Source organism: Streptosporangium sp. NPDC023615, assembly GCF_040640155.1.
In the GTDB taxonomy this organism is placed as follows: Bacteria; Actinomycetota; Actinomycetes; order Streptosporangiales; family Streptosporangiaceae; genus Streptosporangium.
This window is the reverse complement of sequence record NZ_JBFABE010000001.1, coordinates 158,068-215,171: the sequence shown is the minus strand read 5'-3', so window position 1 is coordinate 215,171 and position 57,104 is coordinate 158,068. Positions and strand designations below refer to the sequence as shown.

Annotated in this window: 52 protein-coding genes, 1 tRNA gene and 2 riboswitches (2 of these 55 only partly in view); of the genes, 19 read left to right on the top strand and 34 right to left on the bottom strand. The window is 72.6% G+C overall.

What is annotated here, in order from left to right; translation table 11 throughout:
- On the bottom strand, window positions 1–13 hold the beginning of the coding sequence (locus AB0G16_RS00950) for an ATP/GTP-binding protein (RefSeq protein ID WP_362797030.1). It extends 575 nt beyond the left edge of the window; only the first 13 of its 588 coding nucleotides appear in the window; the start codon lies at window positions 11–13; the stop codon falls past the left edge of the window.
- Window positions 1–356, bottom strand: partial view of a DUF742 domain-containing protein gene (locus tag AB0G16_RS00945; RefSeq protein WP_362797029.1) — the 5' portion only. It extends 7 nt beyond the left edge of the window; 356 of the gene's 363 nt are visible here — the first part of the coding sequence; its start codon is at window positions 354–356; its stop codon lies off the left edge, out of view. Before AB0G16_RS00945 ends, AB0G16_RS00950 begins: the two co-directional genes overlap by 20 nt.
- A 33-nt stretch (window positions 357–389) precedes the next feature.
- Window positions 390–803, bottom strand: a complete 414-nt coding sequence (locus AB0G16_RS00940) for a roadblock/LC7 domain-containing protein (RefSeq protein ID WP_362797141.1) — start codon at window positions 801–803, stop codon at window positions 390–392.
- 5 nt (window positions 804–808) lie between these two features.
- Window positions 809–3,757 (bottom strand): nitrate- and nitrite sensing domain-containing protein, encoded by a 2,949-nt coding sequence (locus tag AB0G16_RS00935; protein WP_362797028.1) that lies wholly within the window; start codon window positions 3,755–3,757, stop codon window positions 809–811.
- 127 nt (window positions 3,758–3,884) lie between these two features.
- The gene (locus tag AB0G16_RS00930; RefSeq protein WP_362797027.1) at window positions 3,885–6,170 is read right to left on the bottom strand and encodes a [protein-PII] uridylyltransferase; all 2,286 of its coding nucleotides are present in this window, start codon (window positions 6,168–6,170) and stop codon (window positions 3,885–3,887) included.
- A gap of 3 nt (window positions 6,171–6,173) precedes the next feature.
- A complete protein-coding gene (locus AB0G16_RS00925) occupies window positions 6,174–6,512 on the bottom strand; it encodes a P-II family nitrogen regulator (RefSeq protein WP_344888200.1) in 339 nt (112 codons plus the stop codon).
- Entirely contained in the window at window positions 6,509–7,822 is a 1,314-nt protein-coding gene (locus AB0G16_RS00920) for an ammonium transporter (protein WP_362797026.1), read from the bottom strand. The genes AB0G16_RS00925 and AB0G16_RS00920 overlap by 4 nt, the downstream gene beginning before the upstream one ends.
- Before the next feature lie 802 nt (window positions 7,823–8,624).
- Window positions 8,625–10,847 (bottom strand): glycoside hydrolase family 9 protein, encoded by a 2,223-nt coding sequence (locus AB0G16_RS00915; protein WP_362797139.1) that lies wholly within the window; start codon window positions 10,845–10,847, stop codon window positions 8,625–8,627.
- A gap of 168 nt (window positions 10,848–11,015) precedes the next feature.
- A complete protein-coding gene (locus tag AB0G16_RS00910) occupies window positions 11,016–11,456 on the bottom strand; it encodes a MarR family transcriptional regulator (protein WP_362797025.1) in 441 nt (146 codons plus the stop codon).
- An 89-nt stretch (window positions 11,457–11,545) separates the two neighbouring features.
- Here AB0G16_RS00910 and AB0G16_RS00905 point away from each other — a divergent pair, with 89 nt between their 5' ends.
- A complete protein-coding gene (locus tag AB0G16_RS00905; RefSeq protein WP_362797024.1) occupies window positions 11,546–12,187 on the top strand; it encodes a GNAT family N-acetyltransferase in 642 nt (213 codons plus the stop codon).
- 535 nt (window positions 12,188–12,722) lie between these two features.
- Here the strand turns inward: AB0G16_RS00905 and AB0G16_RS00900 are convergent.
- The 6 genes from AB0G16_RS00900 to AB0G16_RS00875 all read right to left on the bottom strand — a co-directional run bounded on the left by AB0G16_RS00900 (window position 12,723) and on the right by AB0G16_RS00875 (window position 18,746).
- Window positions 12,723–13,661 carry a sigma-70 family RNA polymerase sigma factor gene (locus AB0G16_RS00900; protein WP_362797023.1) on the bottom strand — a complete coding sequence of 313 codons (939 nt, stop codon included), beginning with the start codon at window positions 13,659–13,661 and terminating at the stop codon, window positions 12,723–12,725.
- A 196-nt stretch (window positions 13,662–13,857) separates the two neighbouring features.
- Window positions 13,858–15,030: an imidazolonepropionase gene (hutI, locus tag AB0G16_RS00895; RefSeq protein ID WP_362797022.1), complete on the bottom strand. Its 1,173-nt coding sequence runs from the start codon at window positions 15,028–15,030 to the stop codon at window positions 13,858–13,860.
- The gene (locus tag AB0G16_RS00890) at window positions 15,027–16,388 is read right to left on the bottom strand and encodes a formimidoylglutamate deiminase (RefSeq protein WP_362797021.1); all 1,362 of its coding nucleotides are present in this window, start codon (window positions 16,386–16,388) and stop codon (window positions 15,027–15,029) included. Before AB0G16_RS00890 ends, hutI begins: the two co-directional genes overlap by 4 nt.
- A complete protein-coding gene (locus tag AB0G16_RS00885; RefSeq protein ID WP_362797137.1) occupies window positions 16,376–17,539 on the bottom strand; it encodes an allantoate amidohydrolase in 1,164 nt (387 codons plus the stop codon). The genes AB0G16_RS00890 and AB0G16_RS00885 overlap by 13 nt, the downstream gene beginning before the upstream one ends.
- Before the next feature lie 106 nt (window positions 17,540–17,645).
- Entirely contained in the window at window positions 17,646–18,332 is a 687-nt protein-coding gene (locus tag AB0G16_RS00880; protein WP_362797020.1) for an SDR family oxidoreductase, read from the bottom strand.
- Window positions 18,333–18,416: 84 nt separating this feature from the next.
- On the bottom strand, window positions 18,417–18,746 hold the full coding sequence (locus tag AB0G16_RS00875) for a hypothetical protein (protein WP_362797019.1): 330 nt from the start codon (window positions 18,744–18,746) through the stop codon (window positions 18,417–18,419).
- A gap of 37 nt (window positions 18,747–18,783) precedes the next feature.
- Here AB0G16_RS00875 and AB0G16_RS00870 point away from each other — a divergent pair, with 37 nt between their 5' ends.
- The 3 genes from AB0G16_RS00870 (at window position 18,784) to AB0G16_RS00860 (ending at window position 21,160) form a co-directional block, all read left to right on the top strand.
- On the top strand, window positions 18,784–19,314 hold the full coding sequence (locus AB0G16_RS00870; protein WP_362797018.1) for a PadR family transcriptional regulator: 531 nt from the start codon (window positions 18,784–18,786) through the stop codon (window positions 19,312–19,314).
- A gap of 121 nt (window positions 19,315–19,435) precedes the next feature.
- A complete protein-coding gene (locus AB0G16_RS00865; protein WP_362797017.1) occupies window positions 19,436–20,395 on the top strand; it encodes an ATP-binding cassette domain-containing protein in 960 nt (319 codons plus the stop codon).
- A gap of 15 nt (window positions 20,396–20,410) precedes the next feature.
- Window positions 20,411–21,160, top strand: a complete 750-nt coding sequence (locus AB0G16_RS00860) for an ABC transporter permease (RefSeq protein WP_362797016.1) — start codon at window positions 20,411–20,413, stop codon at window positions 21,158–21,160.
- 131 nt (window positions 21,161–21,291) lie between these two features.
- On the opposite strand, the gene AB0G16_RS00855 is transcribed toward AB0G16_RS00860, so the two are convergent.
- The 10 genes from AB0G16_RS00855 to AB0G16_RS00810 all read right to left on the bottom strand — a co-directional run bounded on the left by AB0G16_RS00855 (window position 21,292) and on the right by AB0G16_RS00810 (window position 31,308).
- Window positions 21,292–22,116, bottom strand: coding sequence for a MurR/RpiR family transcriptional regulator (locus AB0G16_RS00855; RefSeq protein WP_362797015.1), 825 nt, complete (start codon window positions 22,114–22,116; stop codon window positions 21,292–21,294).
- A 152-nt stretch (window positions 22,117–22,268) separates the two neighbouring features.
- The gene (gene hutU / locus AB0G16_RS00850) at window positions 22,269–23,924 is read right to left on the bottom strand and encodes a urocanate hydratase (protein ID WP_362797014.1); all 1,656 of its coding nucleotides are present in this window, start codon (window positions 23,922–23,924) and stop codon (window positions 22,269–22,271) included.
- 410 nt (window positions 23,925–24,334) lie between these two features.
- Window positions 24,335–26,062, bottom strand: a complete 1,728-nt coding sequence (locus tag AB0G16_RS00845; RefSeq protein WP_362797013.1) for an ABC transporter ATP-binding protein — start codon at window positions 26,060–26,062, stop codon at window positions 24,335–24,337.
- A gap of 248 nt (window positions 26,063–26,310) precedes the next feature.
- Window positions 26,311–27,597 carry a beta-ketoacyl-[acyl-carrier-protein] synthase family protein gene (locus AB0G16_RS00840; protein ID WP_362797012.1) on the bottom strand — a complete coding sequence of 429 codons (1,287 nt, stop codon included), beginning with the start codon at window positions 27,595–27,597 and terminating at the stop codon, window positions 26,311–26,313.
- Window positions 27,598–27,651: 54 nt separating this feature from the next.
- Entirely contained in the window at window positions 27,652–27,900 is a 249-nt protein-coding gene (locus AB0G16_RS00835) for an acyl carrier protein (RefSeq protein WP_362797011.1), read from the bottom strand.
- A gap of 233 nt (window positions 27,901–28,133) precedes the next feature.
- Window positions 28,134–28,331 (bottom strand): hypothetical protein, encoded by a 198-nt coding sequence (locus tag AB0G16_RS00830; RefSeq protein WP_362797010.1) that lies wholly within the window; start codon window positions 28,329–28,331, stop codon window positions 28,134–28,136.
- Between the two features lie 226 nt (window positions 28,332–28,557).
- Window positions 28,558–29,244: a nucleotidyl transferase AbiEii/AbiGii toxin family protein gene (locus AB0G16_RS00825; RefSeq protein WP_362797009.1), complete on the bottom strand. Its 687-nt coding sequence runs from the start codon at window positions 29,242–29,244 to the stop codon at window positions 28,558–28,560.
- On the bottom strand, window positions 29,241–29,585 hold the full coding sequence (locus tag AB0G16_RS00820; protein ID WP_362797008.1) for a hypothetical protein: 345 nt from the start codon (window positions 29,583–29,585) through the stop codon (window positions 29,241–29,243). The genes AB0G16_RS00825 and AB0G16_RS00820 overlap by 4 nt, the downstream gene beginning before the upstream one ends.
- A gap of 187 nt (window positions 29,586–29,772) precedes the next feature.
- On the bottom strand, window positions 29,773–30,525 hold the full coding sequence (locus tag AB0G16_RS00815; RefSeq protein ID WP_362797007.1) for a hypothetical protein: 753 nt from the start codon (window positions 30,523–30,525) through the stop codon (window positions 29,773–29,775).
- Window positions 30,526–30,585: 60 nt separating this feature from the next.
- The gene (locus AB0G16_RS00810; RefSeq protein WP_362797006.1) at window positions 30,586–31,308 is read right to left on the bottom strand and encodes an FCD domain-containing protein; all 723 of its coding nucleotides are present in this window, start codon (window positions 31,306–31,308) and stop codon (window positions 30,586–30,588) included.
- Window positions 31,309–31,395: 87 nt separating this feature from the next.
- Between AB0G16_RS00810 and AB0G16_RS00805 the strand changes: the two genes are divergently transcribed.
- The 8 genes from AB0G16_RS00805 to AB0G16_RS00770 all read left to right on the top strand — a co-directional run bounded on the left by AB0G16_RS00805 (window position 31,396) and on the right by AB0G16_RS00770 (window position 41,117).
- Window positions 31,396–32,751 carry a glutamine synthetase family protein gene (locus tag AB0G16_RS00805; RefSeq protein ID WP_362797005.1) on the top strand — a complete coding sequence of 452 codons (1,356 nt, stop codon included), beginning with the start codon at window positions 31,396–31,398 and terminating at the stop codon, window positions 32,749–32,751.
- 2 nt (window positions 32,752–32,753) lie between these two features.
- Window positions 32,754–34,103 carry an aldehyde dehydrogenase family protein gene (locus AB0G16_RS00800; protein ID WP_362797004.1) on the top strand — a complete coding sequence of 450 codons (1,350 nt, stop codon included), beginning with the start codon at window positions 32,754–32,756 and terminating at the stop codon, window positions 34,101–34,103.
- 4 nt (window positions 34,104–34,107) lie between these two features.
- Window positions 34,108–34,872: a 3-oxoacyl-ACP reductase gene (locus AB0G16_RS00795; RefSeq protein ID WP_362797003.1), complete on the top strand. Its 765-nt coding sequence runs from the start codon at window positions 34,108–34,110 to the stop codon at window positions 34,870–34,872.
- Between the two features lie 65 nt (window positions 34,873–34,937).
- Window positions 34,938–35,633: a gamma-glutamyl-gamma-aminobutyrate hydrolase family protein gene (locus AB0G16_RS00790; protein WP_362797002.1), complete on the top strand. Its 696-nt coding sequence runs from the start codon at window positions 34,938–34,940 to the stop codon at window positions 35,631–35,633.
- A gap of 138 nt (window positions 35,634–35,771) precedes the next feature.
- Window positions 35,772–35,870, top strand: a riboswitch (glycine riboswitch).
- Window positions 35,871–35,965: riboswitch (glycine riboswitch) on the top strand.
- A gap of 33 nt (window positions 35,966–35,998) precedes the next feature.
- Complete coding sequence (gcvT, locus tag AB0G16_RS00785) at window positions 35,999–37,090, top strand: glycine cleavage system aminomethyltransferase GcvT (protein ID WP_362797001.1); 1,092 nt, start codon at window positions 35,999–36,001, stop codon at window positions 37,088–37,090.
- The gene (gene gcvH, locus AB0G16_RS00780; RefSeq protein ID WP_362797000.1) at window positions 37,087–37,479 is read left to right on the top strand and encodes a glycine cleavage system protein GcvH; all 393 of its coding nucleotides are present in this window, start codon (window positions 37,087–37,089) and stop codon (window positions 37,477–37,479) included. Before gcvT ends, gcvH begins: the two co-directional genes overlap by 4 nt.
- Before the next feature lie 73 nt (window positions 37,480–37,552).
- Complete coding sequence (locus tag AB0G16_RS00775) at window positions 37,553–38,929, top strand: L-serine ammonia-lyase (RefSeq protein ID WP_362796999.1); 1,377 nt, start codon at window positions 37,553–37,555, stop codon at window positions 38,927–38,929.
- A gap of 103 nt (window positions 38,930–39,032) precedes the next feature.
- Complete coding sequence (locus tag AB0G16_RS00770; RefSeq protein WP_362796998.1) at window positions 39,033–41,117, top strand: hypothetical protein; 2,085 nt, start codon at window positions 39,033–39,035, stop codon at window positions 41,115–41,117.
- Between the two features lie 224 nt (window positions 41,118–41,341).
- Here AB0G16_RS00770 and AB0G16_RS00765 read toward each other — a convergent pair whose 3' ends face one another.
- On the bottom strand, window positions 41,342–42,010 hold the full coding sequence (locus AB0G16_RS00765; protein ID WP_362796997.1) for a DUF6286 domain-containing protein: 669 nt from the start codon (window positions 42,008–42,010) through the stop codon (window positions 41,342–41,344).
- A gap of 149 nt (window positions 42,011–42,159) precedes the next feature.
- Between AB0G16_RS00765 and AB0G16_RS00760 the strand changes: the two genes are divergently transcribed.
- Complete coding sequence (locus AB0G16_RS00760) at window positions 42,160–43,353, top strand: amino acid deaminase/aldolase (protein ID WP_362796996.1); 1,194 nt, start codon at window positions 42,160–42,162, stop codon at window positions 43,351–43,353.
- A gap of 149 nt (window positions 43,354–43,502) precedes the next feature.
- On the opposite strand, the gene AB0G16_RS00755 is transcribed toward AB0G16_RS00760, so the two are convergent.
- Window positions 43,503–43,835 (bottom strand): DUF3618 domain-containing protein, encoded by a 333-nt coding sequence (locus AB0G16_RS00755; RefSeq protein ID WP_362796995.1) that lies wholly within the window; start codon window positions 43,833–43,835, stop codon window positions 43,503–43,505.
- Between the two features lie 111 nt (window positions 43,836–43,946).
- Between AB0G16_RS00755 and bcp the strand changes: the two genes are divergently transcribed.
- From bcp to AB0G16_RS00725, 6 genes are all read left to right on the top strand, one after another.
- On the top strand, window positions 43,947–44,411 hold the full coding sequence (gene bcp, locus AB0G16_RS00750; RefSeq protein WP_362796994.1) for a thioredoxin-dependent thiol peroxidase: 465 nt from the start codon (window positions 43,947–43,949) through the stop codon (window positions 44,409–44,411).
- Between the two features lie 473 nt (window positions 44,412–44,884).
- Window positions 44,885–44,957, top strand: a tRNA-Leu gene (locus AB0G16_RS00745).
- 419 nt (window positions 44,958–45,376) lie between these two features.
- Entirely contained in the window at window positions 45,377–46,573 is a 1,197-nt protein-coding gene (locus AB0G16_RS00740; protein ID WP_362796993.1) for a sensor histidine kinase, read from the top strand.
- A 61-nt stretch (window positions 46,574–46,634) separates the two neighbouring features.
- Window positions 46,635–47,309 (top strand): response regulator transcription factor, encoded by a 675-nt coding sequence (locus tag AB0G16_RS00735; protein WP_362797135.1) that lies wholly within the window; start codon window positions 46,635–46,637, stop codon window positions 47,307–47,309.
- A gap of 198 nt (window positions 47,310–47,507) precedes the next feature.
- Complete coding sequence (locus tag AB0G16_RS00730) at window positions 47,508–48,278, top strand: ABC transporter ATP-binding protein (RefSeq protein ID WP_362796992.1); 771 nt, start codon at window positions 47,508–47,510, stop codon at window positions 48,276–48,278.
- Between the two features lies 1 nt (window position 48,279).
- Complete coding sequence (locus AB0G16_RS00725) at window positions 48,280–50,790, top strand: FtsX-like permease family protein (RefSeq protein ID WP_362796991.1); 2,511 nt, start codon at window positions 48,280–48,282, stop codon at window positions 50,788–50,790.
- Window positions 50,791–50,892: 102 nt separating this feature from the next.
- Here the strand turns inward: AB0G16_RS00725 and AB0G16_RS00720 are convergent, their stop codons facing one another.
- The 7 genes from AB0G16_RS00720 to murI all read right to left on the bottom strand — a co-directional run bounded on the left by AB0G16_RS00720 (window position 50,893) and on the right by murI (window position 56,953).
- Window positions 50,893–51,162: a hypothetical protein gene (locus AB0G16_RS00720; protein WP_362796990.1), complete on the bottom strand. Its 270-nt coding sequence runs from the start codon at window positions 51,160–51,162 to the stop codon at window positions 50,893–50,895.
- Complete coding sequence (locus AB0G16_RS00715) at window positions 51,159–51,908, bottom strand: toxin glutamine deamidase domain-containing protein (RefSeq protein WP_362796989.1); 750 nt, start codon at window positions 51,906–51,908, stop codon at window positions 51,159–51,161. The genes AB0G16_RS00720 and AB0G16_RS00715 overlap by 4 nt, the downstream gene beginning before the upstream one ends.
- A gap of 199 nt (window positions 51,909–52,107) precedes the next feature.
- Window positions 52,108–53,838, bottom strand: a complete 1,731-nt coding sequence (locus AB0G16_RS00710) for a molybdopterin-dependent oxidoreductase (protein WP_362796988.1) — start codon at window positions 53,836–53,838, stop codon at window positions 52,108–52,110.
- 47 nt (window positions 53,839–53,885) lie between these two features.
- Complete coding sequence (rdgB, locus tag AB0G16_RS00705) at window positions 53,886–54,575, bottom strand: RdgB/HAM1 family non-canonical purine NTP pyrophosphatase (protein WP_362796987.1); 690 nt, start codon at window positions 54,573–54,575, stop codon at window positions 53,886–53,888.
- Window positions 54,533–55,249, bottom strand: coding sequence for a ribonuclease PH (gene rph / locus AB0G16_RS00700; protein ID WP_362796986.1), 717 nt, complete (start codon window positions 55,247–55,249; stop codon window positions 54,533–54,535). The genes rdgB and rph overlap by 43 nt, the downstream gene beginning before the upstream one ends.
- A 5-nt stretch (window positions 55,250–55,254) precedes the next feature.
- Window positions 55,255–56,007: an MBL fold metallo-hydrolase gene (locus AB0G16_RS00695; RefSeq protein ID WP_362796985.1), complete on the bottom strand. Its 753-nt coding sequence runs from the start codon at window positions 56,005–56,007 to the stop codon at window positions 55,255–55,257.
- Window positions 56,008–56,131: 124 nt separating this feature from the next.
- Window positions 56,132–56,953: a glutamate racemase gene (gene murI / locus AB0G16_RS00690; RefSeq protein ID WP_362796984.1), complete on the bottom strand. Its 822-nt coding sequence runs from the start codon at window positions 56,951–56,953 to the stop codon at window positions 56,132–56,134.
- Between the last annotated feature and the right edge of the window lie 151 nt (window positions 56,954–57,104).

Here is a 57,104-nt window from a genome sequence, read left to right as displayed (position 1 = left end):
CTGCGAAGTCCACTGAGCACCCTTTCGAGCATGTTGAGATCCGGTCGTCCCTCGTCGAGATGCGGCTGGTGGATCCGGACGAGACCCTCGTCGACCATATCCGCCACCAACACCCTGGCCACGCCGAGCGGAACCCTCAGCAACGCCGATATCTCGGCGACCGAACGGTACGAGCGGCAGAGTCCGATGATGGCATCCTGCTCCGGTGTGAGCAGAGCCAGATCCTCCTCCATGATGAAGGAGGAGGAGACCAGTGTCTCGATCGCCAGGTGGAAACGGGGCTCGGACCTGCCGCCGGTGACGGCGTACGGGCGGAACAGGGGCTCGTCGTCCCCGGCCGCGTCACTCCCGAGCACGGGCCTGCCCCGCCGGCGGGCCGGAGGCGGCCACTAACGGCCCCGGGCCGACTGCAGCTCGGCGCGGAGCGCCGGGGTGAGCACCTGCCCCACCCGCTCGACGAGCAGCGTCATCTGGTACGCCACCAGGCCCATGTCGCAGTCGGGCGAGGCCAGCACGGCGAGACAGGAACCGTCGCTGATGGCCATCACCAGCAACAGGCCCCGCTCCATCTCCACCACGGTCTGGGTGACCGCACCCCCCTCGAACACCCTGGAGGCCCCCACGGTCAGGCTGAGCAGACCGGCCGCGACGGCGGCGAGCTGGTCGGCCCTGTCCCCCGGGAACCCCTCCGAGCTCGCGATCCTCAGCCCGTCGGCGGAGACGCACACCGCGTGCGCGACACCGGGCGTGCCCCGGACGAACTCGGTGATCAACCAGTCGAACCTGCGCGCCTCATGACTCAGGGGCGTCACGAGCCCTCCTCCCTGTCCCCCGGTCGCCCGGTGGTGGTCTCGACTACTTCGGCGCGGCCCCGCCGCACACCTTGCTGGAAACTCGACAGCCGGCTGCGCGCCCTCTCGGGCGAGAGCGACGGCACGGGGGAGGAGGGCGCCGCGGCGGTTCCCGGCACCAGGTTCGCGCGGGGCGTGCGCTTGGGCAGGCCCGCCGCGGTGATCCCGCCGAGTGAGGGGTCGCTCGCCGCCCGTGCGGCCTGCCAGCCCGCGTCGGCGGGGGTGCTCCAGCCGTCCCGGCCGTCGTCCTCCCGTGCCGCCGTTTCCCCGTCCGGCTCGTGGGCCGCCGGGGACGACGGATCGCGGACCGGCACACCGGACGCGGGGGTCCGCTCCTCCCCCTCGTCCGGCCCCGTCCCGTAGGCGGCGTCCGTCCCGGGACCGGAGGACGGGACCTCCACCGGCCGGCCCCCCTCCTCCTCGCCGCCCTGCTCGCCCTGCTCGCCCTGCTCGCCCTGCTCGCCCTGCTCGCCCGCCCGGCGGAACCAGGCCGACTCGATCGAGGCGAAGATGGGCAGGTACTCCTCCTGCTCGGCCTCGAACGGGGAGACGCTCGCCGCCGGCAGCGCCTCCGCGCTCTCGCCGTACGCGTACGAGGACCGGCCCGGATCGACCGGCGCCGGGACGTGCCCGTTACCGTTGCCGCCGGCGCCGCCGGCCCCCCGCCTGGGCAGGGGCGGTCCGTCGCCCGTCACCCCCGCGGGCGCCGCCCACTCCTGCGGCGTGTGCTCGACCGGCAGCGGATCCCGCCCGAACGAGGAGCCGCCGGGCAGCGAGGCCTCCCCGGACGAGCCCTGCCCGAACGGCTGCTCGTACGAGGACCGCCCGAACGAGTCCCGCGCGGCCGCGGGGAGCGCGCCCGCCTGCGGCTGGGACCCGAGATCGTGCGACGTGCCCTGATCCGCGCCCCAGGAGGGGGTCCGCACCGGCCGGACCTCCTGGATCACGATCTCCGCCGGGAACAGCACCATGGCGACGGTGCCGCCGCCCTCCTGCGGGCGGAGCTGGACCCGGACGCCGTGGCGCAGCGCCAGGCGGCCGACCACGAACAGCCCCATCCGCCGCGACACCGAGACGTCGACGACGGGTGGGTCGGCCAGGCGGCGGTTGACCTCGAAGAGCTCCTCCTGCGTCATGCCGATGCCCGGGTCGCTGACCGCGAGCAGCGCCCCGCCCCCCTCGATCATGCTGCTGGAGACCGTGATCGGGCTCTCCCTGGGCGAGAACTGGATGGCGTTCTCCACCAGCTCGGCCACCAGGTGGACGATGTCGTTGGCGGCGGCGCCCGTGATCGAGATCGTCCGGTGCACCTTGACCTGGACCCGCTCGTAGCCCTCGACCTCCGACAGGGAGGCGCGCACGACGTCGATGAGCTTGGCCGGCCGGCTGCGCCTGCGGGCCGGCTCGTGACCGGCGAGGACCAGGAGGTTCTCGGAGTTGCGCCGCATCCGGGTGGCCAGGTGGTCGAGGCGGAACAGGTCGGCCAGCCGGCCGCCGTTCTCCTCGCCCTTCTCCAGGCCGTCGATCAGGGAGATCTGCCGCTCGACCAGGGTCTGCGTACGGCGCGACAGGTTGACGAACATGGCGCTGATGTTGGAGCGGAGCTCGGACTCCTCGGCGGCCAGCCGGACCGCCTGCCGGTGGACCTCGTCGAAGGCGCGGGCGACCTCGCCGATCTCGTCGCCGGTCTCGACGGAGATGGGGGCGACGTCGGGCGTCCGCGTCTCGCCGGAGAGCCGCAGCCGGCGCACGGCGTCGGGAAGCCTGAAGCCCGCCACCTCCAGCGCCTCGGCCCGGAGCCGGCGCAGCGGCGCCACCATCGAGCGGGCGATGACGATCGTCAGGCCGAGGACCAGCAGGAGCATCAGGAGGATCAGCGCGGACGTGATGATCGCGTCGCGTTGCTCGGTCTCCTCCAGCATGCGGGCCCGGATGACCACGGCGGCGGCGACCTCGGTCTCGACCTTGCGCATGCGCTCCAGGATCGTGGCGTTGTCCGAGAACCACTGCCTGACCTCGTTGAAGTCCGAGAGCAGCCGCCCGGTGTGGGCGGGATTCCCGGCGAGCGCGATCACCCTGGCCTTGGTCAGCTCGGCCCGGTGCGCCCGCTCGTCGATCAGCGCGGCGGCCAGGAGCCTGCTGTTGGCCGGGCTCGCCTCGACGCCGAAGTCCGCCGTGAACTCCCCCATGCGGGAGCGTGAGGCGATGAACTCCTCGATCTCCTGCGCGTCGATCAGCGAGGGCGCGTAGTAACCCGCCAGCAGGCGGACGCGCTGCCGGGAGACCTCCTCCTTGGCGTACGCCAGCGCGCTGAGCGCGCGGGTGTTGCCGATGATCTCCGAGTCGTCGCTGACCAGCGTGAGCTCCTCGTGCAGCCGGAGCAGCGGGGAGATCATGAACCTGTATCGTTCCAAGCGGGCGGTGCCCGGCAGCCCGCGCAGCTCCTCCAGGCCCTTGAGCTGGTACGTCGCGTCCTTGGCGGCCTCCACGACCCGGCTCCCGTAGGAGGCGTCGATGGTCGCCAGGGCCGGCAGCGCCTTCGCGACCAGGGCGTCCACCGCCCTGCGCTGGGCCTCCGCGTTCGCCTTCAGGCTCGCGTTGGAGGGCTGGAAGGACGCCCAGGCCCCCCTGTCACGTTCCGATCCGAGCCCCTGGGCGAGAGCGCGGAGGGTGTCGGAGTGCTCCGCCGCGGCGGCGGTCCGCCGGTGTCCGGACACGTCCTCGACCGAGGCCACCACGCGCGCCCCGGCGAGCACGACGCCCACCGCGGTCGGGACCAGGATCAGGGCCGTGAGGCGCGAGCGCACCCGCCAGTTCCTCAGGCCGAAGCGGGCGGCGAGCCGCCGGGGGCGGCCGGACGCGCCGGACGCAGCAGGCCGAGCACTCTCGGATGTGGCCGTCGTCACCGCTCTCGCTACTCCTCAATCACGACACAAGTGGACAATATGAGACCACAAGGTCACGCAAAAGAATCAGCAAAACCGACATATCGACTTTAATCGTTACGAAGGCGACGAGAAAGGACCGCCCCGCTCAGCGCAGGGCGGCCAGCACCTGATCCCGTACCTGTGCCCTCTGGACCTCGTCGGTCAGGGGGCGACCGGCTCTGTCGACCACGTAGAAGACGTCAACCGCCTCTGCGCCGAGAGTCTCCACACGGGCGGCCCGTACGTCAAGGCCACATTCACCAAATGCTCTACCTATCCGCCACAAAAGCCCCGGACGGTCATGGGCCCGTACCTCGACGACGGTCGCGGTGTTCGAGGCGTCGTCCACCAGGTTCACCCGGGGCGGCGCCACCGGCACCCGGGCCGGGCGCATCGACCTGGTCCTCCTGGCCAGGCGCTGCTCGATGTCGAGCCTGCCGGCCAGGACCAGCCGCAGATCGGCCTCCAGCGTGGCCGGATCGGGCGGGGAGCCGTACTCGGGGATCACCGAGAACTCGATCACGGCCGTCGCCCCGGCCGAGGCCGCCGAGGCGGCGCGGACCACCATCCGGTGCGCGGCCAGCACCCCGGCGGCACGCCAGAGCAGCCCGGAACGGTCCGGCGCGACCACGGTTACCGCTCCCCCGTTGACCCGCACGGCCCCGCCGCCGTGGCGGGCCAGGGACGCCTGCTCCACCGAGAGCGAGGGCGCCGGCCGCAGCGGGGTGCCCGAGAGCGCCGAACGGACCCGGCGCACCAGGTCGGCGACCAGCGAGGCCTTCCAGGAGTTCCAGGCGGCCGGTCCCGTGGCGTGGCCGTCGGCCACGGCCAGGGCCGCCAGCAGTTCGAGGACCTCGCGCGAGCCGACCGCCCCGGCCACCCGGGAGATGGTCACCGGATCGTCCAGGTCACGGCGGGTCGCGGTCTCCGGCAGCAGCAGGTGATGGCGGACCACGGTCTCCAGGACGTCCACGTCCGCCGCGGACAGGCCCATCCGGGTGCCGATGTCGCGGGCGACCACGGCACCGGTGGTGGAGTGGTCACCGGGATAGCCCTTGCCGATGTCGTGCAGCAGCGCCGAGATGAGCAGCAGGTCCGGCCGCGAGACCTCGCGGGTGAACGACGCCGCCCCGGCCGCGGTCTCGATCAGATGCCGGTCGACGGTGTAGCGGTGCACCGGGTTGCGCTGCGGGCGGTACCGGACCCGCTCCCAGTCGGGCAGCAGACGGACCAGCATCCCCGCCTGGTCCAGCTCCTCCCAGACCGGCACGGCGGCGCGCCCCGCCCCCAGCAGCGCCACCAGCGCGTCACGCGCCTCGTCGGGCCAGGGGACGGGCAGCGGCGGCGACTGCGCGGCCAGCGTGGTGACCGTGGCGGGCGCCAGCGGCAGCCCGGCCTCGGCCGCCGCCGCGGCGGCGCGCAGAACCAGGACCGGGTCCGTACGCGGGTCGACCCCGCGGGCGAGCACGACCTCCCCGCCGTGCTCGACGACCCCGTCGGCCAGCGGGCGCCGTCCGCGCGGCGCGGGCCCGGCCAGCAGCCGGTCGACGGTACGCCAGGTGGCGTCGAAGGAGTGCCCGATCGTCCTGGCCGCCTCGGCGAGCCTGCGCATCAGGGCCTCGGCGTCGAGCAGCCCGAGCATCCCGGCCACCGCGTCCTGCTCCTGCAGCACCAGCCGGTCGGCGCCGCGCGCGGTCACCAGGTGCAGGCCGTGCCGGACGTCGAGCAGGATCTCGTACGCCTCGCGGACCCTGGGCCCAGGAGCCGAGGCGACCCAGGCGGCCGCGACCGCCTGCATCGCCTGCACGTCGCGCAGGCCGCCGCGGGCGTCCTTGAGGTCGGGCTCCAGCAGGAACGCCAGCTCCCCGCTCGCCTCGGCCCGCTTGTCCGAGGCGTCGCGCAGCTCGCCCAGGCGACGCCGGGAGTCGGCCCGCCACTCGGCGAGCACGATCTCGCGGGCCGACCGCGTCAGCTCCGGATCCCCCGCGACGTGCCGCGCCTGGATCAGCCCGAGGACCGCCTTGAGGTCCTCCCTGGCGACCTTGGCCGCCTCGTCCACCGTCCGCACCGAGTGATCCAGCCCCACCCCGGAGTCCCAGATCGGGTACCAGATCCGGTCGGCGATGCGCGCCACGTCGTCCCGGCCGTCGTGCAGCAGGACCAGGTCCAGGTCGCTGCCGGGGGCGAGCTCGGAGCGCCCCAGGCTCCCGACCGCGACGAGCGCGACCCCGCTCAGGGTGCCGAGGACACCGCGCTCGTCGCTCCTCGTCGTTCCCCCGCCCGGCCCGTACGGCGTGCCGCAGGCGGTCCGGACCAGGTCCGTCAGCCAGCGGTCGACGTCCGCGGCCCGCTCCCTGCGGGCCGCGGCGTACGAGCGAGTGTCGCCTCTCACCGGCTAGAGCGCCTCGGGTCCGCGTTCCCCGGTGCGGACCCGGATCACCGTGTCCACCGGGACGGACCAGACCTTGCCGTCACCGATCTTGCCGGTCTGCGCGGCCTTGACGATGACGTCGATCACGTCGTCGGCGTCCTCCTCCTCGGCGAGCACCTCCAGGCGGACCTTGGGCACCAGGTCGACCTGGTACTCCGCCCCCCGGTAGACCTCGGTGTGCCCGCGCTGGCGGCCGTAGCCGCTGGCCTCGCTGACCGTCATTCCCTTGACCCCGAACTGCTCCAGGGCCGCTTTCACGTCATCGAGCTTGAACGGCTTGATGATCGCGGTGATGAGTCTCATGCGTCCACCTTCTTAGACGCCGGGGTGGTGACCGGACCGTTGACGGCGGCCACACCCGAGGAGTGGATGGTACCGAGGTCGTAACCGGTCTCGGCGTGGGAGGTGATGTCGACGCCGGTGATCTCCTCCTCGGCGCCGATCCGGAAGCCCATCACCTTATCGATGACCTTCGCGATGATCCAGGTCACGATGAAGGAGTACGCGCCGACCACGACCGGGCCGAGGACCTGCAGGCCGAGCTGCTTGAGACCGCCACCGTAGAACAGGCCCGTGCTCTGCTGCTCGAGGGCGGGGTAGGCGGCGAGGAAGCCCAGGGCGACCGCGCCGACCACACCGCCGACCAGGTGCACGCCGACCACGTCGAGGGAGTCGTCGTAGCCGAACCGGTACTTCAGGCCCACCGCGAACGCGCAGGCCGCGCCGGCCAGCAGGCCGATGACCATGGCCGCCCAGGGGTCGACGAAACCACAGGCCGGGGTGATGGCGACCAGGCCGGCGATGGCGCCGGAGGCGACACCGAGGCTGGTGGCGTGCCCGTCGCGAATCTTCTCGACCAGGATCCAGGAACCGGCGGCGACCGCCGCGGCGATCTGGGTGTTCATGAAGGCCAGACCGGCGATGCGGTCGGGCGCGAGCTCGGAGCCGGCGTTGAAGCCGAACCAGCCGAACCACAGCAGGCCGGCACCCAGCAGGACCAGGGTGAGGTTGTGCGGCCGCATCGGCTCCTTGCGCCACCCGGCGCGCTTGCCGATCACGAGGGCGAGGGCCAGCGCCGCGGCTCCCGCGTTGATGTGGACCACGGTCCCGCCGGCGAAGTCCTCGATGCCGAGGTTGAACAGCCAGCCGTTGCCCCAGACCCAGTGGGCCACGGGGAAGTAGACGATCGTCGCCCAGACCACGGTGAACAGCACCCAGGCGCCGAACTTGGCGCGGTCGGCGATGGCACCGCTGATCAGCGCCACGGTGATGATCGCGAAGGTGAGCTGGAAGGCCGAGAACACCAGGCTCGGCATGCCGGTCCCGTCGTCCTTGGTGGCGGTGTCGACCAGGCTCTGCAGGCCCAGGGCGTCGAAGCCGCCGACGAACTTGTTGACGAGCTCGCTGCCGTTGTCCGTGAAGGTCAGCGAGTGCCCGTACAGCACCCACGCGACGGTCACGGTGACGAGGCTGGCGAACGACATCATCATCATGTTCAGGACACTCTTGGCCCTGGTCATTCCCCCGTAGAAGAACGCGAGACCCGGCGTCATCAGCAACACCAGCGCGGTGGCTGTGAGCATCCAGGCAGTGGTGCCGCCATCGATCTTCATTCGACGCGACCCTCCCTTACAAATGGCGTGTGGCCGGTTTCACGGTCGCAGTGATCGCTTCCTGGGCTCCATCGACCGGCCGCGCACTGACGTTGCGCCACAGCGTGTTCTTCCACGGTTTCAGGGTGCGACCTTGTGTGTTTCGCGTCTGTGAATCTCGACTCCGCGGTGTTTCGGGAGAGTTTCGGACCATACGTGGCTTGGCTTCCAGATGGCCCGAAGAACGTCACGGTGAGCACTTCCCCCGGGATCCCCGAGAGCCCGGACGACCACGGGCGACCGGACTCCACGGTGGCCATCTCTTCCCTACCCAGGGAAGCGGCCCACCGTACCCGGGACGACCGGCGAGAACTCGGACGGGACGATCGTCCGGGAACGACCGGCCTGCCCGGTTTCCTGGATCGTGCCCGGAAGCACCCACCGGCCTTTTCGGTCACCCGTGGCCCCGCTCCGGGCGTTTCGGTCCTGTGATCACCGGTGGGCGGCCCGGCGCCTCACGATGGCGGAAGAACGGTGCTCCAAGGCCCCGGCCGCCGGCGCGGCGCTGTTCCATGACCGGGGAGGACGCCGTCGTCGCGGCTCAGGACGGTCGCGGGTCGTGCCGGCGTGGAAGCCGCCCTTGCGGCACCGGCCCCGGACGGGGTCGTGCCCCCATCGGGGGCGAGCACCCGGCGTCGCGTCACCGGGTGCCGGTCGCCCCGGCGCCGGCACGAGGATCGGAGCCCAGGGCGACCTCACGACGAGGTCCACGCCGGTGCGGAACGGACTCGGCTCCGCACCGGCGGGTCTCCCCCTGTCCCGGTTACCTGGCGGTGCAGGTCACCGCGGCGGGGACGGTGTTGGCCCCGTTGCCGTTGAAACCGAAGGAGGTGGTCCCCCCCGGGGACAGCGCGCCGTTCCAGGACAGGTTGGCCACGGTGACGGCCGGACCGCTCACGGTGTGCGAGCCGCCCCACAGCTGGGTGATGGTCTGGCCGCCGGCGAAGGTCCACGCGACGGTCCAGCCGGTGAGCGCGCCGGCGCCGGTGTTCTTCACCTCGACGCCGGCCCCGAAGCCGCCGGGCCACTGGTTGGTGACGGTGTAGGTCGCGGCACAGGCCTTACCGCCCGGCGTCGGGGTCGGGGTAGGCGTCGGAGTCGGAGTGGGCGTCGGAGTGGGCGTCGGAGTGGGAGTGGGGGTGGGCGTCGGGCTGGGATCGGCGCCACCGGCCTTCTCCGCCGTCCAGGCACTGACCCAGGCCAGGACCGCGTTCCAGTTGACGGCGACCTCGTTCACCGACCAGGCGTCGATGTCGTCCAGGTAGCACTTCTGCGGCCGGCAGCCGCTGAGGCGCTGCTGGGCGACCGGGTCCTCCAGGCCGCTGTTGGGGCCGCCGGCCAGGGCGCCGGGCGGGGCGATGGGCAGGGAGGAGTTGATCTGGTTGGCCCAGAACCGGTGGTGGACGTTGCGGGCGGGCTTGTCGCCGTAGCCGGTGACGTAGGAATAGCCCGTCGGGTTGCGGCCGAGCTGGTACGCCATCGTCTCGAACACCCCGGTGCGGAACCGCTCGGCGCCGGTGAAGTCGTGGGCCAGCGCCAGCACGACGGTGTTGTTGAGGATCAGGTTGTTGGACCCCCAGATGTAACCGCCGCCGGGCGGCTGGAAGGGCACCGGGTAGCCCTGGCCGCGCATCACGGTCAGCAGGCCGTCGGCGGCCGAGACGAAGGAGGCCCGCAACTGCTGGCCGATGGAGGAGGTCAGGCCGTTGGGCACCAGCGCCAGGGTGATGTCGCCCAGGCTGCCGACCTCGGCCCACAGGGCGCCCTCATTGCTGAAACTGCGCCCGTAGTACAGCGAGGAGGAGGTCAGGTCGGTGCGGTAGGCCTGCTTGCCGGTGGTGGCGTACAGCTCGGCGGCGGCCCAGTAGAACTCGTCGGTCACCTTGCCGTCGGCGTAGGAGCCGCCCCCGGTGCCGTCGGAGGCCGGGGCGAACCGCGAGGGGTTGGCCTTGGCCGCGGCGTAGGCCTTCTCGGCCGCGGTCAGGCAGCGGGCGGAGAACGCCGAGTCGACGGACGCCCACACCCGGGCGCACTGGGCGGCCGCGGCGGCCAGGTTCAGGGTGGCGGCGGTGCTGGGCGGCGACAGCACCCGGGCCTGGGGGTCCTGGGCGGGCAGCAGCGGCAGCCCGGTCCAGTCGGCGTCGTGGATCTTGTGGTGGGCCATGCCGGCCAGCGGACGGCCGTCGGGGACCTGCATCTTCAGCAGGAAGTCGATCTCCCAGCGGGCCTCGTCCAGGATGTCGGGCACGCCGTTGGCGCGCTCGGGGATGGACATGGTGCCGTCGGCGAAGGCGCCGGTGTCGGCGCCGGGGACGTTCTTGGCCCGCTCGTAGGCGTTGACCAGCTGCCAGACGGACATGCCGCCGTTGACCACGTACTTGCCGTGGTCGCCGGCGTCGTACCAGCCGCCGCGCACGTCCAGCCGGTAGCCGCAGTCGCTGCGGCACGGCACGTTGTTGTCGCCCTGGTTGGGGGAGACGTTCAGGTGGCCGGCCGCGCGGGCGTACTGGCTGCCGCCGGCGTACTGGGAGGTGATCGCGATGCCGCTGCGCTGGTGGTAGAAGAACGCCAGCGCGTCGTAGGGCAGCTTCTTCCAGGCGGCGGTGCCGATGTCGAAGGGGTGGCTGGACTCGTTGTTCACGGTCAGCGCGTAGCCGGTGCCGGTCCCGGTGTAGGACGAGAAGTCGATCTTGTGGACGGAGTCGCCGGAGCGGGAGTCGGCGCCGAAGACGGTCGTGGTGCCACTGGCCACCACCTGGTCGGAACCGTCCAGCAGGCTCCAGGCAAGCGGCGATCCCGAACTGCTGATCACGGTCGCCTGCTTGGCCGCGCCGGGTGCGTAGGCGACCTGGTTGACCTTGATGTTCTGGCCGAGCGCCGGTCGTACGACGGCGTGGGCGGTCCCTGTGGTGGCGGCCGCGGTGATCGAAACCGCGGCCAGGGCGGCGGCCAGGGCCGCCGCCGATAGCCGCATCCGGCCTGACATGTTCACACGGAGTCCTCTCGACCTGTGCTGTGCGGGCTTCACATCTTGGAACCCCAGGCCGGGAAGAGACAGCCGCCGCCATCGCCGAAATCGTTCCGCGCAGCTCACAGCGTCGTTGCCGCCGAATGGTTTTGTAACTTTCACGAAAATTTCTGCCCGGCCCGGCGGTCAGCTCCCCTCGGTCTCTCCGCGCAGGCGGGCGGCGTGCCGGGCCTGGTTGCGCAACGCGTGGCGCAGGAACGTCTCGATGAGTTCGAGCTCGGTGACGCCGAACCGGAGAAGCTCGGCCTGGGCGTCGTCGGCGATCGGCCCCCAGATCTCCTGAACGGCCCCTCGGCCCCGTTCGGTCAGGTGCACCAGCACGCGGCGCCGGTCGGCCGTGTCACGGACCCGTTCGGCCAGCCCGGCCCGTTCCAGACGGTCGATGGCGGTGGTGGTGGCGCCCCCGGTGAGCCCGGCGGCGGACGCGAGCTCGCTCGCGGTGAGCGAGCCGCGCGCGGTCAACCGGCTCAGGCACCTCAGGTCGGTGCGGTTGACACCAAGGCGCCGGGCCGCCAGCTCGTCGATGAGATCGGTGGCGTCCTGCAGGTCCTGAACGGCCCTCGCCACAGCCTGAACCCTGGAGTGCTTTGACAATCTAATCCTTAGAAAGTTGAATTAAACAGATCGCCTGAAGCCTAACCCTCCCGGAGACCGCGATGCCACGATCCTCCCCCGGCCTTCGACCGGCGACGGCCGACGACGTCACGGCCCTGCTGGTCCTGATGGACTCCGTCCACGCCTGGCTCATCGCCCGAGGCCGGCCGGAACAGTGGGGAACGGTGCCGTTCTCCCACATCCCCGGCTTCCCCGGCCGGGTCGCCGACTGGGCACGCCGGAACGTCGTCACGATGGCCGAACGAGACGGCCGCTGCGTCGGAATGCTGGCCGCCGCCCTCACGGTCCCGCCGCGAATCCCCGCGGGCACCGTGCCCGACGGGTCGATGTTCATCCACACCGTGATGACCGATCGCGGCCCCGGCGGCCGCGGCGCCGGCGCGGCCCTGCTGAAAGAGGCCGAACGGCTCGCCCGGTCACACGGCGCCCCCGCGCTCGCCCTGGACCACTGGGCCGGCAGCCCCGAACTGAACCGCCTCTACGACGAGCACGGTTATGTCAAGGTCACCGAGTACACCGACGAACAAGCCGGTGAGCCCATTCGCAACACCGTACGCGTCCGTCCCCTGCGCGCCCCCGACCGAACAGCTCAGAACGAGGAACCGACGCAGGCCCCGGCCTCACCCGGCCTGGCCCTGCGCTCCTTCCCGCACCGGCGCTTCAGCTACGGCGACCCGCCCTGAAGGACCCGTACGGATCGCTTCAGCCACCCACAGCCCTCTCGGGGGCCCGAAGGAGAGTCACTACGGCCCGCACCCTCGCCGACCGGCACCGTGAAAGCGGAGGTGGGCGGGTGTTCCGGCCGGCGTATAAGAGCCCGCAACCACCGCGCCCGAACGGCCGGAGGCCGAAACCACCAGACCTCCACCGAGACGGCCGGCCGGAACACCCGCCCACCGCAGCGGCCACGAACACCGGCCACCCGTGACGACACCCGCTCCGCACGACCACGAACACCGGCCACCCGTGACGACACCGGATCTCGGGGTTTTCGACAAGCCGTCACAGGACGGCGCACCCGTCGCACCCCGGGCATCGTGGCGAGTTTCACGCCCAGGTGGGCCCGTGCCGCATCGCTTCTGATCGTTCAAGCCTTCCGTGATCGGCTCGGCGTGACGGCCGGCTGTCGGGCGCCGGGGACGGGCGACCGGCCGGCGGCACCGGTGAAGCGGGAATCCGGCACGGTCCGCAAAGGGACCGTGCCGGATCGGAAGTCGCTCAGGCGGCCGTGGCCATCTTGCGCAGCCGGGCCAGCGCGTCGCGCTCGATGCGCCGGGCGCGGTCACGCCCGATGCCGTAGCGCTCGCCGACCTCGGTGAGCGTGTGCTCGCGGCCGTCCATCAGGCCGTACCGCCAGCGCAGCATCTCGCGGGTCTGCCCCTCCAGCCCGGTCAGCCACTCCTCCAGGCGCTCGCGCTCCAGGATGTCCATGGCCTGCTGCTCGGGGTCGGCCCACGTGTCGTCGGCGATCATGTCACCGAGCTCGGTCTCGTCCTCGTCCCCCACGCCGAGCTGCAGCGAGACGGGGTCGGAGGCCCAGCGCCGGAGCTCGCGCACCCGCTCGATGGGAAGCTCCAGCACCGCGGCCAGGTCGGCGTCGGTCGGCTCCTGGTCGAACTCGGCCAGCATGTCCCGGCGGACCCGCATCAGCCTGGTCATCTGCTCCCCGGCGTGGGTGGGCAGGCGCACCGGGCGGGCCTGCTCGTGGATGGCGCGTCCCACGGACTGCCTGATCCACCAGGTGGCGTAGGTGGAGAACTTGTAGCCGCGCCGGTAGTCGAACTTCTCGACCGCGCGCACCAGGCCCAGGTTGCCCTCCTGGACCAGATCGATCAGCGGCATACCCCGTCCGGAATATTTGCGCGCGACGGCCACCACAAGACGTAGATTGGCCTGGATGAATTCGTCCTTGGCCCGTTGCCCGGAAACAGCCAGTCGTTCGAGCTCCTCATCGGCGGCGTCCGCTATCCGCGGCTCCGTCGACCCACCGTCCAGCAACTGCTCCGCGAAGAGACCCGCCTCGATCCGCTTGGCGAGCTCGACCTCCTGCTCCGCGGTGAGCAGGGGCACCCGGCCGATCTCCGCCAGGTAGGTCCCGAGCAGGTCCCGATCCGAGACGTGCTGATCCTGCGTCCGATTCCCCGTCGGCCTTGCCATCCGATGGCACCTCGCTCCGCCTGCTTATGACGTGCCCACCCGCTCGTTCGACACCCCGGCGTGCGGACACATCGCTTGTCTTTTCAACGGGCGGATCATGGCAAAGATTCCCTCAAGAAGTCGGCCGGAAGAATGGTTCTGAATTCCTCCTCAAGGAGGATGCCTCCCATACCCCGACGATCCCGGAGAAGCCCGGTCAGACCAGGCGGCGGCCGTCCTTCCACACCTGCGTCACCAGCGGCACTCCCGGCCGGTAGGCGAGGTGGACGTAGGTCGGGGCGTCCAGGATCACCAGGTCTCCCCGGGTCCCCACCCGCAGCGTGCCGATGTCGCCCCGGCGCAGCGCCCCGGCCCCGCCGTGGGTGGCGGCCCTGATCGCCTCCACCGGCGTCATCCCCATCTCGCGGACGGCCAGCGCCACGCAGAACGGCATGGAGGAGGTGAAGGAGGAGCCGGGGTTGCAGTCGGTGGCCAGCGCGACCGTCACCCCGGCGTCCAGCAGGCGGCGGGCGTCCGGGTAGGGGGAACGGGTGGAGAACTCGGCGCCGGGCAGCAGGGTGGCCACCACGCCCGACGAGGCCAGGATCGAGACGTCCTCGTCGGTCAGGTGGGTGCAGTGATCGGCCGAGGCGGCGCCCACCTCGGCGGCGAGGCGCACGCCGGGCCCGGGGCCGAGCTGGTTGGCGTGGACGCGCGGCATCAGCCCCGCTCCCATCCCGGCCCGCAGGATCTCCCTGGACGCGTCGGCGTCGAAGGCCCCGCGCTCGCAGAACACGTCGACCCAGCGGGCGTGCGGCGCGCACGCCTTGAGCATCTCCCCGGTGACGAGGCGGACGTACTCCTCGGCCGAGGAGGCGTCCGGCGGGACGACGTGGGCGCCCAGGTAGGTGGTCTCCGTGGTGAACCCGCCCGCGATCTCCAGGGAGCGGCGCTCGTCCTCGACCGTGAGGCCGTACCCGCTCTTGATCTCGACCGTGGTCGTCCCCTGCGCGAGCATCTCGGCGACCAGCGTGGCGGTGCGCGCCACCAGCTCGGCGTCGGAGGCGGCGCGGGTCGCCGAGACCGTGGTGCGGATCCCGCCCGCCGTGTAGGGGCGGCCGGTCATGCGGGCGGCGAACTCGGCCGTACGGTCGCCCGCGAAGACGAGGTGGGCGTGGCTGTCGACGAAGCCCGGGACCACGCAGCGGCCGTCCACGTCGATCCGCTCGTCGGCGTCGGGAGCCGATCCGGCGTGCCCGACCCACGCCACGTGGCCGTCCTCGACCACCAGCGCGGCGTCGTGGATCTCCTCCCGCGCGGGGTCGCCCGTGTAGAGCAGCCCGATGCGGTCGAACAGCGTGCTCCCGGCCCGCCGTTCCTCGCTCCTCATGACGCGCTCTCCCGTCGTGTCGTGGCGATCGCCCCGGCCAGCATGGTTCCGACGTCGCCCAGGACGTGGCGCCCGTCCGAGACCACGCGACGACCGCCCGAGACCACGGAGTGCACGTCGGCGGCGGTGGCGGCGAAGATCACGGTCTCGGCGAGGTGCCCGGGGTCGGCGCCGGCCGTGCGGACCGAGTCCAGGCGTACCGAGACCAGGTCGGCCCAGGCGCCGGGGACGAGCACGCCCGCGCCGGGGAAGCCGAGCGAGTCGTGCCCGGCGGCCGTGGCGGCGTGCAGCAGCTCCGCGGCCGGCCAGTGGCCGCGCCGCTCGCTGGCCAGCCGTTCGTTCAGCTCGACCGCGCGGGCCTCCTCGAACAGGTCGACGACCGCGTGGCTGTCCGAGCCGAGCGTGATCGGCGATCCCGCGCCGGACAGCGTCCTGGCCGGGCCGATGCCGTCGGCGAGGTCGCGCTCGGTCGTCGGGCACATGCACACGCGGGTGCCGGAGCCGCCGAGCAGCGCGATGTCGGCCTCCGACAGGTGCGTGGCGTGCACCGCGGTCGTGCGGGGCCCGAGCGCGCCGTGGGTCTCCAGCAGCCGTACCGGGCTCATGCCGTACGCCTCCTCGCAGGCGGTGTTCTCGGCCCGCTGCTCGGAGACGTGGGCGTGCAGCGGTACGGCGTGGCGCCTGGAGACGTCGGCCACCACGGGGATCTGGCCGGCCGGGACCGCGCGGACCGAGTGCACGGCCACGCCGATCTCCACGTCCCGCTCGCCCCGGTAGTGAGCCGCGAGGTCCTCCACCCGCGCGGCCCAGCGTTCGGCGTCGCCGTCGCCGAACCGGAGCTGGACGCCGCTCAGCGGGACGCCGGCGCCCCCGGTCAGGTAGCAGGCGTCCAGCAGCGCGATGCGCAGCCCGGCCTCGCGCGCCGCCCGCACGAGCACGTGTCCCATGACGTTCGGGTCGTCGTACGGCCTGCCGCCCGGGGCGTGGTGCAGGTAGTGGAACTCCCCCACGCAGGTGATCCCGGCCAGCGCCATCTCGGCGAAGGTCGCCCTGGCGAGGGCGAGGTAGGAGTCGGGGTCGAGTGTCCCGGCCACGGCGTACATCCGCTCGCGCCAGGTCCAGAAGGTGCCGCTCTCGCGCTGCGTCGCCCCGCGCAGGGCGCGGTGGAAGGCGTGGGAGTGGGCGTTCGCCAGGCCAGGCAGGGTCAGGCCCGCCAGGCGGACGGCTCCGGGGGGCGGGGACGCCGTCCCGGTGCCGATCCGGGTGATCACCGTGTCCGTGACCGTGACGAGCACGCCCGCGACGGCCCGGCCCGGTGGCAGCCAGGCCAGCTCGCACCAGTAGGTCAACTCCCGCACAGGTCCTCCAGGACGGCGGCGAGGGCGGCGACCCCGGCGTGGCAGTCCGCCCTCTCGGCGTGTTCTTCCGGAGAGTGAGAGATGCCCGTCGGATTGCGGACGAACACCATCGCGCCGGGCACACCCGCGGACGCGAGGATCCCGGCGTCGTGCCCGGCGCCGGTCACCAGGACGGGGGCGCCCCCGGCGACGGCGGCGATCCGCTCCCGCAGGGCCGCGTCGAAGTCGACGAGCGGGGTCCAGGACTCGGCGGTGACCTCGGCCCCGGAGAACTCGGCGACCTCGGCGACCAGTGCCCTGACCGCGTCCTCGTCGCCGCCCCTGGCGTCCAGCCAGGCGCTGACCAGGCCGGGGACGGCGTTGGCGTTGTTGGGCGACACGCGCGTCCTGCCGAAGGTGGCGACGACGCCGCCGCGCTCGGCGGCCTGGCGGGCGTGCAGCACGGTACGGGCGAAGGGCAGCATCGGGTCGTCGCGGTCGGCCAGGCGGGTGGTGCCCGCGTGGTTGGCCTGGCCGTGGAAGTCGAAGCGCCAGCGGCCGTGCGGCCAGATGGCCGAGGCGACGCCGACCGGCGCGTCCCGGTGGACCAGGTCCCGGCCCTGCTCGACGTGGAGTTCGACGAAGACGCCGATGTGGCGCAGGGTCTCCTCGTCGCGGCCCAGCTCCTCGGGGTCGCGTCCGGCGCGGCGCAGCACCTCGGCCAGCGAGTCGCCCTCGTCGTCGGTCAGGGCGCGGGCCCTGCCGGGGTCGAGGACGCCGGTCAGCAGGCGGGAGCCGATGCACGGGACGCCGAAGCGGGCGCCCTCCTCGTCGGTGAAGCAGGCGATCCCCAGCGGCCGGGCGGGCCGGAAGTCCCCGGCCCGCAGCAGGTCGAGGGCGGCGAAGGCCGACACCACGCCGAGGGGGCCGTCGAAGGCGCCGCCCTGGCGTACCGAGTCGAGGTGGCTGCCGGTGACCACTCCGGGGCTCGCCGAGGGGTCGCCCCACCAGGCCCACAGGTTGCCGTTGCGGTCCTGCCGGGTGTCGAGGCCGCGCCCGGCCGCCTCCTGCTCGAACCAGAGCCGCAGTTCCAGGTCGGCGGGTGACCAGGCGTCCCGCAGGTAGCCACCGGTCCGGTCGTCGCGTCCGAGGTGCTCGATGGCACCCCACATCTCGTCGAACACCCTCCCATTATGTGAATGAACTCATTCATTGGCGACCCCCGCCCCCCCAGACCTCGTCCTTCCGGGAGGGCGCCCCGGGGTCCGGGACCCGCGCTCAGCTCGGCGGCCCCGCGGCGGGCCGGACGGTGATCTCGGTGACGTGGGCGTCGGGGGACGCGGTCAGCGCCGCCAGCGCCGCCCGGGCCACCGAGTCCGCCTCCAGGTACTTCTCCCGCTGGTACGGGCCGCCCTCCTGTTCGCGCACCCCGCGCTGCATGTCGGTGTCGACCCGCCCCGGGTAGATCGTCGTCACCCGCAGGCCCGGCTCCTCCTGGCGGAGCACGTCGGCGAAGGCGCGCAGCGCGTACTTGCTGGCCGAGTACGAGCCCCAGCCCGGGCTGGTCCGCTGCCCCGAACCGGAGTTGATCAGCACCACGTGACCGCCGGCCGCACGGAGCGCGGGGAGCAGCAGCCGGGTCAGCTCGGCCACCGCGATCAGGTTGACCTCCATCGTGCGGCGCCACACCTCGGCCGGGGTCTCCTCGACGCGGCCCAGGGTCACCACCCCGGCACTGTGCACGAGCACGTCGAGCCGGTCGACGCCGGCGACGTCGGCCTCGGTGACGGCGGTGAGCTCCACCGGCCAGGGGCGGGCGCCGGGCAGGCCGGAGGCCACCGAGGCCAGCGCCTCGCCATCGCGGCCGCCGAGCAGCAGATCGTGGGAAGGGGCCAGGGCGCGGGCGATCGCGGCGCCGACCCCCCGGGAGGCGCCGGTGACCAGCGCGACGGGGCGTTCGGACATGACGATCACCCTACTCGGACCACCGGTCGTCCTCCCCGGCCACCCGGATCACCCTGCTCACCCAGATCACCCGGATCACCCGGATCACCCGGGGCGGAACGTCTCGGGCCCGGGACGCTCCAGCGTCACCGCGAGGACGTTCTCGCGCGGATACCCGATGTCGGTCGGGCGGACCCTGACCGCGTCCGCCGCCGCCTCGACGATCACACACCGGTACCACTCCCCCTCCTCCAGGAACAGCCAGGGACCCATCAGCGCCTCCAGCCCGGACCGGTGAACCTCCTCCAGCGCGTCCGCCTCCGGACGGGGCTCTCCCAGCGGGTAGCCGAACACGGTCAGGGGCTCCCACCCCTCACCGGAGGGGCGGACGAAGCCCAGCAGGGCGCCGTCGTCTTCACGTCTGATCTCTCGCATGTTGACATCATACTCAAACTTGAATACAAATTTGAGTATGTCCTCCACCCGCACCCTGCTGCTCGGCGTCCTGCTCGACGGCCCCCTGCACGGCTACGAGGTACGGCGCCGCCTCGAACTCTGGGGCGCCGACACCTGGGCCAACGTGGCCTACGGCTCGATCTACCACGGCCTGGCCAAGATGGCCGAGGAAGGGTTGCTGGAGGTCGTCGAACAGGGCAGGGGCGGCAAGACCGTCTACGGCGTCACCGAGGCCGGGCGGGCCGACTTCCACCAGCAGCTGATGAACAGCTGGTGGTTCGTGAAGCCGATCATCGACCCCTTCCAGGTCGCGCTCACCTTCATGGACCGGCTCCCCACCGCCGACCTGGTCAACGCCATGGAGGCGAGGGTCGAGCAGCTGCGGGCGTCCATCTCGATGATGGAGCGCGCCCTCGGCGGCAAGCAGGCCTACGGGGCCCCCCGGCACGTCGACGAGTGCCTGCGGCTCAACATCCGCCAGTTCCAGGCGCAGCTCGACTGGATCGAGGAGACCGTCGGCGACGTCAGGTCCGGCAAGCTGCCCTGAGCCCCGCCCGCGCCGTGTACCGGCGCACCGGAGCGGCCGGAGGATCACCGGACCGCAGGACCGGCCGGGTCCGCGTGACCGCCCCCGGCCCCCCTTCCGCACCCCCACACGACGGAGAGTCATGATCATCGAAGCGCACGACCTGCGCAAGACCTTCACCGCCCGGCGCGGCAGAGGCGCCCCCCAGGAGGTCGAGGCCGTCAAGGGCGTCGACCTGTCCGTCGCCGAGGGCGAGATCTTCGCCTTCCTCGGCCCCAACGGCGCGGGCAAGACCACCACGATCCGGATGCTCGCCACCCTGGTGACCCCCACCTCCGGCACCGCCCGGGTGGCGGGCCACGACGTGGTCACCGAGGCGGCCAGGGTCCGGGAGAGGATCGGTTACGTCGGCCAGGGAGGCGGCGTGGACGAGAACGCCCCCGGCCGCGACGGCCTGATCCTCGCCGCCCGGATCGGCGGCCTGTCCCGCGCGCGGGCGAAGGCCCGCTGCGAGGAGCTGCTGGCCGCCTTCGACCTGGCCGAGCTCGCCGACCGGCCCGTACGGACGCTCTCGGGCGGGCAGAAGCGCAGGTTCTCCCTCGCCCTCGGCCTGGTCAACCACCCGCCGCTGTTCTTCCTCGACGAGCCGACCACCGGCCTGGACCCGCAGAACCGCGCCCACCTGTGGGACGAGGTGCGCTCCCTGCGCGAGCGGGGCACCAGCGTGCTGCTGACCACCCACTACCTGGAGGAGGCCGACGCGCTCTGCGACCGGCTGGTCATCATCGACCACGGCCGCGTCGTCGCGGAGGGCACCCCCGCCGAGCTCAAGAAGGAGGTCGCGGGCGACGTCGTCACGCTCCGCCTCGACCGGCTCCCCGAGGCCCGGACGCTCCTGGACGCCGAGCCCTACGTCAGGGAGGTCCGCCAGGAGGAGGACGTCCTGCGCGCCTACCTCGACGACGGGGAGCACAACCTGCCCGCGCTGCTCCGCGTCCTGGAGGCCGGCGGGCTGCCGATCCGGTCGATCTCCCTGGACCGGGCCACGCTCGACGACGTGTTCCTGCGCCACACCGGCCGCTCCCTGCGCGACGCGAACTGAACGACGAGGACCCCCATGTTCCGACACACGATGCTGTTCCTGGGCTACGAGCTCAGGGCCACCCTGCGCAATCCGGTCTGGCCGCTGTTCGGCCTGCTGCAGCCCGTCCTGTACCTGCTCCTGTTCGCGCCGCTGGTGGCCAACACCGGTGTGGGCGGCACCATGGCCGACACGCTGCGGATGTTCACCCCCGGTGTGATGATGATGATCGCCCTGTTCGGCTCGCTCTTCGTGGGCTTCGGCATGATCGGCGAGATCCGCAACGGCTACCTGGAACGGCTCGCCGTCAGCGCCGCCCGGCGTCCCGCGATCGTGCTGGGCCGCAGCCTGCGCGACATGATCGTGCTGGTCGTCCAGGCGCTGCTGGTGATCGGGCTGGCCGCGCTGATGGGCATGCGGGCCAGCCTGCCGGGGCTGGCGCTCATGCTGGTGCTGATGGCCGCCACCGGGCTGCTCGCCTCCGGCCTGTCGTACGGCACGGCGCTGGCGTTGCGCGACGAGAACGGCATGTCGCAGATCATGCAGTTCTTCGCGATGCCGCTGATCCTGCTCACCGGCATCATGCTGCCCATGTCGCTGGCCCCCGACTGGATGCGGGTGGTCGCGCAGTTCAACCCGCTCTACCACGCGGTCGAGGCGGGCCGGGCGCTGTTCGCCGGTGACTTCTCCGACGGCTCGATCCCCCTGGCCTTCGGTCTCGTCCTGGCCCTGTCCGCGATCAGCCTGCGCTGGTCCGTCGGCTCGATGAGGCGGCTCGCGGGGTAGGGCGGCGCACCCGGCCGGCCCCGCGACCCCGGCCGGCCCCGCCGATCCGGCCATCCGGCGGGCCCGGTCGGCCGGCGGGCCCGGTCGGCCGGCGGGCCCGGTCGGCCGGTTCAGGCGGGACGGCCGGAGCGTCAGCCGAGGTGCTCGGTGAAGACCCGCGCCTGCTCGGTCATCCGCTCGTACTCCTCCAGCCGGGCCTGGGTACGCAGCGGCGCGGCGTCGGCCATGGCCTCGACCAGCACCATGGCCAGGGCCAGGGGCGCCGCGTGCGAGTCGAAGACGAGCCGCTCGCCCACGGGGGCGGCCAGGACCACGTCCGCCTCGAACGGCACGTCCTGCCGGTCGGTGATCACGGCGACGCGCAGGCCCAGCTCGCGGGCGGCGAGGAGGGCCCGCACGGCCTCGGCCGGGTAGCGGGGCAGGACCACCGCCAGCAGCCAGCCGGCCCCCGCCCGGCGCGCGGCGTGCAGGCCGTCGGCCAGTTCCGACCCGCCGTGGGTGAGCAGGCGGACGTCGGGGTGGATCCGGCGGGCGAAGTAGGCGAACGTGGTGGCCAGGCCGCTGGAGACCCGCAGGCCCAGCACGGGCAGGGGTTCGCATCCGGCCAGGGCGGTGCCCAGTCCCACGAGGTCGGAGGGGTCGGCCAGCGCCTCGCGTACGCTCCGCAGGTTGTCGATCTCCGCGTCGATCGCGGCCTGCAGGCCGTTGGACCGCGACGGGCTCCGCCCGCCCACGACCAGCGGCCGCAGCGCCTGCCGGAGCTCGGGGTAGCCCGCGAAGCCGAGCACCATCGCGAACCGGGTCACCGACGGCTGGCTCACCCCGGCGCGCTCGGCGAGCTCCACGCTGGACAGGAAGATGGCCTCGGACAGGTGGTCACCCAGGTAGCGCGCGATCCGCCGCTGCGCGGGCGAGAGCCGCCGCCCCTCCAGAAACCGGTCGAGTCCCTCCGCCACGCCCCCTCCAACCGCTCGGTGACCCACCCGCATTCCCCTCCCGCCCCACGGGCCTTCCCCCGCCCCGCTCGCGTACCCGGCCGGGACGCCCGCGTGTCCCCGCCGGGCGCGGCGTCGTCCCGCCCGGCCGGCGGGACTCGTGGCCCGGACCGTCAGGACTCGCGCATCGGGACGCGCACGCCCCGCTCGGAGGCCACGACGGCGGCCTCGTCGTACCCGGCGTCGACGTGACGGATGACCCCGGTGCCCGGGTCGTTGGTGAGGACCCGCTCCAGCTTCTCGGCGGCGAGCCGGGTGCCGTCGGCGACCGTGACCTGGCCGGCGTGGATGGAGCGGCCGATGCCGACCCCGCCGCCGTGGTGGATGGAGACCCACGCGGCGCCGGAGGCGACGTTCAGCATGGCGTTCAGCAGCGGCCAGTCGGCGATCGCGTCGGAGCCGTCGGCCATGCCCTCGGTCTCCCGGTACGGGCTCGCGACGCTCCCGCAGTCGAGATGGTCGCGGCCGATCACCAGCGGGGCCTCGATCTCCCCGGAGGCGACCATGTCGTTGAACCGCTCCCCGGCCAGGTGGCGCTCGCCGTAGCCGAGCCAGCAGATGCGGGCGGGCAGGCCCTGGAAGTGGACCTTCTCCCCCGCCAGCCGGATCCACCGGGCGAGCGGCTCGTTGTCGGGGAACAGCTCCAGGATCGCGCGGTCGGTCCTGGCGATGTCGGAGGCCGACCCCGACAGCGCGGCCCAGCGGAACGGCCCCTTGCCCTCGCAGAACAGCGGCCGGATGTAGGCGGGCACGAAGCCGGGGAAGTCGAACGCGCGCGTGTAGCCCGCGAGCCGCGCCTCCCCCCGGATCGAGTTGCCGTAGTCGAAGACCTCGGCTCCGGCGTCCTGGAAGCCGACCATGGCCTCCACGTGCGCGGCCATCGACTCGCGCGCCCTGAGGGTGAAACCGGCCGGGTCCTTGGCGCGCTCGTCGGCCATGTCCTCGAAGGCGACGCCGGCCGGCAGGTACATGAGCGGGTCGTGGGCGGAGGTCTGGTCGGTGACGACGTCGATCTCGGCGCCCCTGCGCAGCAGCTCGGGCACGATCTCGGCCGCGTTGCCCTCCACGCCGATGCTCAACGGCTCGCGCCGGTCACGGGCGTCGTACGCCAGGCGCAGCGCCTCGTCCAGGTCGGCGGCGCGGACGTCCAGGTAGCGGTGCTCGATGCGCCGGTCGATCGACCGGGGGTCGCAGTCGACGCAGATCACGACGCCGCCGTTCATGGTCACGGCCAGCGGCTGGGCGCCGCCCATGCCGCCCAGCCCGGCGGTCAGCGTGATCGTGCCCGCCAGGCTGCCGCCGAACCGCTTGGCGGCGACGGCGCCGAAGGTCTCGTAGGTGCCCTGCAGGATGCCCTGGGTGCCGATGTAGATCCAGGAACCGGCGGTCATCTGCCCGTACATGGTCAGCCCGGCGGCCTCCAGCCGCCGGAACTCCTCCCAGTTCGCCCAGTCGGGCACCAGGTTGGAGTTGGCGATGAGCACCCGCGGGGCCCACTCGTGGGTGCGGAACACGCCGACGGGACGGCCGGACTGCACCAGCAGCGTCTCGTCGCCCTCCAGGGTCGTCAGGGTGCGTGTGATCGCGTCGAAGGACCGCCAGTCGCGGGCGGCCTTTCCCGAGCCGCCGTAGACGACGAGCTCCTCCGGATGCTCGGCGACCTCGGGGTCCAGATTGTTCTGGATCATGCGGAGCGCGGCCTCCTGCGGCCACCCCTTGGCGGTGAGCGTGGTACCGCGCGGCGCGCGCACAACCCTGCTGCCGGTCATGCCCGACCTCCCCATCGGAGATGAATGAACGCATTCATACTTGGTCACGCGGGGACCGCGGGTCAACCCAGGGACGGGGTGCCGCGGGCAAGCGCGCCCACGACACCCCTGGTGGTAGCCGTAACGATCGTCACGCCCCGGCTCTCGTCCCGCACGGACGGGGTCGGGAGATCGAATGCGGCGCGCGCCCGATGGGCGCCCCGGTGCGAAGGAGAGGCTTCGCACTGGCGGGATGCCCGGTTCACCGGACGGCGAATCAACTCGCCGGACCAATGTCCGCATTATTCTTTTTGGACGATATTAATTTGCACAACCGAGCCGATGACCGTGCGATGCGTTCACCCGCCGCCCCGCGCGGCCGGTCGCGCGGGGCGGCGGGCCGGGCGGGGCGACGGGGACGGCCGGGGCGCTCAGGTGGGCAGCAGGAACTGGGTGGCGGCCAGCTCACGGTAGAGGGCGTCGTCGGCGAGCAGCTCGTCGTGGGTGCCCACGGCCCGCACCCGGCCGGCCTCCATGACCACGATCCGGCCGGCTCCGGTCACCGTGGAGAGACGGTGGGCGATCACCAGGACGGTCGTCTCCGACGCCACCTCTGCGATCACCTCGCGCAGCCGCAGCTCGTTGACCGCGTCGAGCTGGGAGGTGGCCTCGTCCAGCAGGAGCAGCCGGGGGCCGCGCAGCAGGGCCCGGGCGATGGCGACCCGCTGGCGCTCGCCGCCGGAGAGCATGATCCCACGGTGCCCGACCCTGGTGTCCAGACCCTCGGGGAGGCGGGAGACCAGGTCCTCGAGGTGGGTGCGGGCGAGCACCCGCCTGATGGCGGCCTCGTCCACATCGGGCGCGGCGAAGACCAGGTTCTCCCTGAGGGTGCCGTCCAGCACCGGCGCGTCCTGCTCGACGTACCCGAGGCAGGCGCGCAGCTCGGCCAGCGGCCAGTCCTCGATGTCGCGGCCGTCGATCCTGATCGACCCGGCCTGCCGCTCGTAGAACCTCTCCAGCAGGGAGAAGACCGTGGACTTGCCCGCCCCGGAGGGGCCCACCAGCGCGGTCAGGCCGCCCGCGGGCACCTCGAAGGAGACGTCGTCGTGGACGACCGGCCGGTCGCCGCCGTAGCGGAAGGCCACCCCCTCGAAGACGACGCCGGCCGGCTCCCCTCCCGCCCGGTAGACCGCGCCGTCCGCCGCCTCGGCGGGCAGCTCCTCGATCTCGCGGATCCGCTCGGCCGCGGCCAGGCCGTTTTGCAGCTGCGTGACGCCCTGGACGAGCTGGCCGATGGGGGCCACCAGGTAGAACAGGTAGAGCAGGAAGGCGATCAGCGAGGAGACCTCCAGCGAGCCGGAGGCGACGCGGGCACCGCCCACGCCGAGCACGGCCACGAAGGCGAGCTGCGCCGAGACCCACGCCGAGATGCCGGCGATGGAGTTGAGCCAGGCGACGGCGATCCCCCGGTCGCGCGCCTCGCGGGCCGCCGCGCCCACCGTGGCGATCTCCCGTCCCTCGGCGCCGCTGGCCTTGACCGTACGGAACGCCTGGAGCACCCGGTCCAGCACCGCGCCCATCTCGCCGACCGCGGCCTGCGCCTGCACGGACGCCTCCCGGATGCGGGGCATGATCAGGCCGACCATCCCGCCGACCAGGACCAGCACGCCGAGCGTGATGAGGAGCAGCAGCCCGTCCATGATCGCCATCAGCACGATGGCGCCGATCAGCATGAACACCGAGCTGACCATCTCGACCACGCCGTTGGTGAACACCGCCCGCAGCAGCGTGGTGTCGGAGGTGACCCGGGACATCAGGTCCCCGGGCTTGAGCCGGTCGACCTCCGACACCCGCAGCCGCAGGATCCGGTCGACCAGGCGGCGGCGGGCCGAGAAGACGATGCCCTCGCCCATCCGCTCCATCACGTAGTTGCCCAGCGCGCCGATGGCCGCGCCCGCGATCACGGCGGCGGTCAGGCCCAGCACCGGGCCGAGCAGGGAGCCGCGCTCGCCGAAGGCGTCGATGACCGCCTTGGCCAGCAGCGGCATCGCGAGCCCGGCCAGCGAGCCCACCAGGGTGAGCGTCCCGCCCAGCAGCAGTGCCCGGCGGTGCGGCCGTACGTAGTCGACCAGCAGCCGCCAGGACGCGGTCTCGGGCAATGCGACCCCCTCTGAAACGACATGATCGGCCTTCGGCCGCCCTTCCTGTCTACCGCGCATGTGCTCACTCCGGGCGTTTCGTCCTTGTCCCGCGGACGGGAATCGATGGCGTCAACATAAGTTGACTGAGCGGGTGTCGTCAACTTCAATTGACACAAAGGGGTGTGGACATGGACGTGGACACACCGGACACGGGCGTGGACGCGCAGGTGGGCGCGCCGGACGGGGAGGTGGGCGCTACGGGACGGTCAGGAGCGCGGCGCGGGGTTCAGGACCAGGCAGGCGTTGCTGCCCCCGAAACCGAAGGAGTTGGACAGCACCGGGGCGGCGGGGACGGGCCGGGGCTCGCCGTGGACGATGTCGAGGAGGTCGGCCTCGGGGCCGCCGGTGAAGTTGGCGGTCGGCGGGACCAGCCCCTCCCGGGCCGCCAGCAGGGCGATGACCGCCTCCAGCGCCCCGGCGCCGCCGACGAGGTGCCCGGTCACGCCCTTGGTCGAGGTCACGACGGGCCTGGCCCCGTCGAAGCAGGCGTGCAGGGCCGCGGCCTCGGCGCTGTCGTTGTGCGGGGTCGAGGTGCCGTGCGCGTTGACGTGACCGATGTCGGCGGGACCGAGCCCGGCGTCGCGCAGGGCCGCGCGCATGCACTCGGCCGCGACCGAACCGTCCCGCAGCGGCGCCACGATGTGGTTCGCGTCGCAGTTGGCCCCGTACCCGGCGACCTCGCCGTGGACGCGGGCCCCACGCGCCCGGGCGAGGTCGGCGCGCTCCAGGACGAGGAACGCCGCCCCCTCCCCCATGACGAAGCCGTCCCGGTCGGCGTCGAACGGCCGGCACGCCCGCGCGGGCGCGTGGGTCCGCTCCGACAGCGCGCCGACGCGGGCGAAGGCGTGCATGGCGAGCGGGGAGAGCAGCGCGTCCAGACCGCCGGCGACCGCGGAGTCGACCACCCCGGAGCGGATCGCCCGCAGCGCCTCGCCGATCGCGGTGGCCCCGCTGGCGCAGGCGGTGTTGAAGGTCAGGCAGGGGCCGCGGAAGCCGTACCTGATCGCGATGCGCGAGGCGGTCGAGCTGGACATCAGCGACGGGACCGCGTGGACGGGGACCTTCTCCCTGCCCAGCGTGTGCCCCACGATCAGGTTCTCCAGGGTGGCGAACCCGCCCCCGCCCGTGCCCAGGTAGACCCCGCACCTCTCGCCGGGCAGACCGCCGTCGACGACGACGCTGCCGCCGCTGCCACCCCTGACGCCGCTGACGCCGTCGACGCCGTCGACGGCGGCGTCGGTGACGGCGTCGATCGCCGCGGCGAGACCGATCCGGGCGGTACGGTCGAGCGTCCTCAGCTCACGCTCGCCGAAGTAGTCGAGCGGCTCGAACGGCGCCAGCGGGCACCCGATCGTGACCGGCACCCCCGCGTCGGCCAGCCCGGGGATCTCGGTGGCGAGCGAGGCGCCCGCGAGCACCGCGGCGAGGACGTCCGCGGTCGTGTTGCCCGCCGGGCTCTTGACGCCCATCCCGGTGACGACGACCCGCGTCACCGCGCCGTCACCATGCCGTCACCGCGCCCGTCACCGCGCCCGTCACCGCGCCCGTCACCGCGAGGCCAGCGCGGCGTGCAGGACGCCCGCCATGTCGGCCACGGTCCGCGCACCGGCGAAGTCGGCCGGGTCGAGCTGGACGCCCAGCTTCTCCTCGATGATGACGGAGATCTCCACCCATTCCAGGCTGTCGATCTGGTGGTCGGCGATGGAGGCGCCGGGCTTCACCTGGTCGCTCGGCACGCACAGGACCTCGGCGATCGCCGAACGGACGACGGACGTGGCTGAATCGAGGCTGGTCATTCGCCCACCCTTAAGAGATCGGTCCACTTACGCCCCTGCAATGCCTCCGGACTATAGCCAAACAGACATATATTCTGTCTATGTACGATCATGCGGAATTCGCGAGATTTCCGCTCATGAAGTGACGAGTAATTGGGCCCGGACAGCCGAAAACCGGCGTCCCGCCGACGCGGAGTCGGCTCCGAGGCGAGCCCGTCGGCGGGACACCGGTGATCCGGTGCGGTGGATGGGGGTCAGCGGCGGCGGGCGCCGTACTCCTTGCGCATCTCCGCGACGGTGTCCAGGATCTCGTCCTGGGTCTTCAGAAGCTTCGCCTCGGCCTCTTCGGTCCTCGCCTCGGCCACCAACCGGCGGTTGCCCGTCCGGCTGCCCAGCTTCAGCTTGGCCTTGGCCTTCATTTCTCGCAGGTTGAGCTTCTCCATGAGACCCATGATCAGCACTCCTTCGGCAGAGAGGACCTTCGACTGCCCGGCGCGAGACCGAGTATGCGTCCCGGATGTCCCCGCTTCTCACCGGCGTCCCGGTGGTCACTCCTCTCACCGGGAATCCCGGTGGCCACCACTTCCGGCCCGGGTGCCGGTGCGGCGTGTCCGGTGCCGCGCATCGCGGTGCCGCGCGTCCGGCATCGCCACCGATACCGCGTGTCCGGTGCCCCCGTCAGTCGGGGTCGGGAACGTCGTCGTACTCCACGTCGCCCTCCTCGGCGCGGCGCAGGCCGATGTCCTCCACCCAGGCGCGGGCGAACCGGCGGATCCCGGCGATCCGCTCCCCGTCCACCCCGTAGGCCTCGAAGTCCTCGTCGGCGATCAGGTCGACGAACTCCAGCCTCATCACCAGCTCGGCGAGCGAGAACTCCTCGTTGTGCAGGCGGGCCAGGTGTTCCAGCTCGCGGAAGCCGTACAGGTGGGAGACCGAGGCGATGTCGATGACGTCCCGGGCGAGGCTGCGCTCGTGCAGGGCCCGCATCTTCAGGCCGACCGCGTCGTCCAGGGAGACGACGGAGAGGTCGCCGACGATCACGGGCTGTTGCTGGAAAGCCTCCCGGAGCAGGTCGAACTCGCAGCTCTGCTCGGTCACCGGGTCGCTGACCACGAGGCGGCCCATCCTGGGCGTGACCTCGGTGAGGGTGACCTCCAGCCCGGCCCGCCGGAACGCGTCGGCCATCCCCTCGGCGACCTCGGGCAGCGGCGTCTCGGCGGCGGTGGCGAAGTCGAGGTCGTTGCTCGGGCGTTCGGTGAAGCCGTGGGCGTTCATCGCGTAGCCGCCCGCCAGGACCAGGCCGAACCGGGCGCAGGCCGGCAGGGCGGCCTCCAGCATCCGCTGCTGGAAGGGAGGCAGGATCACCGCGGCCGTCCCGGCGCCAGGGCCTCGCGCCCCAGCGCGGTGATCTTGGTTTCCCAGGCCCTCCGGTAGCTCGGCCCGATGCCCCGGCGCAGGGTCGGCCAGTCGGCCAGCAACAGGTCGGCGTTCAGGTAGGACTCGGCGTCGGAGCGGCCGCCCCCGGTGATGACCGTGCGGTACAGGCTCATCCGCAGCAGCGGGTTCACCAGGTCGTACTCCGTCAGCCCGGACCAGCCCAGGTGCCCGGGCAGGGCGACCTTCCCGGTCGCCGGGCCGCGCAGGTCGGTCAGCGATTCGGGGACGCGCTGCTCCACGCCGTCCCAACGGGAAGGAAGCCTACTCACGCCCTCCAGTATGCCCGCCTCCGGCGCGTGGGTACCGGCAAGCGCGCCGCCCGCCGACGCGCCGTGCGTCACACGGCCGGTTCGGTCACGGAGGCGGTGGAGTGCGGCCCGGTGGCGGCGTGGGATCCGGTGGCGAGAACGGCGGGAACGGCGGGAACCGCGGCGCGAGGTCCGGCGGCGCGGGGGTTCAGCGGCGGGAGCGGCGGCGCGTGGAGGGCAGGTCGTGGCGGCCGGAGAGGAACTCCTGGAAGGCGATCTTGGCGCGGATCACCGGGCGGCGCCAGCGCTCCTCGCGGCGCTCGGCCCTGGCCAGCTTGTGGGGCCGGGGCCGCCGGGCGCCCGGGGCGAGGAACCAGTGGGCCCAGGGCGAGCCCGGCCTGGCCAGCCGCAGGGCGCCCGGCACCAGCAGGACCGGCAGGAACAGGCCCGCCAGACCGGTCCAGAGCTTGCCCTTGAGCAGCGTGATCACGGCGAGCCCGAGGTTGACCACGATGAAACCGGCGGTCAGCCAGGCGCCCAGCGGGGTGCCGTCGGAGTCCCCCCAGCCCAGGGGGCGCAGGCCAAGCAGGAGCAGGCCGGTGATCGCGACGGCGATGAAAACGGCGTCGACCGAGGCGCGGCCCTCCTCCTCCCAGTAGACGTCCCGCAGGTGCAGGATGAGCGCGAACTCGTCGAGGATCAGGGCGGCCCCGACGCCGAAGACGGCCGCCGTCACCGCGTACCAGCCGTCGGAGACCCCGGAGACGATGAGGCCGGAGACCCCGCCCAGCAGGGTCAGCACCACGCCGAACACCACGTGGTGGATGTGCATCTCGCCGACGTTGACGTTGCCGAACCAGCCGACCCTGGCGCGGATGAGGCGCACGTTGACCCTGGTGAACAGGAAGGCGGCGATCAGCGCGACGAAGAAACAGAACAGCGGCAGCCGCCCTGTGTCCATGATCCGTTCTTGGAACAAATCTCCCACCGAATCGTCAGGCTACGCGAGAACCTCGCGGTGTCAGGCGAGGAAGCCGCGCAACAGGGCGCCGGTGCCCCGCAGGTGCTCCTCGACGGCCCGGCGCGCGGCCTCGGGGTCCCGGGCCAGGATCGCCGCCACGATCGCCGCGTGCTGCACCGCGGCGTGCTCGATGTTGCGCTGCAGGATCGGTATCGCGTCGAGCAGGTCGGTGATCCGCAGGCGGGCGTCGGCGCAGGAGGCGGTGAGCAGCGCCGAGCCGGTCAGCTCGGCGATGGACAGGTGGAAGGCCGTGTCGAGGCGGCGGTAGTCGCCGGGGCCGGCCGAGTTGACCGCGTGCAGCCGCTCCCGCAGGGCGTCGCGGCGCTCCCGGGTCAGTTCGACGGTGGCGAGCACCTGGGCCGCGCCGCACTCCACCGCCATCCTGAAGGCCAGGGCGTCCTCCAGGTCGTCGGTGCCCATGTCCACGACGGCCCGGCGCAGCTCGTCCTCCTGGCGCGGGCGGGGCGGGGCGTAGGTGAGGAACGCGCCGCCGTACCTGCCGCGGCGTACGCTGAGATAACCGGCGTCCTGCAACGCCCGGATGGCCTCGCGCAGGGTGACCCTGCTGATGCCGAGCCGGGCGGCGAGCTCCCGCTCGGGCGGCAGTTTCTCGGTCACCAGGCCCAGCTTGATGACCTGGAGCAGCCGCTCCACGGTCTCCTCGAACGCGTTGCCCGCGCGCACCGGCCGGAGCACGGTCAGCAGCCGCGACACCTCGTCCACATCTCACCTCCGGCCCTTGACAAGGCTCCCCTCGCTGCACGTCAATGGTCTAACACTAGCCCAATAGGACTCCGGCGAGGAGGGCGCGTGGACATCGACGAGCTTCACGACGAGGTGCGGGCGGGGCGGATCGACACCGTGCTGCTGGCGGTCGCCGACATGCAGGGGCGCCTGCAGGGCAAGCGGCTCTCGGCCCGCTACTTCCTGGAGGAGGTGCTCGGGCACGCCTCGGAGGGCTGCAACTACCTGCTGGCGGTCGACGTGGACATGAACACGGTCGACGGCTACGCGATGTCCTCCTGGGAGCGCGGCTACGGGGACTTCACCATGAGGCCCGACCCGTCCACCCTGCGCCGCGTGCCCTGGCAGGACGGCACGGCCCTGGTGATGGCCGACCTGCTGTGGGAGGACGGCTCCGACGTCACCGCCTCGCCCCGGCAGATCCTGCGCCGCCAGATCGACCGGCTGGCCGGGCGCGGCTGGCGCGCGTTCGTCGGCACCGAGCTGGAGTTCGTCGTCTTCGCCGACACCTACGAGGACGCCTGGCGCCGCGGCTACCGGGACCTGACCCCCGCCAACCTCTACAACGTCGACTACTCCCTCCTCGGCACCGCCCGCGTCGAGCCGCTGCTGCGCCGGATCAGGCTCGGCATGGAGGGCGCCGGGATGTACGTCGAGTCGGCCAAGGGCGAGTGCAACCTGGGCCAGCACGAGATCGCCTTCCGCTTCGGCGAGGCCCTGGCCGCCTGCGACGACCACTCGATCTACAAGAACGGGGCCAAGGAGATCGCCTCCCAGGAGGGCATGTCGATCACCTTCATGGCCAAGCCCAACCACCGCGAGGGCAACTCCTGCCACATCCACATCTCGCTGCGGGACGAGGCCGGGGAGCCGGTCATGGCCGGGTCCGGGGAGGGGGCCGGACAGCACGGTCTGTCGGCGGTGGGCGAGCACTTCATCGCCGGGCAGCTCGCCCTGATGCGCGAGCTGACCCTGCTGTACGCGCCGAACGTCAACTCCTACAAGCGCTACGTCCCCGGCAGCTTCGCGCCCACCGCGGTCAGGTGGGGGGTGGACAACAGGACCTGCGCACTGCGCCTGGTCGGCCACGGCCCGTCGCTGCGGATCGAGAACCGGGTGCCCGGCGGCGACGTCAACCCCTACCTGGCCGTCTCGGCGCTGATCGCGGCCGGGCTGCACGGCGTCGAGAACGAGCTGCCGCTTGAGGAGGCGTTCGCGGGGAACGCCTACTCGTCGGGGGCGGAAACGGTCCCGCACACGCTGCGGGACGCGCTGGAGCTCTGGGAGGGCTCCTCCTTCGCCCGGGACGCCTTCGGTGAGGACGTGGTGGCCCACTACGCGAACAACGCCCGGGTCGAGCTGGCCGCCTTCGACGCCGCCGTGACCGACTGGGAGCTGTTCCGGGGATTCGAACGGATGTGAACGTGAAGATCATCAATCCGGCGACGGAAGAGGTGCTCGCCGACATCGAGCCCGTGGACGCCGCGGAGGTCGACAGGGCGGTGGAACGCGCCGGGCGCGCCTACGCGGCCTGGCGGAGGGTCTCCCCCTCCGACCGGGCCCGCCTGCTGCGCCGCTTCGCCGCCCTGGTGCGCGAGCACGCCGAGGAGCTGGCGCTGCTGGAGGTCGCCAACTCCGGGCACACCATCGGCAACGCCCGCTGGGAGGCGGGCAACGTCGCCGACGTCCTCGACTTCTACGCCGGGGCGCCGGAACGCGATCACGGCCTGCAGATCCCGGTGCCCGGCGGGATCGACGTCACGTTCAGGGAGCCGCTGGGCGTGGTCGGCGTGATCGTGCCGTGGAACTTCCCGATGGTCGTCATGACCTGGGGGGTGGCCCCGGCGCTGGCGGCGGGCAACACCGTGATCGTCAAGCCCGCCGAGTGGACGCCGCTGACCGCGCTGCGGGTGGCCGAGCTGGCGCTGGCCGCGGGCCTGCCAGAAGGGGTGCTGCAGGTCCTGCCCGGCGAGGGGGAGGTCGCGGGCGCCCGGCTCGTCGAGCACCCCGGCGTGTCGAAGATCGTCTTCACCGGGTCGACCGAGGTCGGCAAGGAGATCGCCGCCGTCTGCGCCGGACAGGTCAAGCGGCTCACGCTGGAGCTGGGCGGCAAGAGCGCCAACGTGGTCTTCGCCGACGCCGACCTGGAGAAGGCCGCGGCGACCGCGCCGTACGCGGTGTTCGACAACGCGGGCCAGGACTGCTGCGCGCGCTCCCGGATCCTGGTCGAGCGGGGCGCGTACGAGGAGTTCCTGGCCCGGTTCGGCGAGGCGGTGCTGGGCGTCCGCGTGGGCGACCCGCGCGACGAGGACACCGAGATGGGCCCGCTGATCAGCGCCGAGCACCGCGAGCGGGTCGCCTCCTACGTCACCGAGCCACCCCACCTGCGGGGTTCCTGCCCCGAGGGGCCGGGGTTCTGGTACCCGGCGACCGTCCTGACGCCGCGCTCGACCGACGACCGGGCGTTCACCGAGGAGATCTTCGGGCCGGTGGTGTCGGTGGTGCCGTTCGACGACGAGGCCGACGCGGTACGCATCGCCAACGACACCCCCTACGGGCTGAGCGGGTCCATCTGGACCCGTGACGTCGGCCGGGCGCTGCGGACGGCCAGGGCCGTCGAGGCCGGCAACCTCAGCGTCAACTCGCATTCCAGCGTCCGCTACTGGACGCCGTTCGGCGGCTTCAAGCAGTCAGGGCTCGGCCGTGAGCTGGGGCCGGACGCGCTGGCGGCGTTCACCGAGACCAAGAACGTCTTCATCTCCGAGGAGGAGTAGAACGATGCAGCGTCTGCAGGACCGGGTGACCGTGATCACCGGCGCCGGGAGCGGGATCGGCCTGGCCACCGCGCGCCGGTTCGCCGAGGAGGGCGCCCGCGTCGTCTGCGTGGACCTGGACGAGGAGACCGGCCGGGCCGCCGCGTCCGAGGTCGGCGGGCTGTTCGTCAGGGCCGACGTGACCGTCGAGGACGACGTGGACCGGGCGTTCCGGACGGCGTTCGACACCTACGGCAGCGTGGACGTCGCGTTCAACAACGCGGGCATCTCGCCGCCGGAGGACGACTCGATCCTGGAGACCGGCATCGACGCCTGGCGCTGGGTCCAGGAGGTCAACCTCACCTCGGTCTACCTGTGCTGCAAGCACGCCATCCCGTACATGCGGCGCCAGGGCAAGGGCTCGATCGTCAACACCGCCTCGTTCGTGGCCGTGATGGGCTCGGCGACCAGCCAGATCTCCTACACCGCCTCCAAGGGCGGGGTGCTGGCCATGTCGCGCGAGCTGGGCGTGCAGTTCGCCCGCGAGGGCATCCGGGTCAACGCGCTCTGCCCGGGGCCGGTGAACACGCCGCTGCTGCGGGAGCTGTTCGCCAAGGACCCCGAGCGGGCCCAGCGCCGCCTGGTGCACGTCCCGCTGGGGCGTTTCGCCGAGGCGTCGGAGATCGCCGCCGCGGTGGCGTTCCTCGCCTCGGACGACGCCAGCTTCATCACCGGCTCGGAGTTCCTGGTGGACGGCGGCATCTCCGGCGCGTACGTCACCCCGCTGTAGGGGAGTCCCGGCCGGCCCGGAGCCACCGGGCCCGGCCCCGTGAGAGCAAGGCAAGGCGAGAGATCATGTCCCGTCCCGTCATCGGCATCACCTGTTACGTCGAGCCCGCCCGGTTCACCGTGTGGGAGGCGACGGCGGCGCTGCTGCCCTACGACTACGTCGACCACGTGGCCCGCGCGGGCGGGCAGCCGGTGATCCTGCCCCCGGCCGGCGACCCCGCGCCGCTGGTCGAGCGCCTGGACGGGCTGATCCTGGCCGGTGGCGGGGACGTCGGCCCGGAGCGGTACGGGCAGGAGCCGCACGCGAGGACCGGCTACGTCCGGCCGTTCCGCGACGAGGCCGAGCTGGGACTGGTCCGCGCGGCGCTGGAACGGGACCTGCCCTTCCTCGGCGTCTGCCGGGGCATGCAGATCCTGAACGTCGCCCTGGGCGGCACCCTGCACCAGCACCTGCCCGACGTGGTCGGCCACTCCGGGCACGCCCCGGCCCCGGGGAGTCACGGCAGGATGCCCGTGCGCCTGGCCCCCGGCGGCCGGACCTCGAAGATCTTCGGGGCCGGGACCGTGGACGTGGCCCACTACCACCACCAGGCCCTGGACCGGCCGGGCGAGGGCCTGACCGTGACCGCCCACGCCGAGGACGGCACGATCGAGGCCGTGGAGCTGGACGACCACCCCTTCGCCGTCGCCGTCCAGTGGCACCCCGAGGCCGACGACGAGTCGGCCCTGTTCGAGGCCCTGGTCCGGCACGCCGCCCCCTGACCGGTCCTTTCGCCGGACCGGCCCACGGCCCCCTGACCGGCCCGGTCCGGCGCCTCGGACCGGGGAGGGCACCGGGCCCGGCGCGACGGGGGATTCCGCTTCGCCGGTGCGGGCGGTTAGGGTGGCGGTGACACCGATGAATCCCGTGCGGGAGAGCGTCCTGACATCCAGACCAGGACCCCTGAAGGAGCAAGCCCTCCCCGCGAACCTCTCAAGGCAAAGGACCGTGCGGGTAGGTGCTCTCTGGAAAGCAGGCCCCGCGGCCTCGCCGAAGGTGAAAGTCCGGTAAAACCCGGGTGAAACTCTCAGGCACCCATGACAGAGGGGGAGGATGATCTCATCTGTCCCCTGCCTGAGGTGTGCACATGTCCCGATCTACGCCGTTGCGCGGCGTGCACGAGGCTCTCGGCGCGACGCTGACCGACTTCGCGGGCTGGCTGATGCCGCTCCGCTACGGCAGCGAGTCCGCCGAGCACAACGCGGTCCGCCGGGCGGCCGGCCTGTTCGACCTCTCCCACATGGGTGAGATCTTCGTGACCGGGCCGCAGGCCGCCGAGGCGCTCGACCACGCGCTGGTCGGTCACCTGTCCGCGCTGGAGCCCGGCCGCGCCCGCTACACGATGATCGTCGACACCGAGGGCGGTGTGCTGGACGACCTGATCGTCTACCGGCTGGCCCCCACCGAGTTCATGGTCGTCGCCAACGCCTCCAACTCCCCGCGCGTCGCCGCCGAACTGATCGACCGCGCCAAGGGCTTCGACGCGACGGCCGAGGACCGCTCCGAGCGCTACGCGCTGATCGCGGTCCAGGGCCCGCGCTCGGCGGAGATCCTGGCCGGCCTCACCGACGCCGACCTCGACGGGCTCAAGTACTACGCGGGCCTGCCGGCCGTCGTCGCGGGCCACGAGGCCCTCGTCGCCCGTACCGGATACACCGGCGAGGATGGGTTCGAGCTGTTCGTCGCGTCCGAGGACGCCGAGGCGCTCTGGTGCGCCCTCAGCGAGGCGGGCGCGCCGCACGGGCTCATCCCCGCCGGCCTGTCCGCGCGCGACACCCTCCGGCTGGAGGCGGGCATGCCGCTCTACGGCAACGAGCTCTCGGCGGGGCTGACCCCGTTCGACGCCGGGCTGGGCCGTGTGGTGAGGTTTGACAAGCCGGGCGACTTCGTCGGCCGGGCCGCCCTCGAACCCCTCAGGGACGTCCCGCCGGGCCGCCGCCTGGTCGGCCTGGTCTCGAACGGCCGCCGGGTGCCCCGGCGCGGGTATCCGGTGGTGGTCGCCGCCGACGGCGCGGTCGTCGGGGAGGTCACCAGCGGAGCGCCCTCGCAGTCGCTGGGCAGGCCGATCGCCATGGCCTACGTGGACAACGGCCTGGCGTCGGGACTGGCCGTCGACATCCGGGGCAGCCGCGAACCGGTCGAGGTCGTCGCACTGCCTTTCTACAGGAGGACACAATGAGCAGCATTCCCGAGGACCTGCACTACACCAAGGAACACGAGTGGGTCTCCGGAGTGGATGACGGCCTGACCCTCACCGTGGGGATCACCGCCTACGCCGCCGAGGCGCTGGGGGACGTGGTCTACGTGCAGATCCTCCCCGAGGTCGGCAGCACGGTCACCGCCGGCGACACCGTCGGCGAGGTGGAGTCGACCAAGTCGGTGAGCGACATCTTCGCCCCGGTCGGCGGTGAGATCGTGGAGGTCAACCAGGCCGTCGTGGACGACCCCTCGCTGGTCAACGGTGACTCCTACGGGGAGGGATGGCTGTTCCGCATCCGCCTGGAGGGCTCCGCCGACGACCTGCTGTCGCCGGAGGAGTACGCCGCGCTCACCTCGGGTGAGTCCTGAGCCTCCGGCTCACCGGTACCCGGGCCACGCGCGTCCCCGGGCGCGCGTGGCCGCCCCCGCTGGAAGGACTCAGATGACGATCAGCGTCTTCGATCTCTTCAAGGTCGGGATCGGCCCGTCCAGCTCGCACACGGGCGGCCCGATGGCCGCGGCCCACAGGTTCGCCCGCGGCCTGCACCGCGACGGGCTCCTGGAGAAGACCGCCCGGGTGAGCGCCGTCCTGTACGGCTCGCTCGGGCTGACCGGCAAGGGACACGGCAGCGACAAGGCCGTGCTGCTCGGCCTGGCCGGCGAGAAACCCGAGCTGGTCGACGTCGACACGGTCGACGAGCGGCTGGCCGCCATGCGCGAGTCCGGCACCGTCCCGCTCCACGGCTCCCGCGAGATCCCCTTCGTCATCGGCGAGGACCTCGTCTTCGAACGCAAGATCTCGCTGCCCGGCCATCCGAACGGCATGCGCTTCACCGCCCTGTCGGAGTCCGGCGAGACGCTCCGCGAGCGGGTCTACTATTCGGTGGGCGGCGGCTTCGTGGTGGACGAGAACGCCACCGGCGCCGACCGGATCAAGGCCGACGACACGGTCGTGCCGTACCCGTTCGGCACGGCCGCCGAGCTGCTCGCCCAGTGCGCCGAGACCGGGCTGTCGATCTCCGGGCTGATGCTGGAGAACGAGCAGGCCTTCGGCCGCACCGAGGCCGAGATCCGCGAGCGGCTGCTCGGGCTGTGGCGGGTCATGACCGAGTGCGTGAACCGGGGCGTCGGCAAGGAGGGCGTGCTGCCAGGCGGCCTGAAGGTGCGCCGCCGCGCCCACCAGCTCCACCGGCAGCTGCGGAGCGAGACGCAGGAGAAGGACTCGCTGCAGACCATGGACTGGGTCTCGCTGTTCGCGCTGGCCGTCAACGAGGAGAACGCCGCGGGCGGCCGGATCGTCACCGCCCCCACCAACGGGGCGGCCGGCATCATCCCGGCGGTCCTCACCTACTACGACCGCTTCACGCCCGACGCCGACGACGAGGGCGTGATCCGCTTCCTGCTGACCGCGGGGGCGATCGGCGTGCTGTTCAAGGAGAACGCCTCGATCTCCGGCGCCGAGGTCGGCTGCCAGGGCGAGGTCGGCTCGGCCTGCTCGATGGCCGCCGCCGGGCTCACCGAGGTGATGGGCGGCACCCCCGAGCAGGTGGAGAACGCCGCCGAGATCGGCATCGAGCACAACCTGGGGCTGACCTGCGACCCGATCGGCGGGCTGGTGCAGATCCCGTGCATCGAGCGCAACGCGCTGGCCTCGATCAAGGCGATCGCCGCGGCCCGGATGGCGCTGCGCGGCGACGGCCGCCACTTCGTCTCGCTGGACAAGGCCATCAAGACGATGCGCGACACCGGCCGCGACATGCTCGACAAGTACAAGGAGACCAGCCGCGGCGGGCTCGCGGTGAACGTCATCGAATGCTGAACGAGGGCTGAGCGGGGCCGCCGCGACGCGGTCCCGTCCGCTCCTTATGTCCCGATCGACACCAAATCTCGCATCCCATGGGGGAGCCCGCGGTGCCGCGCCTATGCTGGGTGACCTCATCCGCGGGACGATGGAGGTCGTGGTGGTGACGGGAACGCACGCGGTGAGACCCTCCCGCCGTTCCGGTCCGGCCACCCCCTCGCGGGGCCGGCGGGTGCTGCGTCTCCTGGCCTCGCACTGGGTCTTCGCGCTCGCCCTGCTGGCCGGGGGCGGGGTGCGCGCGCTGGCCGTGCTCGGCTACCGCCCGGCCCTGTGGTTCTGGGCCGACTCCTTCGTCTACCTGAACGCCGGGCTCGCCCCGCGCCCCCTGGAGTCCCGTCCGGCGGGGTACGCGCTGTTCCTGTGGGTCCTCAAGCCGCTCTCCAGCGTCCAGGCCGTGGTCGTCGTCCAGCACCTCCTGGGGCTGGCCGTGGCCGTCTGCGTCTACCTGCTGCTGCGCAGGCTGGGCGGGCTCCCGGGGTGGGGCGCGACGCTGGCCGCGCTGCCGGCGCTGCTGGACGTCCACCAGGTCCAGCTCGAGCACCTCGTCATGGCCGACCTGCTCTTCCAGTTCCTGGTGGTGGTGGCGGTCACGACGCTGCTGTGGCGGCGGCGCCCCGCGACGTGGGTCGCGGCGCTGGCCGGCGCGCTGCTGGCGGCGGCGACCGTCACCCGGACCGTCGGGCTGCCGCTGATCGCCGTCGTGGTGGTCTGCCTGCTGCTCCGCCGCGCCGGGTGGCGGGCGGTCGTCGCGGCCACGCTGACCGCCGTGGTCGGCCTGGGCGGGTACGTGGCCTGGTTCGCGTCCGAGCACGGCACCTACGGGCTGACCCGGGGGAACGCGTTCCTGTGGGCGCGGACGATGACCTTCGCCGACTGCGCCGTCATCCGGCCGCCCGGCCCGGAGGCGGCCCTGTGCCCGGCCGAGCCGCGGGAGGCGCGCAAGGCGCCGCCGCTCTACATCTGGGACGGCGACTCGCCGCTGAACAAGGTCAAGGGGAGCTGGGCCGAGCGCGACGCCCTCGCCGGGGCCTTCGCCACCCGGGCCATCACGGCCCAGCCGCTGGACTTCCTGCGGACCGGCCTGGCGGACGTGGCGCACGTCTTCGACTGGACGCGGCGCGTCTACCCGGCCCCCGGGCCGCAGAGCGCCTACGTCTTCCCCGACACCGCCCGGCCCTTCCCCACCGGGACCGCCTCGGCGGGCAGGACCGCCGAGGAGCTCACCGTCGCCTACCAGGGCGTCTCGGGGGCGCCCGTGCTGGTCGAGCCGTACGCGGGGCTGCTGCGCGGCTACCAGGAGTACGGCTACGTCCGGGGGCCCTACCTCGCGGTGATCTGCCTGGTCGGGCTGGTCGGCGTGCTGAGGCGGCTGCGGCGCCTCGGCGGCGTGGTGCTGCTGCCGTGGGCGGCCGGGGCCGTGCTGCTGGTGCTGCCGCCGTTCATCGCGGCCTTCGACCACCGCTACGTCGTGCCCGCCCTGCCGCTGCTCTGCCTGGCCGCCGGACTCGCCTTCGGTTCCCGGCGGCGCGAGGAGCGGCGCGAGGAGCACGCCCCCGGCGAGCCGGGTCCCGGGCCGGACGGTCCGCACGACGGTCCCGGGGCGCCTCCCGGGGACGGCCCGGAAGGCGGTCCCGGCACGGATCCGGGAACCGGCGACCGGGCGCCGTACGGCGAGGCGGAGGAGCACCGGTGGGCGTCCGGGCGGCCGGTGTACGCGAGCCCCGTCCACGAGCGGGCGTACGGCGAGGGCAGGGCCGGCGGGGACGCGGGCGGGGTCGCGGAGCGCCCGCCGGGGGCGTACGGCGGGGCGGCCGGGGTGCCGCTCTTCGGCAGGCAGGCCCACCGCGACTCCTACGGGACGGCCTACGGCGGGTCAGTGACGCCGGACGTGCAGCCGGACCAGCACGCCGAGTTCTACCTCCCCGAGCGCCCGTCGGACCTTCCCCACCGCGTCCCGGTTGAGTCGCGCCACCAGCTTGCCGACATCGGTCCCCGGGGCGCAGCACACGGTGACGCGCAGCCGCTCGTCCCGTACATGCCTGACCCCGACCCGGGTGAGCCCTTCGACTTCTTTAAGGGCAACACCGAGCACGGCCGTCCCCGTCCCGGCCCGCCTGCCGCACCGTCCCCACCCCAGGGCGTGTAGCAGCCACCGCACCGCCAGGACCGACAGCACCGTCAGCGTCACCGCGACGAGCCATCCCTGCCAGGGGTGCCCGGCCAGCCATCCGGGGAGGCCGTGGCGCACGAGCCGGGCGTCCGGGCGGTGGCCGGGCAGGTCGCCGCGTCCCCGCAGGAAGGCGTACAGCCCGGCGCAGCCGAGCACCGCGCCGGTGACGGCCAGCCCGATCCGGTTTCCCGTGTACGGCCTCATCGGCTGCTCCGCCTGCACAGCCGCACCGTGACGTCGCCGCCGTACATCGAGCCCAGGCCCGCCAGGCGGTCGCCCACCGCGGCGCCCACCCGGCGCAGGACCGGCCCGGTCCGCTCGGCGTCGGTGAAGACCGTGACCTCGACGACCCGTGAGGCGAGGCGGACCCGCGCCTGGTTCACCTCCTCCACCGACTCGGCGGCCTCCCGCAGCGTGCGGCGGAGCCCGGACCGCGTGATGCCGATCACCAGGTGCGGGTCGCCCGGTTCCAGCGGGACCAGCCGCGGGCGTCCCGGCACGACGGCGAGGGCGAGCATCGTCGCTCCCGCCACCATGGCGAGCGCCGCGACGGCGAAGACGGCGGGATCGGACCATCTCCACGCGCCCACCCCCTCGACGAGCAGGCGGTAGGGTTCGCGCGCGACCGGCGACCCCATCAGCAGGCCGACCGTCGTCGAGGCCGACAGCGACAGGAGGGCGGCCACCACCAGGGCCGCCGGGACGCCCGCCGGGGTCCTGCCCGGCCGCAGCAGCCGCAGCGACCTGCGGCGTACCTCCTGGAACTGCTCGCCCGCGGCCTTGCCCGCCGAGCCGCTCCCCGAGCCGCCGCCCCCCGAGCCGCCACCGCTTCCCGAGCCCGCCAGGATGTCCTGGAGAGTAGTCGTCATTCGTTCACATGTACGCGCCCCATAGGTCCCGGGCGGGGGATCACCCGCCCACTTGCCCGATCCTGTGCCCTCCCCGGCGGGAGAATTGATCACCCCGGCAGTAATGTGAACATTACTCATATTCGTTGCGGCCGGGTTATCCTGCGGACATGGACGACCGTCAGCGCTACGACCGGGTCACCGCCCACCTCGATCCCCCCTTCGCCGTCGTCGACCTGCCCGCCCTGCGCGCCAACGCGGCGGCGATGGTACGGCGGGCGGCGGGCAAGCCGATCAGGGTCGCCAGCAAGTCCGTCCGTTCCCGGGCCGTGCTGGAGCGGATCCTCGCCATGGACGGCTACGCCGGGATCATGGCCTTCACCCTTCCCGAGGCCCTCTGGCTGGTCTCCACCGGGATGCGGGACGTCCTGGTCGCCTACCCCACCGTGGACCGCGCCGCGCTCGCCGAGCTGGCCGCCGGCCCGCGCGCCGCCCAGGAGATCACCGTCATGGTGGACCGGGCCGAGCAGCTCGACCTCGTCGAGGCCGCCGTCTCCGGGGTCCGCGACCGCCAGGAGATCCGGGTCTGCCTGGACGTCGACGCGGGCTACCTCGCCCTCGGCGGCCGGTTCCGGGCCGGCGTGCGCCGCTCCCCCGTCCGCGACATCGGCCAGGCCGTCGACCTGGCCACCGAGATCGCGAAACGGCCGGGCTTCCGCCTGGTGGGCGTGATGGCGTACGAGGCGCAGATCGCCGGCGTCGGCGACGACCTGCCCGGCAGGCCCGCCCGCACCCGGGCCGTCCGCTGGATGCAGGCCCGCTCACAGCGCGAGCTGATCATCCGGAGGGGCCGGATCGTCCAGGCCGTACGCCAGATCACCGACCTGGAGTTCGTCAACGGCGGCGGCACCGGCAGCATCGAGAAGACCACCCGTGAGCGCGCCGTCACCGAGATCACCGCGGGCTCCGGTTTCTTCCATCCCCGCCTGTTCGACTTCTACCGGAACTTCACCGGCAGGCCCGCCGCGCTGTTCGCGCTGCCGGTGGTGCGCCGTCCCGCCCCGGGCGTGGTCACGGTCCTCGGCGGCGGCTACACCGCCTCCGGCCCTCCCGGCGAGGACCGCCTGCCCCAGCCCTACCTGCCGTGCGGATTGCGCTACGACCCGGACGAGGGGGCCGGGGAGGTCCAGACCCCCCTGATCGGGCAGGCCGCCGAGGACCTGCGCCCCGGCGACCGGGTCTGGTTCCGGCACGCCAAGGCCGGTGAGCTCTGCGAGCGTTTCACCAGCCTGCACCTGATCGAGGAGGACGGGGTCGTGGACGAGGTCCCCACCTACCGCGGCGAGGGGCACGCCTTCCTCTGACCCCGCCGGTCCTTCCGGTGGCCCTCGTCACCGGGTGACGCCCGCCGACCGCGGCGCCCGTCACCGGTCATGCCCCGTCACCGTCACCGGCCGGGTCCCGTCACCGGCCGGGTCGCGTCACCGGTGAGGGCCACCGCCGGTCGAGCCCGTCACCGGTTGCGCCGCCTCCACAGCATGACGATCGCGCCGAGCGCCAGCACCGCGCCCACCCCGATCAGGACCGGCGCCAGGTCCGGCCGGTCCTCCTCCCACAGGTCGTCCGGCTCACCGGCGACCCGCACCGGCCTCGGCCCGGCCGCACCGCCGACCAGGTCGCCGACCTGCGCGACCAGATGCTCCGCGTTCGCCCTGACCTTCGCCACACCACGCTCCGCGACCCGCTTGGGGCTCACCCGGTCCGCGATGGCGTCCACCGTCTGGGCCAACTCCGCGCGCGTGCGCTCGATCTGCCGTTCCAACTCCGCGGGATCGGTGTCCGCCATGGCTATCCTCCCCTACACCTCGACGTCGATCAGTCTGTCAGGTCCGGTCCACCCTCGGCACTTCGGGCAGGCCGGTAAGTTGACCCGGGAACCCTTCCTCGGAGGAACACCATGAAACTCGAGCCGGGCGACGCCGCCCCGGACTTCACGCTTCCCGCCGCCGACGGCACCACCGTGTCGCTGGAGGCCCACCGCGGCAGGCGCGTCATCCTCTACTTCTACCCCGCCGCGATGACCCCGGGCTGCACCAAGCAGGCCTGCGACTTCCGCGACAGCCTCGACTCCCTGACCTCGGCCGGGGTCGCCGTCCTCGGCGTCTCCAAGGACACCCCGGCCAAGCTCGCGAAGTTCGCCGAGCACGACGCCCTGACCTTCCCGCTCCTGTCGGACCCCGACCTGGAGGTCCACAGGGCCTACGACGTCTACGGCGAGAAGACCATGTACGGGAGGACCACCATGGGGGTCATCCGCTCCACCTTCGTCATCGACGCCGACGGCAAGGTCGAGAAGGCCCTCTACAACGTGAAGGCGACCGGGCACGTGGCCCGCCTCCGCCGCGAACTCGGCCTCGACTGACCCTGCCCGCGCCGCCCGCGCCGCCCGCGCCGTTCACGCCATTCGAGTCGTTCGAGTCGTCCCGATTGTTCGGGTCATGTGCCACGACGTGAGCGGGCCCCGGGAATGGCCCCACCCGCCGCACGGTCCCGGGGCACGCCGCCAAATACGCGTACGCCCTTGAAACAAACGGGAAACGGCCGGGAATGCTCTGGAACGCGCCCTCGGGGGCCGCGGCCGGCGTCCCCGGCCACACCCGGTTTCGCCCGGCGGCCCGCACCCCCGCCGAACTCCGCCCAGTTCAGAGGCACCCTGATCACAATAGGGATGCCGTACGGCCGCACGGGATGTAGGATCGAGCACGTTCGGCGGGGCCGGAAATCGGGGCCGAACACCCGTCACGTCAATGGCGACCGGCTCGACAAAAGAAAAGAAACTCCCGCTCCCTCCGCCCGGACCGTCGTTCACGGCGGGGAAATTCGCGGGAAGATCCAGGGGCCGTAGTCCAACGGCAGAGACACACGGTTTAGGTCCGTGCCAGTTCGGGTTCGAATCCCGACGGCCCTACAGAGAAATCCCGGCGGCCCCGCAGACAATCGTCGCCGCCTCACCGGCACGAGGCCGGACCCCACGCCTCGACACCGCCGCACCCCTGCCGTTCGGCCTCGCGTTCTCGGTGGAACGGCGCGACAGCGCAGAACCCCGGATGAGGGATCGTTCCTCGGGCGCCCGCGGGAGTTTCCCTCGCGGGGCGAGAAAACGAAAGGTCACGCGGCCCGTTCTTCGCGACCGCGTGACCTGTCGTCGTTGTGACTGATCACCACAAACTGCTCCCTTTACCCACCCCGGAGGGTGCTCCCGGAAACAAGAGTGCCCCACGGGCCGTAAGGCCCGCGTAAGCGGTGACGGATGTGCGACCTGGGTCGTACACGCGGTTCCCCCCTCAGGGGGAAGGGTTCTGATCTGGTCGTACGTATCGTGGTGGTGTGTTCGGCAGACTACGCGCCTGGAGCGGGCGCCATCCCCGGGTCATCGACGCCCTCTGGCTGGTCCCGTTCCTGCTGATCTCGCTGCTCAACATGGTGATGGTGGGGGCCGGCTCCACCGCCTGGGAGGCCGCGGGCCTGGAGGCGTGGTGGTTCGCGGGGCTGGGCGTCCTGCTGTTCGCGCCGCTGTTCTGGCTGCGCGGGCGCCCCCTCACGGTCTTCGTGATCATTTCGGTGACCTGCTTCCTCCAGTGGCTCCTCGGTGTCCCGCCGCTGTTCTTCAACGTCTCCGTGCTCGTCGCGATGTACGGGGTGGCGTCGCGGCGCCCGTTGCGCTGGGCGGTCGCGGCGGGCCTGGTGGTGGAGCTGGGCCTGTTCCTGGTGTTCGTCTCGCCGTTGGAGGCCGGGGACGAGGCCGGCTTCTCGACCACGTCGGCGTTCTCGGTCGCGATCTGGATGGCGGGGATCTACGCCAACACCCGGCGCCGCTACCTGGAGGGGCTGGAGGAGCGGGCCGAACGGGCCGAACGTGAGCGCGACCAGCAGGCCAGGCTGGCCGCGGCGGCCGAGCGGGCCCGTATCGCCCGCGAGCTGCACGACGTGGTCGCGCACAACGTCAGCGTGATGATCGTCCAGGCCGACGGGGCGGGGTACGCGATCGACCGCGACGTGGAGCAGGCGCGCCGGGCGATGCAGGCCGTCTCGGCCACCGGGCGCAGGGCGCTGGCGGAGATGCGGCGGATGGTCGGCGTGCTGCGGGCCGACGACGCGCCCGGGGAGTACGCGCCGCAGCCGAGCCTGGCGCAGCTGGACGAGCTGGTGTCGCAGGTGCGGGCCTCCGGCCTGCCGGTGGACCTGCGGGTGTCCGGGACCGTCAGGGAGCTCCCCGAGGGGGAGCAGCTCACGGTCTACCGGATCGTGCAGGAGGCGCTCACCAATACCCTCAAGCACGGCGGCCCGGTCAGCAGGGCCACGGTCGAGATGGAGTACGGCGTGCGGGATCTGCTGTTGCGGGTGACCGACGACGGCCGAGGCGCCTCGGCGCGGGAGCACGAGGGCGGGCACGGCCTGGTGGGGATGCGCGAACGGGTGGCGATGTTCGGCGGGAGCGTCGAGGCGAGGCCCGAGGTGGGCGGCGGTTTCCGGGTGGTGGCACGGCTGCCGATCGGCGGGGCCGGGGCGGAGCGGGCGGCATGACGGGGCGCGGCCCGCGCGACGACGCGGGCGGGGAGGGGTGAGCGGCCCGGTGAGCGGTGAGATCATCCGGGTGATGCTCGTCGACGACCAGGAACTGCTCCGTACCGGGTTCCGGATGGTGCTCGGCGCCCACCCCGACGTCGAGATCGTCGCGGAGGCCGGAAACGGCGCCGAGGCGGTGGCGACGGTGAGGAGGGTCGAGGTCGACGTGGTGCTGATGGACGTGCGGATGCCCGTCATGGACGGGGTGGAGGCGACGCGGCTGATCCGTTCGGTGCCCGACGGGCCCCGGGTGCTGATCCTGACCACCTTCGACCTGGACGACTACGCGTTCGCGGCGTTGAAGGCGGGCGCGTCGGGGTTCCTGCTGAAGGACGTGCCCCCCTCGGACCTGGTGAGCGCGATCCGCTCGGTGCACAGCGGGGACGCGGTGGTGGCGCCCAGCACGACGCGGCGGCTGCTGGAGCGTTTCGTCGTGCATCTCCCGTCGGCGGGGGCCGCGGGCACGGCGGAGCCGGCGGCGCTGGCCGGGCTGACCGCCCGGGAGCGGGAGGTGCTGGTGCTGGTGGCCAGGGGGCTGTCGAACACCGAGATCGCCGGCCGGCTGGAGCTGGCGGAGGCGACGGTCAAGACGCACCTGGGCCGGGTGCTGGCCAAGCTGAACCTGCGGGACCGGGCGCAGGTGATCGTGTACGCCTACGAGTCGGGCCTGGTGACCCCGCACTCGGCCGACTGACCCCGGCCCGGGCCTGCCCGCCCGGCCCGCGTCTCTCGGCCGAACGGCCGATGCGGCGGTACGACGAAAGTGGCGCGGCTCCTCCCCCGGGTGCCCTCGGCACGGCCGCAGGTCAGGCCTAATGCCTGATGGAACGGCCCTTCCGGGTCAATAGCGTTTCCTGCGTCATAACGTCGTACGTTGTCGAGGAGAGTTGACGTGAGCATCACCGGAGAGGCCGGCGCGCGGGGCACCCGAAGAGGTGTGACACAGGCCGTGACGGCCAGGGGCCTGACCAAGGTGTACGGCCGGGGGGACACCGCCGTGCACGCGCTGCGGGGTGTGGACGTCACGTTCTTCACCGGCGCCTTCACCGCCATCATGGGCCCGTCGGGGTCGGGCAAGTCCACGCTGATGCACTGCCTGGCCGGGCTGGACACGGTGAGCGGCGGGCAGGTGCACATCGGGGACGTGGAGCTCACCGGGCTCGACGACAAGAAGCTCACCATGCTCCGCCGCGAGCGGATCGGCTTCGTCTTCCAGGCGTTCAACCTGCTGCCGACGCTCACGGCCGAGCAGAACATCCGGCTGCCGCTGGACATCGCCGGCCGGATGGCCGACCCCGCCCTGTTCGACCGGGTGGTGGACACCGTGGGCCTGCGCGACCGGCTGGGACACCGGCCCTCGGAGCTGTCGGGCGGGCAGCAGCAGCGCGTCGCGGTCGCCCGCGCCCTGATCAGCGCGCCACAGGTGATCTTCGCCGACGAGCCCACCGGCAACCTGGACTCGCGCAGCGGCGCCGAGGTGCTGTCGTTCCTGCGCACGTCGGTGCGCGAGCTCGACCAGACGATCGTGATGGTCACCCACGACCCGGTGGCCGCCTCCTACGCCGACCGGGTGATCTTCCTGAGGGACGGCCTGCTGGTCGACGAGCTGACCGGGCCGACGCCGCAGTCGGTGCTGGACACGCTGATGAAGCTGGAGGTGTGAGGTGCTGAGGACCACGCTGGCCGGGCTGCGCGCGCACCGCCTGCGCCTGGCGCTGACCTCGCTGGCCATCGCGCTGGGCGTGGCGTTCATCGCGGGCACGTTCGTGCTGACCGACACCATCGACGCGGGCTACACCCAGAAGTTCTCCGCGGCGGCCGACCGGCTGGACGTCGCCGTCCTCCCCGTGGACGGCAAGGGCGAGGAGGAGGCTCTCGTCTCCGACGCTACCCTGAGGAGGATCCGCGCCGTGGACGGCGTCACCGACGCCCAGGGTCTGGTGCGGGGGACGTCCGCCCTGATCGGCAAGGACGGCAAGGCCGCCGGTGACTTCCCGACGCTGGGGATCTCGCTCCCCGAGGGAGACCTGAACCGTACCGTCGTCGTCGAGGGGCGGGCCCCGCGGAACGGGCGGGAGGCCGTGCTCGACGAGGGCACCGCCAGGAAGCGGGGCTTCCGGGTCGGCGACACCGTCACCGTGCTGGACGCCGGCGACAGGCGGCACACGTTCGCCCTGGTGGGCCTGTTCGACGGCGGCCTGGACCAGGAGATCGGGTACGTGGGGGCGGTGGGCTACACCACCGCCACGGCCCGCGAGATGACCGGGACGCGGGGATTCGCCGAGGTCGACGTCGTCGCCGCCGAGGGGGTCTCCCAGGAGACGTTGCGCGCCTCGGTCGCCGCGGCGGCCGGTAAGGGCCACGAGGTCAGGACCGGCGAGCGGTACGCCGCCGACCTGGCGAGGACGAACGGCGGCAACAACGAGATCCTCACCGTGGGGCTGCTGATGTTCGGCGTGGTGGCGATGTTCGTGGCCGCGCTGGTCATCTACAACACCTTCACCATCCTGGTGGTGCAGCGGACCCGGGAGATGGCGCTGCTGCGGTGCATCGGCGCCACCCGTCGCCAGGTCTTCGGCTCGATCCTGCTGGAGTCGGTCGTGGTCGGCCTGCTCTCGTCGGTACTGGGCCTGCTGCTCGGCTACGGCCTGGGCGCGGGGGCACTGGCCGTGCTCGCCGCGGTCGACGCGCCGCTGCCCACGGCCGGCGCCTCCCTGGCGCCGCGCACGATCGTGCTGGGCCTGGTCGTCGGCCTGGTCGTGACGGTCGGCGCGGCCCTGCTGCCCGCCCGGACGGCGACACGGGTGGCGCCGGTCGCCGCCCTGGGCGCGCAGGTCGAGGAACCGACCTTCCGGGCCGGTGTGCTCCGGACGGTCTCCGCGACGCTGCTGCTGGTCGCGGGGGCGGCGGTGATGACGCTGGCGGTGACGATGGACCCGGGCGAGACCGCACTCTTCGTGGTCATGGCGGGTGCCTCGCTCGTGTTCCTGGGCGTGCTGGTCCTGGGCCCGGTGATCGTCAGGCCGCTCTCCGCCTTCGCCGGGTGGGTCCCGGCCAAGCTCTTCGGCGTGCCCGGCAGGCTCGCCCTGGACAACTCCCGGCGCAACCCGAAGCGGTCGGCGACCACCACGGTGGCGCTCACCGTGGGCGTGACGCTGATGACGGTCATCTCGGTCGTCACCGGCACCGTGCGGGCGACGTACACCCAGCAGCTCGACGAGCAGTTCCCCGTCGACTACATGGTGCAGAGCCAGGGACGCGACTCGGTCCTGCCCCGCTCGATCGCCGAGGAGCTGCGCGTCCGGCCGGAGTTCGCCTCGGTCGTCGCGTTCCGCTCGACCACCGCCCCCCTGGAGTCCAGGGACGGCACGTACCAGGTGGGGACGTTCACCCCGGCCCCGGGGTTCGCCCCGAAGCTCGACGCGGGCTCGATCGACCGGCTCGCACCGGGGACCGCGCTCGTCGCCGCCCATATCGCCAAGGACCTCAAGGCCGGCGTCGGAGGCCGGATCACCGTACGGACGAAGGAGGCCGGTCCGGTCGCCCTGACGATCGCGGGCGTGTCCGGCACGGAGTCGAACCTGTTCGAGGTGACGGTGCCGGCCGGGGAGTTCGACCGCTACTTCCCGGGGGTCGACGACGCCCGGGTGATGGTCAACCACCGGGACGGCGTGAACCCCGACACGGCGCTGGCGGTGGTCGAGGCGGCCACCAAGGCGTACCCGACGGCGAAGGTGATCAGCTCGACGGAGGTGCGGGGCGAGTTCGACGAGACGCTCGACATGATGCTGATGATCATCACGGGCCTGCTGGGCCTGGCGGTGCTCATCTCCCTGCTGGGCATCGCGAACACGCTCTCGCTCTCGGTGCACGAACGCACCCGCGAGTCGGCGCTGCTGCGGGCGCTCGGCCTGACCCGGCCGCAGCTGCGGCGGATGCTCTCGGTCGAGGCGCTGGTCCTGGGCCTGATCGGGGCGCTGGTGGGCGTGGTGCTGGGCGTCGTGTTCGGCTGGGCCGCGGCGCAGACGATGACCGAGGACGTCCTGTTCCGGCTTCCGGTGTGGCAGATCCTGGCGTTCGTGGCGCTGTCCGGGCTGGCCGGGGTGGTGGCCGCGGTGCTGCCCGCCCGGCGCGCGGCCCGCGCCTCGGTGGTGGGCTCGCTCGCGAGCGGCTGACCCCGGGCCGGTCCGGCACCTCCCGGCGGAACCGGGTGTGAGCCGGACGTGAGCCGGGAGACCGGCGGGCGGGGTGACAGGCGGGTGGGGCCGGGACGTCTCCTATCGGGGGCGGCGTCCCGGCCACAGCTCGGCCACCGTCTCGGGGTTGAGCAGCGGCCGGATGACGATCTCGCCGGTGGCCTTGTCGATGACCACGCACCCGGCGCCGACGGTGTCGGGCAGCACGCCGGGATCGTCCGGCTCCGGCTCGTTCGCCCAGGCGACGTAGCCCTCCGTGAAGGCGTAGATCCGGATGTCGGAGTTGGCGCCCGCGCCGCGGACCCCGCTGAAGTACTCCTCCGCCACCGCCCTGGCCTGCTCCGGGTTCACAGCCGCCGCCCCTCCCTGTCGATCACGATGCAGAACACGCCGGTCACCGACTCGTACAGCGGCTCCACCGCCATGTGCCCCCGCTGCGCGTCGATCCAGATGACCTCGCCGTCGAAGTTCACCGCGTTCCACGCGTGGCTGCCCCCGGCCGGCCAGCGGTTGACGATCAGCGCGGCCGAGCCGTGCCCCCCGGCGAGCAACGCCTGCGCGACCGGGATGTAGGAGTGGCGTCCCTGCCCCACGTACTGGAAGCGCTGGCCCAGCCAGCGTTCGGCCCGGGCCACTCCCCCGGCCTCCCCGCCGAGCAGCGGCTTGCCGACGCGGTCGTACTCGGGACGCCGGGGCGCGGCCACCGCGGGGACGCCGTACCAGGTCGAGAGCACCGACAGGGCGCAGTCGATCGCGTTGGTGGCGCGGAACGGGTCGTCGCCGGAGCCGCTCCCGTTGATCAGCCTGATCCACATGCCGCGCGGGTCGGGGAAGCGGCGCGGGGCGCCCTGCTCGCCGGCCGGGACGGCCTTGAGCATGTCCTCCTCGGTCTGCGGGTCTGGCCTGGCCAGCCCGCCCGCCAGCCCGTACGGCCGGCACTGGTCCAGCCGCGCCGGCCCCCAGCGCATCGGCTCGCGCTCCCTCGGCGCCGCCACCACGGCCGACACCTGGATCTCCAGCTCGAAGTCCCGCCACCGCTGCCCGTCCGCGGTCACCACGGGGTTGTAGACCCCCGCGGGCACACTCCACTCGTTCACGGCTCCCCCGTCACCCGCTCATCTGCGAGCCAGATCGTAGGACGGGGCCCGTCGCGCCGACGAGGAGTTGACCATTTACAGGCCACGCCTCCGGCGCGGCGTGGGACAACGGAGGACCAGGTTCCTCTCCGGGACCGCCTCTTCGGTGTCACCCGGACGGGTCCGCACCGGCTCACCACGGTCGGGGCGGGGCCCTCGGTCAGGTGACCTCCACCCGGACGGTGTGCCAGCCGGTGGCGCCGTCCGGGGTGATGGGGGCCTGTTCTGCGGTCTGGGTGTAGCCGGTGGCGTCGGTGGCGCGGACCTCGACGGTGTGGCTGCCGGGGGTGGCGTCCCAGTCGTCGAGGACCCACTGGCGCCAGGTGTCGGCGGTGGGGGCCTCGGCGAGGCGGGCCTGGCGCCACGGCCCTCCGTCGACACGCACCTCGACGGCGTCGATGCCCTTGTGCTGGGCCCAGGCGACGCCCGCGACGGGGGTCCGCCCGGCCGGCACGGACGAACCGCTCGCGGGCAGGTCGATGCGGGACTGGGTCTTGATCGGCCCCCGGGCGGACCAGCCCCGGGGCGTCCAGTAGCCCTCGTCCCGGTCGAAGCGGGTGACCTTGATCTCGGTGACCCACTTGGTGGCCGAGACGTAGCCGTACAGGCCCGGGACGACCTGGCGGACCGGGAAGCCGTGGTCGACGGGGAGCGCCTCGCCGTTCATGGCGAAGGCCAGCAGGGAGTCGCGGCCGTCCATGACGACGTCGGCCGGGGTCCCGGCGGTCCAGCCGTCGGCCGACGTGCTGAGCAGCATGTCCGCCCCCTTCTGGACGCCCGCGTCGCGCAGCACCCCGGCGAGGCTGACGCCCAGCCAGCGGGCGTTGCCGATGTAGGGGCCGCCGACCTCGTTGGAGACGCAGCACAGCGTGACGTCGGCCTCGGTGACGGTGCGCTTCATCAGGTCGGCGAAGGTGAGCTCGACGGGCCGGTCGACCATGCCGTGGATCGTGAGGGTCCAGTCCCGCGGGTCCACCTGGGGGACGACCAGGGCGGTGTCCACGCGGTAGAAGTCGTCGTTCGGGGTGACGAACGGTGCCAGGCCCCTGATCCTCAGGTCGGTGCCCGCCGGGAGCGGGGCGAGGGGCGTGGCGGGCCTGGGGAGCGTGACGCCTCTCCGCGCCGCGGTCACGTTGGCCCGGCCGGAGAACAGGTGGCCGGTGACGCCGGCCACCCCGGCGACGGCGACGCCGCCGAGTGCGCCGGTCAGCAGGCCGCGGCGGTCGAACGCGCGCAGGTCGTCCCCGGCCCGCATGACGGGCGGGACGGCCGCACCCGTGACCTGCGGGGTCGGGACGCCGGACCGGTCCCCGGTATCCGGCAGGGTCTCCGGCAGGGTCTCCGTGGTGGAAGCCGTCGCGGTGGCCCGCAGGGCCGGGGAGGGCTCCGGTCGGGGCGCGGGCGGGCTCTCCCGCAGGGTGTGGTGAACGCCGGGGAGCTCGTCGGCGGGCACCAGGGCGCGGCGGACGAGCCGTCGCAGGGCGAACACGCCGGCGCCGACGCCGAGCAGCGTGGGCAGCAGGTCGGTCACACCCGCGCCGGGACGGGTCAGCACGGCGGCGACGCCGAGCAGGCCGAACGCGGCCAAGCCCGCCATCCCGTACCGGAGGTCGCGGACGGCGGCCATGCCCAGCAGTGCGGCGAGGACGGCCATCACCACCAGGATGCCCCCGACGAGGACCACCTTGTCGCTCTCGCCGAACGTGCGGATCGCCCATTCCTTGAGCGGCGCCGGGCTGAGGTCGACGGCGGAGTCTCCGACCGCGACGACCGGGAAGGTGGAGGGGTTCATCAGGCCCGCGACGAGGAGGGAGAACCCCACCGCCACGACGCCGGAGACCAGGCCGATCAGCGCCGCGGCCCACGAGGGCATGCGCCCGTTGCTCTGCATACCCCCGACGCTACGCCCTCGCGGGACCGCCGGTTCTTACGCCCCGATTACGTACGGGGCGGATGATCTCCCCGGTCTCGACCAGCGGGTCGGACGATCTCCTCGGCCAGGATCGGGACGAGCGCGCGGAAGGCGCGGCCCCGGTGGCTGATGGCGTCCTTCTCGGCGGCGGACAGCTCGGCGGTGGTCCGGCTCTCCCCTTCCGGGACGAAGATCGGGTCGTAGCCGAAGCCGTTCGTGCCGCGCGGGGCGTCGACGATCACGCCGTGCAGCGCGCCCTCGGTGACCCGCTCGTGCCCCGACGGCAGCGCCAGGGCGGCGGCGCACGCGAAGTGCGCGCCCCGATGGCCGCCGGGAACGTCGGAGACCTGCGCGAGCAGCAGGGCCAGGTTGGCCGGGTCGTCGCCGTGCCTGCCCGACCAGCGGGCGGAGAAGATGCCCGGCATGCCGTTCAGCGCGTCCACGCAGAGGCCCGAGTCGTCGGCGATCGCCGGGAGCCCGGACTGCCGGGCGACGGCGTGCGCCTTGAGCAGCGCGTTCTCCGCGAAGGTCAGGCCGGTCTCGGCGACGTCGCCGATCTCGGGGAACTCCTCCAGGCCGACGATCTCGACCGGGACCGAGGCGTCGGCCAGGATCCGGCGGAGCTCGGCGATCTTCCCGGCGTTGCGGGTGGCGAGCACCACCCTGGGTGCGCTCACGCCAGCGCCTCCCGCTGCAGGCGGGTGAGCTCGGCGCATCCGGCGACGCCCAGGTCGAGCAGCTCGTCCAGGGCGGCCCGGTCGAACGGCTTGCCCTCGGCGGTGCCCTGGACCTCGACGAACTCGCCGGAGCCGGTCATCACCACGTTCATGTCGGTCTCGGCGGCGACGTCCTCGGTGTAGCAGAGGTCGAGCAGCGGGGTCGAGCCGACCACGCCCACGGACACGGCCGCGACCGAGTCGATCAGCGGGTCGCCACCGCACATCTTCTTCTTGCGCATCCACGCGACCGCGTCGGCCAGCGCCACGTACGCTCCGGTGATGGCGGCGGTGCGGGTGCCGCCGTCGGCCTGGAGCACGTCGCAGTCGATGACGATCGAGTTCTCGCCGAGCGTCTTGTAGTCGACGCAGGCCCTCAGGGAGCGGCCGATCAGGCGGGAGATCTCGTGCGTCCGCCCGCCGATCTTGCCGCGGACCGACTCGCGGTCGTTGCGGGTGTTGGTGGCACGCGGCAGCATGGCGTACTCGGCGGTGATCCAGCCCTGACCGCTGCCCCGGCGCCAGCGCGGCACGCTGTCCTGCACGGAGGCGGCACAGAGCACCTTGGTGCCGCCGAACTCGACGAGCACCGAGCCCTCGGCGTGGGCGAGCCAGCCGCGGGTGATCGTGACGGGGCGGAGCTGATCGGGAGAACGTCCATCTGCACGGGCCATGCCGTTCACCCTAGGTCATACCGGGCCCCGCTCCGCGCCAGTTCCATGCGCCCGCCGAAGCCCCCGCGCGAGGCGTCCTCAAGGACGCGGTCGCGGTCGTTCCAGGGCACCAGGTGGGTCAGGACCAGGGTCTCCACGTCCGCCTTGGCCGCGTGCTCGGCGGCCTGGCGGCCGTTCAGGTGCAGCCCGGTGGGAAGGCCGGGCCGGTCGAGGTGGGAGGCCTCGCACAGGAGCACGTCGGCGCCGGAGGCGAGCGTGACGAGCTCGGGGCTCTCGCCGGTGTCACCGGAGTAGACCACCGATCTCCCCCCGTAGGAGACCCTGAACCCGTAGGTCTCCACGGGGTGGTTCATCAGCGCGGCCGTCACCTCGAACGGGCCCGCCCGGAAGACGCCGGACGTCAGGCCCACGAAGTCGAAGGCGGTGTCGAGCGGCGGCTCGTCCGGCATCGCGTAGGCCGAGTTCAGGCGACGGCGCGCGTCGGCCGGCGCGTACACCGGGATCCGGGGCAGCGGGCCGTGGGGCGAATAGGTGCGCACCACGTGGTACGGGCACATGTCCAGGCAGTGGTCGGCGTGCAGGTGCGACAGGCAGATCGCGTCCACGTCGTACAGTCCTATGTGCCTCTGGAGGGCGCCGAGGGCGCCGTTCCCGAAGTCGAGCAGCATGCGGAACCCCTCGGCCTCCAGCAGATAGCAGGAGGAAGGGCTGTCCGGGCCGGGGAAACTCCCCGAGCACCCGATGATCGTCAGTTTCATGGCGGCCTCCTACGGTCAGGTTGCGGTGCCGCGCGTCACGGCGCGGGCGCCGGTGGCCGGTGCCCGCCCGCCCCCCTTCGTCCGCCAGGCCCCGGCGCTCCCCCTACGGAGCGCCGGGACACCCTCACGCGCGATGCCCGTTACTCGGAACATCCCCTACAGTCGCCGCCTCGACCGCCTGGATCTCCGGTCCGAGGAACCGGCGGCCGAGGTCGGCGAAGAGGCCCGCGTCACCGGTGGCGCGGAAACGGTGCCTGGGCACGCCCCCTACGGCGGCCAGACCCCGGTCGTGCAGGATGCGGTACACGTCCTTGGCCGTCTCGTCGGCGCTGGACACCAGCGTCACCCCGTCCCCCACCACGTAGGAGATCGGCCCGGTGAGCAGCGGGTAGTGCGTGCATCCCAGGATCAGCGTGTCGCACCGGTCGGCGAGCACCGGCTTCAGGTAGTCGCGGATGACGCCGATGAGCTCCTCGCTCATCGTCTCCCCACGCTCGACGAACTCCACCAGGCGCGGCGCCGCCACCCCGGTCAGCCGGACGTCGGGAGCCGCGGCGAAGGCGTCGTGGTAGGCCATCGACTCGATGGTGGCCCTGGTCCCGATGACCCCGACCCTGCCGTTGCGGGTCGCCCGTACGGCACGACGGGTCGCCGGCTGGATCACCTCGACCACCGGCACGTCGTAGCGCTCCCGGGCGTCCCGGAGCACCGCGGCGCTGGCGCTGTTGCACGCGATCACCAGCATCTTCACGTCGTGCTCGACGAGGTGGTCCATCACCTCCAGCGCGTAGGCGCGGACCTGCGCGATGCTTTTGGGGCCGTACGGCTGCCGGGCCGTGTCGGCCACATAGAAGATCGACTCGTTGGGCAACTGATCGATGATCGCCCGAGCGACCGTCAGCCCGCCGACACCGCTGTCAAAGATTCCGATACTCGCTTGCGACACAGTTCCCAAGGCTAGGCGACCTGGGAGGATCGATCACGGTAAGAATCCTCACAACGCCGAATACCAGCCGAGATGTGTACTTTCCATGACATCTTTCGTCGGCGGCCTCACGGGGCGCTCCCGTCCCGCCCGTTCCGTCGGTCCCGGCGGG

Excerpts from the sequence above, each read along its gene's own strand:
- AB0G16_RS00925 (WP_344888200.1), bottom strand. The coding sequence starts at position 6,512 with ATGAGACTCATCACCGCGATCATCAAGCCGTTCAAGCTCGATGACGTG.
- AB0G16_RS00920 (WP_362797026.1), bottom strand. The coding sequence starts at position 7,822 with ATGAAGATCGATGGCGGCACCACTGCCTGGATGCTCACAGCCACCGCG.
- AB0G16_RS00915 (WP_362797139.1), bottom strand. The coding sequence starts at position 10,847 with ATGTCAGGCCGGATGCGGCTATCGGCGGCGGCCCTGGCCGCCGCCCTG.
- AB0G16_RS00905 (WP_362797024.1), top strand. The coding sequence starts at position 11,546 with ATGCCACGATCCTCCCCCGGCCTTCGACCGGCGACGGCCGACGACGTC.
- AB0G16_RS00900 (WP_362797023.1), bottom strand. The coding sequence starts at position 13,661 with ATGGCAAGGCCGACGGGGAATCGGACGCAGGATCAGCACGTCTCGGAT.
- hutI (WP_362797022.1), bottom strand. The coding sequence starts at position 15,030 with ATGAGGAGCGAGGAACGGCGGGCCGGGAGCACGCTGTTCGACCGCATC.
- AB0G16_RS00885 (WP_362797137.1), bottom strand. The coding sequence starts at position 17,539 with ATGTGGGGTGCCATCGAGCACCTCGGACGCGACGACCGGACCGGTGGC.
- AB0G16_RS00880 (WP_362797020.1), bottom strand. The coding sequence starts at position 18,332 with ATGTCCGAACGCCCCGTCGCGCTGGTCACCGGCGCCTCCCGGGGGGTC.
- AB0G16_RS00875 (WP_362797019.1), bottom strand. The coding sequence starts at position 18,746 with ATGCGAGAGATCAGACGTGAAGACGACGGCGCCCTGCTGGGCTTCGTC.
- AB0G16_RS00870 (WP_362797018.1), top strand. The coding sequence starts at position 18,784 with ATGTCCTCCACCCGCACCCTGCTGCTCGGCGTCCTGCTCGACGGCCCC.
- AB0G16_RS00865 (WP_362797017.1), top strand. The coding sequence starts at position 19,436 with ATGATCATCGAAGCGCACGACCTGCGCAAGACCTTCACCGCCCGGCGC.
- AB0G16_RS00860 (WP_362797016.1), top strand. The coding sequence starts at position 20,411 with ATGTTCCGACACACGATGCTGTTCCTGGGCTACGAGCTCAGGGCCACC.
- hutU (WP_362797014.1), bottom strand. The coding sequence starts at position 23,924 with ATGACCGGCAGCAGGGTTGTGCGCGCGCCGCGCGGTACCACGCTCACC.
- AB0G16_RS00835 (WP_362797011.1), bottom strand. The coding sequence starts at position 27,900 with ATGACCAGCCTCGATTCAGCCACGTCCGTCGTCCGTTCGGCGATCGCC.
- AB0G16_RS00830 (WP_362797010.1), bottom strand. The coding sequence starts at position 28,331 with ATGGGTCTCATGGAGAAGCTCAACCTGCGAGAAATGAAGGCCAAGGCC.
- AB0G16_RS00815 (WP_362797007.1), bottom strand. The coding sequence starts at position 30,525 with ATGGACACAGGGCGGCTGCCGCTGTTCTGTTTCTTCGTCGCGCTGATC.
- AB0G16_RS00795 (WP_362797003.1), top strand. The coding sequence starts at position 34,108 with ATGCAGCGTCTGCAGGACCGGGTGACCGTGATCACCGGCGCCGGGAGC.
- AB0G16_RS00790 (WP_362797002.1), top strand. The coding sequence starts at position 34,938 with ATGTCCCGTCCCGTCATCGGCATCACCTGTTACGTCGAGCCCGCCCGG.
- gcvT (WP_362797001.1), top strand. The coding sequence starts at position 35,999 with ATGTCCCGATCTACGCCGTTGCGCGGCGTGCACGAGGCTCTCGGCGCG.
- gcvH (WP_362797000.1), top strand. The coding sequence starts at position 37,087 with ATGAGCAGCATTCCCGAGGACCTGCACTACACCAAGGAACACGAGTGG.
- AB0G16_RS00775 (WP_362796999.1), top strand. The coding sequence starts at position 37,553 with ATGACGATCAGCGTCTTCGATCTCTTCAAGGTCGGGATCGGCCCGTCC.
- AB0G16_RS00770 (WP_362796998.1), top strand. The coding sequence starts at position 39,033 with ATGCTGGGTGACCTCATCCGCGGGACGATGGAGGTCGTGGTGGTGACG.
- AB0G16_RS00765 (WP_362796997.1), bottom strand. The coding sequence starts at position 42,010 with ATGACGACTACTCTCCAGGACATCCTGGCGGGCTCGGGAAGCGGTGGC.
- AB0G16_RS00760 (WP_362796996.1), top strand. The coding sequence starts at position 42,160 with ATGGACGACCGTCAGCGCTACGACCGGGTCACCGCCCACCTCGATCCC.
- AB0G16_RS00755 (WP_362796995.1), bottom strand. The coding sequence starts at position 43,835 with ATGGCGGACACCGATCCCGCGGAGTTGGAACGGCAGATCGAGCGCACG.
- bcp (WP_362796994.1), top strand. The coding sequence starts at position 43,947 with ATGAAACTCGAGCCGGGCGACGCCGCCCCGGACTTCACGCTTCCCGCC.
- AB0G16_RS00710 (WP_362796988.1), bottom strand. The coding sequence starts at position 53,838 with ATGCAGAGCAACGGGCGCATGCCCTCGTGGGCCGCGGCGCTGATCGGC.
- rdgB (WP_362796987.1), bottom strand. The coding sequence starts at position 54,575 with ATGCGCCGAGCTCACCCGCCTGCAGCGGGAGGCGCTGGCGTGAGCGCA.
- rph (WP_362796986.1), bottom strand. The coding sequence starts at position 55,249 with ATGGCCCGTGCAGATGGACGTTCTCCCGATCAGCTCCGCCCCGTCACG.
- AB0G16_RS00695 (WP_362796985.1), bottom strand. The coding sequence starts at position 56,007 with ATGAAACTGACGATCATCGGGTGCTCGGGGAGTTTCCCCGGCCCGGAC.